Annotated in this window: 53 protein-coding genes and 4 pseudogenes (2 of these 57 running past the window's edge); 35 read left to right on the forward strand and 22 right to left on the reverse strand. The window is 72.9% G+C overall.

Annotated elements, in window-relative coordinates; genetic code table 11:
• On the forward strand, positions 1-235 hold the final stretch of the coding sequence (gene miaB / locus GA0070617_RS09455; RefSeq protein ID WP_091435624.1) for a tRNA (N6-isopentenyl adenosine(37)-C2)-methylthiotransferase MiaB. Its footprint begins 1,244 nt before the window's first position; only the last 235 of its 1,479 coding nucleotides appear in the window; its start codon lies beyond the left edge, outside the window; its stop codon occupies positions 233-235.
• Positions 236-323: 88 nt separating this feature from the next.
• Here miaB and GA0070617_RS09460 read toward each other — a convergent pair whose 3' ends face one another.
• Positions 324-1,532 carry a DUF349 domain-containing protein gene (locus GA0070617_RS09460; RefSeq protein WP_091435625.1) on the reverse strand — a complete coding sequence of 403 codons (1,209 nt, stop codon included), beginning with the start codon at positions 1,530-1,532 and terminating at the stop codon, positions 324-326.
• A 247-nt stretch (positions 1,533-1,779) separates the two neighbouring features.
• Between GA0070617_RS09460 and GA0070617_RS09465 the strand changes: the two genes are divergently transcribed.
• The 4 genes from GA0070617_RS09465 to dapF are packed head-to-tail and all read left to right on the forward strand — an operon-like array spanning position 1,780 to position 4,793.
• Positions 1,780-2,232, forward strand: coding sequence for a Cif family virulence factor (locus tag GA0070617_RS09465; RefSeq protein ID WP_091435626.1), 453 nt, complete (start codon positions 1,780-1,782; stop codon positions 2,230-2,232).
• Positions 2,233-2,288: 56 nt separating this feature from the next.
• Positions 2,289-3,008 carry a class III extradiol dioxygenase subunit B-like domain-containing protein gene (locus GA0070617_RS09470; RefSeq protein ID WP_091435627.1) on the forward strand — a complete coding sequence of 240 codons (720 nt, stop codon included), beginning with the start codon at positions 2,289-2,291 and terminating at the stop codon, positions 3,006-3,008.
• On the forward strand, positions 2,993-3,946 hold the full coding sequence (gene miaA, locus GA0070617_RS09475; protein WP_175440753.1) for a tRNA (adenosine(37)-N6)-dimethylallyltransferase MiaA: 954 nt from the start codon (positions 2,993-2,995) through the stop codon (positions 3,944-3,946). The genes GA0070617_RS09470 and miaA overlap by 16 nt, the downstream gene beginning before the upstream one ends.
• Positions 3,947-3,953: 7 nt before the next feature.
• Complete coding sequence (gene dapF, locus GA0070617_RS09480) at positions 3,954-4,793, forward strand: diaminopimelate epimerase (protein ID WP_091435628.1); 840 nt, start codon at positions 3,954-3,956, stop codon at positions 4,791-4,793.
• 59 nt (positions 4,794-4,852) lie between these two features.
• Here the strand turns inward: dapF and GA0070617_RS09485 are convergent, their stop codons facing one another.
• Positions 4,853-6,331, reverse strand: a complete 1,479-nt coding sequence (locus GA0070617_RS09485; protein ID WP_091435629.1) for an NAD-dependent malic enzyme — start codon at positions 6,329-6,331, stop codon at positions 4,853-4,855.
• Between the two features lie 261 nt (positions 6,332-6,592).
• Between GA0070617_RS09485 and hflX the strand changes: the two genes are divergently transcribed.
• Entirely contained in the window at positions 6,593-8,044 is a 1,452-nt protein-coding gene (hflX, locus tag GA0070617_RS09490; RefSeq protein WP_091435630.1) for a GTPase HflX, read from the forward strand.
• A gap of 46 nt (positions 8,045-8,090) precedes the next feature.
• Positions 8,091-10,031, forward strand: coding sequence for a hypothetical protein (locus GA0070617_RS09495; protein ID WP_229688610.1), 1,941 nt, complete (start codon positions 8,091-8,093; stop codon positions 10,029-10,031).
• Between the two features lie 76 nt (positions 10,032-10,107).
• On the opposite strand, the gene lexA is transcribed toward GA0070617_RS09495, so the two are convergent.
• Positions 10,108-10,887 (reverse strand): transcriptional repressor LexA, encoded by a 780-nt coding sequence (lexA, locus tag GA0070617_RS09500; protein ID WP_091435631.1) that lies wholly within the window; start codon positions 10,885-10,887, stop codon positions 10,108-10,110.
• A 444-nt stretch (positions 10,888-11,331) separates the two neighbouring features.
• Between lexA and nrdR the strand changes: the two genes are divergently transcribed.
• From nrdR to GA0070617_RS09545, 9 genes and pseudogenes are all read left to right on the forward strand, one after another.
• Positions 11,332-11,889, forward strand: coding sequence for a transcriptional regulator NrdR (gene nrdR / locus GA0070617_RS09505; protein ID WP_229688611.1), 558 nt, complete (start codon positions 11,332-11,334; stop codon positions 11,887-11,889).
• 70 nt (positions 11,890-11,959) lie between these two features.
• Positions 11,960-13,663, forward strand: a pseudogene (locus GA0070617_RS32155) (vitamin B12-dependent ribonucleotide reductase); the annotation flags it as partial.
• Between the two features lie 375 nt (positions 13,664-14,038).
• Positions 14,039-14,887, forward strand: a pseudogene (locus tag GA0070617_RS32160) (LAGLIDADG family homing endonuclease); the annotation flags it as partial.
• 3 nt (positions 14,888-14,890) lie between these two features.
• A pseudogene (locus GA0070617_RS32165) lies at positions 14,891-15,226 on the forward strand (vitamin B12-dependent ribonucleotide reductase); the annotation flags it as partial.
• A gap of 42 nt (positions 15,227-15,268) precedes the next feature.
• On the forward strand, positions 15,269-17,473 hold the full coding sequence (locus GA0070617_RS32375; protein ID WP_373868426.1) for a TSCPD domain-containing protein: 2,205 nt from the start codon (positions 15,269-15,271) through the stop codon (positions 17,471-17,473).
• A gap of 68 nt (positions 17,474-17,541) precedes the next feature.
• On the forward strand, positions 17,542-18,477 hold the full coding sequence (locus GA0070617_RS09525; RefSeq protein ID WP_091435632.1) for a DUF2332 domain-containing protein: 936 nt from the start codon (positions 17,542-17,544) through the stop codon (positions 18,475-18,477).
• Positions 18,478-18,604: 127 nt separating this feature from the next.
• Positions 18,605-19,435, forward strand: coding sequence for a class I SAM-dependent DNA methyltransferase (locus GA0070617_RS09535; protein ID WP_229688613.1), 831 nt, complete (start codon positions 18,605-18,607; stop codon positions 19,433-19,435).
• 237 nt (positions 19,436-19,672) lie between these two features.
• Positions 19,673-19,915, forward strand: coding sequence for a DUF5522 domain-containing protein (locus GA0070617_RS09540; RefSeq protein ID WP_091446155.1), 243 nt, complete (start codon positions 19,673-19,675; stop codon positions 19,913-19,915).
• A 124-nt stretch (positions 19,916-20,039) separates the two neighbouring features.
• Positions 20,040-20,594: a hypothetical protein gene (locus tag GA0070617_RS09545; protein ID WP_091435633.1), complete on the forward strand. Its 555-nt coding sequence runs from the start codon at positions 20,040-20,042 to the stop codon at positions 20,592-20,594.
• A gap of 117 nt (positions 20,595-20,711) precedes the next feature.
• Here the strand turns inward: GA0070617_RS09545 and GA0070617_RS09550 are convergent, their stop codons facing one another.
• On the reverse strand, positions 20,712-21,398 hold the full coding sequence (locus tag GA0070617_RS09550) for an iron-dependent transcriptional repressor DtxR (RefSeq protein ID WP_091435634.1): 687 nt from the start codon (positions 21,396-21,398) through the stop codon (positions 20,712-20,714).
• Positions 21,399-21,513: 115 nt separating this feature from the next.
• Between GA0070617_RS09550 and GA0070617_RS09555 the strand changes: the two genes are divergently transcribed.
• The 3 genes from GA0070617_RS09555 to GA0070617_RS09565 are packed head-to-tail and all read left to right on the forward strand — an operon-like array spanning position 21,514 to position 26,186.
• Positions 21,514-22,374, forward strand: a complete 861-nt coding sequence (locus GA0070617_RS09555) for a sulfurtransferase (RefSeq protein WP_091435635.1) — start codon at positions 21,514-21,516, stop codon at positions 22,372-22,374.
• Between the two features lie 49 nt (positions 22,375-22,423).
• Complete coding sequence (locus GA0070617_RS09560; RefSeq protein WP_091435636.1) at positions 22,424-23,605, forward strand: acetoin utilization protein AcuC; 1,182 nt, start codon at positions 22,424-22,426, stop codon at positions 23,603-23,605.
• Between the two features lie 19 nt (positions 23,606-23,624).
• Entirely contained in the window at positions 23,625-26,186 is a 2,562-nt protein-coding gene (locus GA0070617_RS09565) for a bifunctional acetate--CoA ligase family protein/GNAT family N-acetyltransferase (protein ID WP_373868421.1), read from the forward strand.
• Between the two features lie 68 nt (positions 26,187-26,254).
• Here GA0070617_RS09565 and GA0070617_RS09570 read toward each other — a convergent pair whose 3' ends face one another.
• Both GA0070617_RS09570 and sigB read right to left on the reverse strand, forming a co-directional pair.
• Positions 26,255-26,662 (reverse strand): VOC family protein, encoded by a 408-nt coding sequence (locus GA0070617_RS09570; protein WP_091435637.1) that lies wholly within the window; start codon positions 26,660-26,662, stop codon positions 26,255-26,257.
• Between the two features lie 85 nt (positions 26,663-26,747).
• The gene (sigB, locus tag GA0070617_RS09575) at positions 26,748-27,737 is read right to left on the reverse strand and encodes an RNA polymerase sigma factor SigB (RefSeq protein WP_229688614.1); all 990 of its coding nucleotides are present in this window, start codon (positions 27,735-27,737) and stop codon (positions 26,748-26,750) included.
• Positions 27,738-28,031: 294 nt separating this feature from the next.
• Here sigB and GA0070617_RS09580 point away from each other — a divergent pair, with 294 nt between their 5' ends.
• On the forward strand, positions 28,032-28,820 hold the full coding sequence (locus GA0070617_RS09580; RefSeq protein ID WP_091435638.1) for a sporulation protein: 789 nt from the start codon (positions 28,032-28,034) through the stop codon (positions 28,818-28,820).
• A gap of 72 nt (positions 28,821-28,892) precedes the next feature.
• Here the strand turns inward: GA0070617_RS09580 and dtd are convergent, their stop codons facing one another.
• From dtd to GA0070617_RS09610, 6 genes are all read right to left on the reverse strand, one after another.
• Positions 28,893-29,315 (reverse strand): D-aminoacyl-tRNA deacylase, encoded by a 423-nt coding sequence (gene dtd, locus GA0070617_RS09585; RefSeq protein ID WP_091435639.1) that lies wholly within the window; start codon positions 29,313-29,315, stop codon positions 28,893-28,895.
• Entirely contained in the window at positions 29,315-30,799 is a 1,485-nt protein-coding gene (locus GA0070617_RS09590) for a DUF7782 domain-containing protein (RefSeq protein WP_175440479.1), read from the reverse strand. Before GA0070617_RS09590 ends, dtd begins: the two co-directional genes overlap by 1 nt.
• A 173-nt stretch (positions 30,800-30,972) precedes the next feature.
• Complete coding sequence (locus tag GA0070617_RS09595) at positions 30,973-32,004, reverse strand: ABC transporter ATP-binding protein (protein WP_091435641.1); 1,032 nt, start codon at positions 32,002-32,004, stop codon at positions 30,973-30,975.
• Positions 32,001-33,557 (reverse strand): ABC transporter permease, encoded by a 1,557-nt coding sequence (locus GA0070617_RS09600; protein ID WP_091446161.1) that lies wholly within the window; start codon positions 33,555-33,557, stop codon positions 32,001-32,003. Before GA0070617_RS09600 ends, GA0070617_RS09595 begins: the two co-directional genes overlap by 4 nt.
• Positions 33,558-33,607: 50 nt before the next feature.
• The gene (locus GA0070617_RS09605; RefSeq protein WP_091435642.1) at positions 33,608-34,633 is read right to left on the reverse strand and encodes an iron ABC transporter substrate-binding protein; all 1,026 of its coding nucleotides are present in this window, start codon (positions 34,631-34,633) and stop codon (positions 33,608-33,610) included.
• 172 nt (positions 34,634-34,805) lie between these two features.
• A complete protein-coding gene (locus GA0070617_RS09610; RefSeq protein WP_091435643.1) occupies positions 34,806-35,378 on the reverse strand; it encodes a hypothetical protein in 573 nt (190 codons plus the stop codon).
• Between the two features lie 114 nt (positions 35,379-35,492).
• Here GA0070617_RS09610 and GA0070617_RS09615 point away from each other — a divergent pair, with 114 nt between their 5' ends.
• Positions 35,493-36,068: an HhH-GPD-type base excision DNA repair protein gene (locus tag GA0070617_RS09615; RefSeq protein WP_175440480.1), complete on the forward strand. Its 576-nt coding sequence runs from the start codon at positions 35,493-35,495 to the stop codon at positions 36,066-36,068.
• A 684-nt stretch (positions 36,069-36,752) separates the two neighbouring features.
• Here the strand turns inward: GA0070617_RS09615 and GA0070617_RS09620 are convergent.
• Entirely contained in the window at positions 36,753-37,064 is a 312-nt protein-coding gene (locus GA0070617_RS09620) for a hypothetical protein (RefSeq protein WP_091446163.1), read from the reverse strand.
• Positions 37,054-37,365: a hypothetical protein gene (locus GA0070617_RS09625; protein ID WP_175440481.1), complete on the reverse strand. Its 312-nt coding sequence runs from the start codon at positions 37,363-37,365 to the stop codon at positions 37,054-37,056. The genes GA0070617_RS09620 and GA0070617_RS09625 overlap by 11 nt, the downstream gene beginning before the upstream one ends.
• 132 nt (positions 37,366-37,497) lie before the next feature.
• Here GA0070617_RS09625 and GA0070617_RS09630 point away from each other — a divergent pair, with 132 nt between their 5' ends.
• The gene (locus GA0070617_RS09630; RefSeq protein WP_091435646.1) at positions 37,498-37,854 is read left to right on the forward strand and encodes a DUF3099 domain-containing protein; all 357 of its coding nucleotides are present in this window, start codon (positions 37,498-37,500) and stop codon (positions 37,852-37,854) included.
• 62 nt (positions 37,855-37,916) lie between these two features.
• On the opposite strand, the gene GA0070617_RS09635 is transcribed toward GA0070617_RS09630, so the two are convergent.
• Together GA0070617_RS09635 and GA0070617_RS09640 are read right to left on the reverse strand one after the other, a co-directional pair.
• A complete protein-coding gene (locus GA0070617_RS09635; protein WP_091435647.1) occupies positions 37,917-38,816 on the reverse strand; it encodes a carbohydrate kinase family protein in 900 nt (299 codons plus the stop codon).
• Positions 38,817-38,947: 131 nt separating this feature from the next.
• Positions 38,948-39,865, reverse strand: a pseudogene (locus GA0070617_RS09640) (pseudouridine-5'-phosphate glycosidase); the annotation flags it as partial.
• An 89-nt stretch (positions 39,866-39,954) separates the two neighbouring features.
• On the opposite strand from GA0070617_RS09640, the gene GA0070617_RS09645 reads away from it, so the two are divergent.
• The 3 genes from GA0070617_RS09645 (at position 39,955) to GA0070617_RS09655 (ending at position 42,815) form a co-directional block, all read left to right on the forward strand.
• On the forward strand, positions 39,955-40,173 hold the full coding sequence (locus tag GA0070617_RS09645; RefSeq protein ID WP_091435648.1) for a DUF3039 domain-containing protein: 219 nt from the start codon (positions 39,955-39,957) through the stop codon (positions 40,171-40,173).
• A gap of 42 nt (positions 40,174-40,215) precedes the next feature.
• Positions 40,216-40,854 carry a trimeric intracellular cation channel family protein gene (locus GA0070617_RS09650; protein WP_091435649.1) on the forward strand — a complete coding sequence of 213 codons (639 nt, stop codon included), beginning with the start codon at positions 40,216-40,218 and terminating at the stop codon, positions 40,852-40,854.
• A 227-nt stretch (positions 40,855-41,081) separates the two neighbouring features.
• Complete coding sequence (locus GA0070617_RS09655) at positions 41,082-42,815, forward strand: DEAD/DEAH box helicase (protein ID WP_091435650.1); 1,734 nt, start codon at positions 41,082-41,084, stop codon at positions 42,813-42,815.
• 135 nt (positions 42,816-42,950) lie between these two features.
• Here GA0070617_RS09655 and GA0070617_RS09660 read toward each other — a convergent pair whose 3' ends face one another.
• Positions 42,951-43,184, reverse strand: a complete 234-nt coding sequence (locus tag GA0070617_RS09660) for a DUF7455 domain-containing protein (protein ID WP_091446165.1) — start codon at positions 43,182-43,184, stop codon at positions 42,951-42,953.
• Positions 43,185-43,428: 244 nt separating this feature from the next.
• Complete coding sequence (locus tag GA0070617_RS09665) at positions 43,429-45,033, reverse strand: RNA polymerase sigma factor (protein WP_091435651.1); 1,605 nt, start codon at positions 45,031-45,033, stop codon at positions 43,429-43,431.
• A gap of 289 nt (positions 45,034-45,322) precedes the next feature.
• Between GA0070617_RS09665 and GA0070617_RS09670 the strand changes: the two genes are divergently transcribed.
• Positions 45,323-46,144, forward strand: coding sequence for an inositol monophosphatase family protein (locus GA0070617_RS09670; RefSeq protein ID WP_091435652.1), 822 nt, complete (start codon positions 45,323-45,325; stop codon positions 46,142-46,144).
• 157 nt (positions 46,145-46,301) lie between these two features.
• Here the strand turns inward: GA0070617_RS09670 and GA0070617_RS09675 are convergent, their stop codons facing one another.
• Entirely contained in the window at positions 46,302-46,817 is a 516-nt protein-coding gene (locus tag GA0070617_RS09675) for a LytR C-terminal domain-containing protein (RefSeq protein WP_175440755.1), read from the reverse strand.
• A 436-nt stretch (positions 46,818-47,253) separates the two neighbouring features.
• Here GA0070617_RS09675 and GA0070617_RS09680 point away from each other — a divergent pair, with 436 nt between their 5' ends.
• Both GA0070617_RS09680 and GA0070617_RS09685 read left to right on the forward strand, forming a co-directional pair.
• Positions 47,254-47,550, forward strand: coding sequence for a DUF4193 domain-containing protein (locus GA0070617_RS09680; protein ID WP_007075406.1), 297 nt, complete (start codon positions 47,254-47,256; stop codon positions 47,548-47,550).
• Between the two features lie 321 nt (positions 47,551-47,871).
• Entirely contained in the window at positions 47,872-48,642 is a 771-nt protein-coding gene (locus GA0070617_RS09685) for a hypothetical protein (protein ID WP_091446167.1), read from the forward strand.
• Positions 48,643-48,715: 73 nt separating this feature from the next.
• Here GA0070617_RS09685 and GA0070617_RS09690 read toward each other — a convergent pair whose 3' ends face one another.
• Positions 48,716-49,213: a DUF3093 domain-containing protein gene (locus GA0070617_RS09690; protein ID WP_091435654.1), complete on the reverse strand. Its 498-nt coding sequence runs from the start codon at positions 49,211-49,213 to the stop codon at positions 48,716-48,718.
• Between the two features lie 90 nt (positions 49,214-49,303).
• Between GA0070617_RS09690 and dut the strand changes: the two genes are divergently transcribed.
• The 4 genes from dut to GA0070617_RS09710 all read left to right on the forward strand — a co-directional run bounded on the left by dut (position 49,304) and on the right by GA0070617_RS09710 (position 51,792).
• Entirely contained in the window at positions 49,304-49,816 is a 513-nt protein-coding gene (dut, locus tag GA0070617_RS09695; protein WP_091435655.1) for a dUTP diphosphatase, read from the forward strand.
• Positions 49,817-49,841: 25 nt separating this feature from the next.
• A complete protein-coding gene (locus tag GA0070617_RS09700; protein ID WP_091435656.1) occupies positions 49,842-50,534 on the forward strand; it encodes a DUF3710 domain-containing protein in 693 nt (230 codons plus the stop codon).
• Between the two features lie 134 nt (positions 50,535-50,668).
• Complete coding sequence (locus GA0070617_RS09705; protein WP_091446169.1) at positions 50,669-51,049, forward strand: OB-fold nucleic acid binding domain-containing protein; 381 nt, start codon at positions 50,669-50,671, stop codon at positions 51,047-51,049.
• A gap of 110 nt (positions 51,050-51,159) precedes the next feature.
• On the forward strand, positions 51,160-51,792 hold the full coding sequence (locus tag GA0070617_RS09710) for a DUF3159 domain-containing protein (protein ID WP_229688623.1): 633 nt from the start codon (positions 51,160-51,162) through the stop codon (positions 51,790-51,792).
• Between the two features lie 10 nt (positions 51,793-51,802).
• Here the strand turns inward: GA0070617_RS09710 and GA0070617_RS09715 are convergent, their stop codons facing one another.
• Both GA0070617_RS09715 and GA0070617_RS09720 read right to left on the reverse strand, forming a co-directional pair.
• Entirely contained in the window at positions 51,803-52,492 is a 690-nt protein-coding gene (locus tag GA0070617_RS09715) for a potassium channel family protein (RefSeq protein ID WP_091435657.1), read from the reverse strand.
• A 3-nt stretch (positions 52,493-52,495) separates the two neighbouring features.
• Positions 52,496-53,158 carry a potassium channel family protein gene (locus GA0070617_RS09720; protein ID WP_091435658.1) on the reverse strand — a complete coding sequence of 221 codons (663 nt, stop codon included), beginning with the start codon at positions 53,156-53,158 and terminating at the stop codon, positions 52,496-52,498.
• A gap of 152 nt (positions 53,159-53,310) precedes the next feature.
• On the opposite strand from GA0070617_RS09720, the gene GA0070617_RS09725 reads away from it, so the two are divergent.
• From GA0070617_RS09725 to GA0070617_RS09735, 3 genes are all read left to right on the forward strand, one after another.
• Positions 53,311-55,377: an APC family permease gene (locus GA0070617_RS09725; RefSeq protein WP_091435659.1), complete on the forward strand. Its 2,067-nt coding sequence runs from the start codon at positions 53,311-53,313 to the stop codon at positions 55,375-55,377.
• Positions 55,370-56,605 (forward strand): class I SAM-dependent RNA methyltransferase, encoded by a 1,236-nt coding sequence (locus GA0070617_RS09730; RefSeq protein ID WP_091446173.1) that lies wholly within the window; start codon positions 55,370-55,372, stop codon positions 56,603-56,605. The genes GA0070617_RS09725 and GA0070617_RS09730 overlap by 8 nt, the downstream gene beginning before the upstream one ends.
• 64 nt (positions 56,606-56,669) lie before the next feature.
• Positions 56,670-56,963, forward strand: partial view of an ATP-binding protein gene (locus GA0070617_RS09735; RefSeq protein WP_091446175.1) — the start only. The gene runs 1,146 nt beyond the window's last position; only the first 294 of its 1,440 coding nucleotides appear in the window; its start codon is at positions 56,670-56,672; its stop codon lies beyond the right edge, outside the window.

The following is a 56,963-nucleotide window of genomic DNA, read 5'->3' on the forward strand; positions in this document are numbered from 1 at the left end:
GGGTTCGCTGGCCGGGCAGGTCCGGCCCGGCGACATCGTGCACACCACCGTCACCTACGCCGCCCCGCACCACCTCAACGCCGACGGCGAGCCGGTGTCGCACCGGCGTACCCGGGCCGGCGACGCCGCCGAGGCGGGGCGGGTACCGCGTACCCCCGGGGTGTTGCTGGGCCTGCCGGCGGTGGGCCCGCCGGCCGAGCTGCCGGCACCGACCGCCGGCTGCGCCGCGCACTGACGGGCCGAGCCCTGACGGGCCGGGACCACCGCGCCCACCGAAGGAGCCCTCGTCCCAGCCCGGGACGAGGGCTCCTCTGCTCAGCTGCTCAGCTGGCCTGCTCGGCGAACTGGAGGAACTGGCGCTTCGAGGCCAGCGCCTGCTCGGCCTCCTTGACCCGGCGGGCGTCCCCGGCGGCCTGCGCCCGGGTCAGGCGCTCCTCGGCCTCGGCGACCTGCGCCCGCATCTGGGCCAGCAGCGGGTTGTCCGACGGCGTGGTACGCCGCCACGCCGAGTCCATCACCTCGCGGACCTTGTCGTCGATGGCCCGCATCCGCCGTTCCAGGCCGGCGGCGGCCTCCCGGGGCACCCGACCCGCCTCGTGCCACTGGGCCTGGATGTCGCGCAGCCGGGCCTGGGCGCCCTTGGGGTCACCGTCGATGTCCAGGGCCTCGGCCTCGGCGATCAGGGCCTGCTTGCGTTCGAGGTTGGCCCGCTGCTCGTTGTCGCGCGCCGAGAAGACCTCGCTGCGGCGGGTGAAGAACTCGTCCTGGGCGGCCCGGAACCGTTCCCAGAGCTTCTGCTCGGCCTCCTTGGAGGCGCGCGGCGCGGCCTTCCACTGTGCCATCAGCTCCTTGAGCTGGTTGGCGGTGGCCGCCCAGTCGGTGGACTCCTTGAGCTTCTCGGCCTCGCCGACCAGCTCCTCCTTGACCGACTGCGCCTGCTTGCGCTGGGAGTCCAGGGTGGCGAAGTGGGCGCCCCGGCGCCGGGTGAAGCCGTCCCGGGCGGTGGCGAACCGCTTCCACAGCTCGCCGTCGGTCTTTTTGTCGACGCCCCGGATCGACTTCCACTCGTCGAGGATCTCCTTGAGACGGTCGCCGGCAGACTTCCACCCGGTCGCCTCGGCGGCCAGCTGCTCGGCCTCCTCCACCAGGGCGGTCTTGCGGGCGAGTGCCTCGACCCGGGCGGCGTCGCGGGCGGCCCGGGCCTCGCCGGCCTTCTCCTCGGCGACCGTGGCGAGCTTGTCCAGGCGGGCGGCGAGTGCGTCGATGTCGCCCACGACGTGCGCCTCGGCGAGCGATCCGCGGATCCGGCGGATCGTGGTCAGCGAGTGCCCGGCGTCGGCGGCGCCCGAGTTGAGCCGGGCCTCGGTCAGGTCGACCTCGGTCACCAGGTCGGCGAAGCGGCGGGCGAAGTGGGCGAGACCCTCCTCGGGTGCCCCCGCCTGCCAGGATCCGACCACTCGTTCACCGTCGGCCGTCTTGACGTAAACGGTGCCGTCCGCGTCCACCCGTCCGAAGGCAGTCCAGTCGCTCATGTGCCCATCCTCGTTCTCCCGGCGTCGTCGGGTCGGGACCCGCGATCGCCGCCACGGCGCAGCAAGTTACTTCCGGCATTGTCACAGGTCTGCCCGGGTCCGCGTCGAGCGCCTATCGCCGACCGTGACCATACGGTGTCCTACCGAACGGTGGGGTTCGGGGCGATCCGGGCGGTCGTCCGTCGCGTCGTCGTTACCGTACAATGTACGACAGCGCCGCGTCGGTGGCGCCCGAAGGAGGACCCAGATGACCCAGAGCCAGCCCCGGACCAGCACCCCACCGGCCGATGCCGGGTTCGTGCCCGGCCCCGAGGACCTCGCCGCCATCGACGAATGGTTCCGCCGGTACGACGCCCTCGCCGCCGCCGGTGACGTGGCGGGCACCGCGGACCTGGCCCTGTTCCCGTTGAACACGGTCACCGACGACGCCGCCGGCCAGGCCTCCGCCCAGCAGCTCGACCGGGCGGCCTACCTGGAGATGATGGGCGGTGTGCTCGGCGGCCCGGCCGACCTGCAGATGGAGTCCACCCGCACCCCGCACTTCCTCACCGGCAGCCTGGTGGTGGTGCTCACCGACGCCCAGTTCACCATCGACGGCCAGCGGCAGCGGGTGCGCTACGCCGACGTGCTGGTGAAGGTGGACGGCCAGTGGCGCTTCCAGACCATGGTGCAGGGCGGCTGGGGCGACCACGCCGGCTGAACCGTCGACCACCGGGCCCGGCACGCGCACCGCCGCCGGGCCGCTACGGTGGCCTCGTGCCCCTGGTCGCCGCCGCCGTCTGTCCCCACCCGCCGCTGCTCGTACCCGAGCTCGCCGGTGCCGCCGCCCCGGAGCTGGCCGACCTGCGGGCCGCCTGCGACGCGGCCGTCACCGGCCTGCTCGACCACGCGCCGGAGCAGGTCCTGCTGGTCGGTGGCGGACCGGAGACCACCCGGTTCTCCACCGCCGACTACGGGTCACTGCGCGGGTACGGCCTCGACCGGTACGTCCAGCTCTGGAAGGTCAACTGTGCCGGTGGGGGGCGGCTGCCGCTGAGCCTGACCATCGGGGCCTGGCTGCTGCACCGGGCCCGCACCGGGCTGCCCCGCTTCGCCGAGGCGGTCGCCGTCGACGCCGCCCCCGACCGGTGTGCCGCGCTCGGCGCGGAACTGGCCGCCCGGGCCGAGCCCCGCACCGCGCTGCTGGTGCTGGGCGACGGCACCGCCTGCCGGGGCACCGGCGCGCCCGGCTACGACGATCCGGGAGCCCAGCCGTACGACGAAGGGGTCGCCGCGGCCCTGGCCGGCGCGGACAGCGACGCCCTGCTCGACCTGGACCCGGCGCTGTCGACGCGGCTGAAGGCCGCCGGCCGGGCCCCCTGGCAGGTGCTCGCCGGGGCGGTCCGGGCCACCGGCGTGCCCTGGCGTGGCGAGCTGCGCCACCACACGGCGCCCTACGGCGTCGGCTACCTCGTGGCCAGCTGGGAGCCGGCGTGACCGGCGGCCAGGTGGGAGCCGGCGTGACCGGCGGCCAGGTGGTGGCGGTGGTGGGGCCCACCTGCGCCGGCAAGTCCGCGTTGAGTCTCGCCCTGGCCCACACCCTCGGCGGCGAGGTGGTCAACGCCGACTCGATGCAGCTCTACCGGGGCCTGGACATCGGCACCGCGAAGCTGACCCCGGCCGAACGGGACGGGGTGCCGCACCACCTGCTGGACATCTGGGAGGTCACCGAGCCGGCCAGCGTGGCCGAGTACCAACGGCTGGCCCGCGCGGCGATCGACGACATCCTGGCCCGGGGGAGGGTGCCGCTGCTGGTCGGCGGCTCCGGCCTGTACGTGCGCGCGGTGCTGGAGCGCTTCGAGTTCCCCGGCACCGACGCGGCGCTGCGCCAGCGGCTGGAGGCGGAGCTGGCCGCCGTCGGCCCGGCGCCGCTGTACGAGCGGCTGCGGGCGAGCGATCCGGCGGCCGCCGCCAGCATCCTGCCCGGCAACGGCCGGCGGATCGTGCGGGCCCTGGAGGTGATCGAGCTGACCGGCGCGCCCTTCACCGCCGCGCTGCCCGAGCCCACGCCCTACTACCCGGCGGTGCAGCTCGGGGTGGACCTGGACACCACGGCCCTGGACGAGCGGCTCGCGGTACGCCTCGACCGGATGTGGGCCGACGGCCTGGTCGCCGAGACCCGGGACCTGGTCGGCCGGGGCCTGCCCGAGGGACGTACCGCCAGCCGGGCGCTCGGCTACCAGCAGGTGCTGCGCTTCCTGGCCGGCGGCTCCACCGAGACCGAGGCGTACGACGACACGCTGCGCGCGACCCGCCGCTTCGTGCGCCGGCAGCGCTCCTGGTTCCGTCGGGACCCCCGGATCACCTGGCTGGACGCGGCGTCGCCGAGCCTGGTCGCCGATGCGCTGCGGGTCGTGGCCGACCATGGGCGATGATGGGGCCGTGGAGTTCACCAAGGGGCACGGCACCGGCAACGACTTCGTCATCCTGCCCGACCCGGACGGCCGGCTGGAACTGACCGCCGACCTGGTCGCCGCGCTCTGCGACCGGCGACGCGGGCTCGGCGCGGACGGCGTGCTGCGGGTGGTCCGGGCGGCGAAACACCCCGAGGGGGCCGGTCAGGCCGGCGAGGCCGAGTGGTTCATGGACTACTGGAACGCCGACGGTTCCTTCGCCGAGATGTGCGGCAACGGGGCCCGGGTCTTCGTCCGCTACCTGACCGAGACCGGGCTGGCCGCCCCGACCGGCCGGATCCTGCCGGTGGCCACCCGGGCCGGCGTCGTGCGCGCCCGGGTCGGGCCGGAGACCATCGCGGTCGAGATGCGCCGCCCCACCCTCACCGGCAGCTCCACCGCCGTCCTCGACGGGCTACGGCTGACCGGTACGGCCGTGGACGTGGGCAACCCGCACCTGGTCTGCGCGTTGCCCGCCGGCGTCGACCTCGCCGCGCTGGACCTCACCCGGGCGCCGGAGTACGACGCCACGGTCTTCCCGAGCGGGGTGAACGTCGAGTTCAGCACGCCGGCGGAGCCGGTCGGAGACGCCGACGGGCACGTCCTGATGCGGGTCTACGAGCGCGGCTCGGCCGAGACGCTCTCCTGCGGCACCGGGGCCTGCGCGGTCGGCGCGGTGGCGTTGCGCGACGCCGGCCGGGACACCGGCACGGTCGTCGTCGACGTCCCCGGCGGCCGGCTCACCGTCACCGTCGCCGAGGACTCCTGCTGGCTCGCCGGCCCGGCCGTGCTGGTCGCCACCGGCACCCTCACCGCGCACCGCCCCTGACCGCACACCGCCCGACCTGTCGAAAGGGGTCGGGCGGGTGTCCGTGCGGAGCGGGGCGGTCAGGGGGTGGCGGAGGCGCTGGCGGCGACCTCCGGCAGGTCGGCGGGGCCGGAGTCGGCGGCGGGGGTGGCGGTCGGCGCCGAGGCCGGGTTCTGCGCGGCGGCGCGCACCGCCGCCGCGACCGCCGGGGCGACCCGGGCGTCGAAGACGCTGGGCACGATGACCGTCGGGTTGATCTTCTCGGCGCCCACCACGTCGGCGATGGCCCGAGCGGCGGCGATCGCCATCTCCTCGGTGAACTCCTCGGCGTGCGCGTCCAGCATGCCGCGGAACACGCCCGGGAAGGCGAGCACGTTGTTGATCTGGTTCGGCTGGTCGGACCGGCCGGTGGCGACCACCGCGGCGTGCTTGCGCGCCTCCCGGGGGTCCACCTCCGGGTCGGGGTTGGCCAGCGCGAAGACGATCGCGTCGTCGGCCATCGTGGCGATGTCGTCGCCGGTGAGCAGGTTCGGCGCGCTCACCCCGATGAAGACGTCCGCGCCGCGTACCGCCCCGGCCAGGTCGCCGTCGTAGTTGCCGGCGTTGGTGTTGTCGGCCAGCCACTGCCAGGCCGAGTTGAGCCCGGTCAGCCCACGGTGCAGGGCACCCTGCCGGTCGTACGCGATGATGTCGCCCACACCCTGACGCAGCAGCAGCTTCATGATCGCGGTGCCGGCCGCGCCGGCGCCCGAGACCACCACCCGGACGTCGCTGAGCTTCTTGCCCACCACCCGCAGCGCGTTGGTCAACGCGGCCAGCACGCAGATCGCCGTGCCGTGCTGGTCGTCGTGGAAGACCGGGATGTCCAGCGCCTCCCGCAGCCGGGCCTCGATCTCGAAGCAGCGCGGCGCGGCGATGTCCTCCAGGTTGATCCCGCCGTACGCGGGCGCGATCGCCTTGACGATCGAGACGATCTCGTCGGTGTCCTGGGTGTCCAGCACCACCGGCCAGGCGTCCACCCCACCGAAGCGCTTGAAGAGCGCGGCCTTGCCCTCCATCACCGGCAGCGACGCGGCCGGCCCCAGGTTGCCCAGGCCGAGCACGGCCGAACCGTCGCTGACCACGGCGACCGTGTTGCGCTTGATGGTCAGCCGCCGGGCGTCCGACGGGTTCTCCGCGATCGCCATGCAGACCCGGGCCACCCCCGGCGTGTACGCCCGGGACAGCTCGTCCCGGTTGCGCAGCGCGACCTTCGGGCTCACCTCGATCTTGCCGCCCAGGTGCAGCAGGAACGTCCGGTCGGAGACCTTGCGGACGTCCACCCCGTCCAACGCGGTCAGCGCGCCGACCACCTGGTCGGCGTGGGTGGCGTCGGCGGTGTCACAGGTCAGGTCGACGATCACGTTGGTCGGGTCGGAGTCGACCACGTCGAGCGCGGTGACGATCGCCCCCGCCTCACCGACGCAGGTGGTCAACCGGCCGATCGCAGAGGCGTCCGCGGTCACCGCGATCCGGATGGTGATCGAGAACCCGGCACTCGGAAGTCGGGTGATGGCCACGGGATTTGCCTCCGTCAACGCTGATCGGCCGGTCATATGTTCGCAGGCATTTCTACTCGCCCACCGAGGTCGGTCGGCATTCGCCCCCGGATTTTCGGCCCGCGAACCCCGGCTCGGCGGGTCCGGATCGCCCGTCCGGCGGCCCCGTGCCGACGGTGCGACCGCCCCGCGTCCCCGCCGGGCCGGGCATATTGCGGGTGCGGGTGACGTTGACCCGTGTCAGGATTACTCGGTAAGGAACAGAACGGACAGGAGAACGGCTTGCCAGACCAGGACACCTTCGCTCCCAACTCCGACGAGGAGTTCGACGCCACCACCGGTGAGCTGGAGTTGTCGGAGCGGCAGGCGCTCCGGCGCGTCCCCGGCCTCTCCACCGAGCTCACCGACATCACCGAGGTCGAGTACCGCCAGCTGCGGCTGGAGCGGGTGGTCCTGGTGGGCGTCTGGACCGAAGGCTCGCTCACCGACGCCGAGAACTCGCTCACCGAGCTCGCCGCGCTGGCCGAGACCGCCGGATCGCAGGTCCTGGAGGGGCTGATCCAGCGGCGCAACCGGCCCGACCCGGCCACCTACATCGGCCGGGGCAAGGTCGACGACCTCGGGGCCGTGGTGCTCTCCAGCGGCGCCGACACGGTGATCTGCGACGGTGAGCTCTCCCCGTCCCAGCTGCGCAACCTGGAACAGCGGATCAAGGTCAAGGTGGTCGACCGGACGGCGCTGATCCTTGACATCTTCGCCCAGCACGCCAAGAGCAAGGAGGGCAAGGCGCAGGTCGAGCTGGCCCAGCTGGAATACCTGCTGCCCCGGCTGCGCGGCTGGGGTGAGGCGCTGTCCCGGCAGACCGGTGGTTCCGGTCGCGGCGGCGGTGCCGGCGGCGGCGTGGGTCTGCGTGGCCCCGGTGAGACCAAGCTGGAGACCGACCGGCGGCGGATCCGCCACCGCATCGCCCGGCTGCGCCGCGAGATCAAGGGCATGAAGACGGTACGCCAGACCAAGCGCGCCCGCCGGGCCCGCAACGCCGTGCCGGCCGTGGCCATCGCCGGCTACACCAACGCGGGCAAGTCCAGCCTGCTCAACCGGCTCACCGGTGCCGGGGTGCTGGTGGAGGACGCGCTCTTCGCCACCCTGGACCCGACCACCCGACGGGCCACCGCCAGCGACGGCCGGCTCTACACCCTCTCCGACACGGTCGGCTTCGTCCGGCACCTGCCGCACCAGATCGTCGAGGCGTTCCGCTCGACGCTGGAGGAGGTCGCCGACGCCGACCTGGTGGTGCACGTGGTCGACGGTGCCCACCCCGATCCGGAGGAGCAGGTCCGGGCGGTCCGGGAGGTGCTCGCCGAGGTGGGCGCGGACCGCCTGCCCGAGCTGCTGGTGGTCAACAAGGTCGACACCGCCGACGAGGAGACGCTGCTGCGGCTCAAGCGCCGCTGGCCGGACGCCGTCTTCGTCTCCGCCCACAGCGGGCGGGGGATCGAGGGGCTGCGGCAGACCATCGAGAGCCGGCTGCCCAGCCCGGCCGTGGAGGTCCGCGCGGTGCTGCCGTACGACCGGGGTGACCTGGTGGCGCGGGTGCACCGCACCGGCGAGGTGCTGAGCACCGCCCACCTGCCCGAGGGCACCCTGCTGCACGTACGGGTGGCCGAGGATCTCGCCGCCGAGTTGGCGCCGTACCGCACCGAACCGCAGCAGGCGGTTACCCAGAGTCGCTGACCCCGGCGTAACCCACATGGTGAATGAGGCATGCGACACTGACGTCATGCACCGCGCTGTCTCCTCGGTCACGGTTGCCCTCGGCCTGTTCGGGCTGACCGTGGCGTTCTCCGGCACGGCCACGGCCGCGCCCGCCCCGCAGCCCAAACCGGAGCCGGGCAAGAAGCGGTGCGCCATCACCGACCCACGGCTACGTGAGGTCTCCGGCCTGGTGGCCACCAAGAGCGGCTACATCGTGGTCAACGACGGCACCGAGGTCGAGGAGCGCAAGCGCGTCTTCTACCTCGACACCAAGTGCCAGGTGACCAAGGCGGTCGCCTACACCCAGCAGGGGCCGTTCGACACCGAGGACCTCGCGCTCTCGCCCGACGGCAAGACGCTCTGGATCGCCGACACCGGTGACAACATCACCAGCCGGGAGCGCCGGGAGCGGGTGGCGGTGTGGACCATGCCGGTCGACGGCTCCAAACGACCGGTGCTGCACCGCCTCTCCTACCCCGAGCGCAAGCCGCACGACGCCGAGGCGTTGCTGATCGGCCCGGACAACCTGCCGTTGGTCATCACCAAGGAGCTCAACGGCAAGTCGCAGATCTTCACCCCCACCGGGCCGCTGCGGTCCGGGGACACCGAGCCGGTGCCGATGAAGAAGGTCGGCGAGGTCACCGTCCCGAAGACCACCACGGAGAACCCGCTCAACAGCATCGGCCGGCAGACGGTCACCGGGGCCGCCCGCGCGCCCGACGGCAGCCGGGTGGTGCTGCGCACGTACGCCGACGCCTTCGAGTTCGACGTCGCCGACGGCGACGTCCTCGCCGCGCTGACCACCGGCAAGCCGAGGGTGACCCCGCTGACCGACCCGTTCGGGGAGGCCATCTCCTACACCCCCGACGGCAAGACCTTCGTCACCGTCTCCGACGGGGGCGAACTGGCCGACGACGAGGAGCTGGAGATCCTCGCCTACACCCCGGCGACCACGGGCGCCGAGGCGCTCGCCGCCGAGGGTGGCCCTCCAGAGCCCAAGAAGCAGTCCTGGACCGCCGACCTGTCCCTGGACGACATCACCTACCTGATCGCGGCCACCGGGATCCTCGGTGCGCTGCTGGTGGGTGCCGGCATCGTCGGTATCGTGCGCGCCCGCCGACGGCCCGACGCCTCGTCGGTCGGTCCGAAGTCCGACGGCGGGCCACTGCCGGGCGACGATGAGCGCGCGGCACCGGTGTCCGCCGGGGAGCGTCCGCGCGGCGGCGTCTACGGCGGTGCGGCCTCCGGCGGCCATCCGGCACCGGTCGCCGCCCGTCCTGCGGGGCGCACCGGAGACCCGGCCCCGGCCGGGGTCTACGGCGGCAAGGCGGCCCGCGGTGGTGCCGTCTACGGCGGTGGCCGTCCCGCCGGCGACGGCGACGGTGGTCGTCCCGGCGGTGGTGCTGGTGGTGGTCGTGCCGGTGGTGGTCGGCCCGGTGGCGGCGTGTACGGCGCGGCCGCCCCACCCGGGCCGGGCCCGGCGGCTGGTGGTCGCGGTGGCCGACCCGGCGGCGGCCGACCGACCGGCGGTGGCGGCCAGCCCGGCGGGGGTGGTGGCGGTCAGTCCGGTGGCAACCGGGGCGATCAACCGGGTGCTCCGCGGGGTGCCCAGCCCGGTGCCGGTCAACCGGCGGCCCGGGGCGGCCCGGCCGGTGGTGCGGGGCGCGGTGGCCAGCCCGGTCGGGCAGCTCAGCCGCCTCGCGGTGGGCAGCCGGATCGCGGCGGCCAGTCCGCCCGCGGTGGGCAGCCGCCTCGCGGTGGCCAGCAGGGTCGCGGTGGTCACCCGCCGGCGGGTGACGGGGGCCGGGGCGGGGTCTACGGCGGCGGTCGGGCCGAGCCGCCGCGTCGCGGCGGCCGGGAGCCCGACCCCCGGGCGGGTCGGCGGCGCGACGCCGAGCACGACGACGGCAACCAGAGCCAACCGCCCTACGGCGGCCGCGGCGACTACCGCGGTGAGCGTTACTGACCGCGCCGCCCGATGGGCCGACCCCACGGCCTGCTGCACCGGGGACGTGGGGTCCGTGGTCAGGCCACCGGCCCGGTCAGATCCGGCGCAGCACCGCCACGACCCGGCCCATGATGGTGGCGTCGTCGCCAGCGATCGGGTCGAAGGCCGGGTTCTGCGGCATCAGCCAGACGTGCCCGTCGCGTCGCCGGTAGGTCTTGACGGTCGCCTCCCCGTCCAGCATCGCGGCCACGATCTCGCCGGAGTCCGCGGTGGGCTGTTGGCGGACCACCACCCAGTCGCCGTCGCAGATCGCCGCGTCGAGCATCGAGTCGCCCTTGACCTGGAGCATGAAGACCTCGCCCTCACCCACCAGCTCGCGGGGCAGCGGGAAGACGTCCTCCACCGACTGCTCGGCGAGGATCGGCCCACCGGCGGCGATCCGGCCCAGCATCGGCACGTACGCCGGGGCGGGCCGCTGCGCCCGGGTCACCTCGTCGTCGAGGTCACCGGGGGAGCGCACGTCCACCGCGCGGGGCCGGTTGGGGTCGCGGCGCAGGAAGCCCTTCTTCTCCAGCTCCTTGAGCTGGTAGGCGACGCTGGACGGGGAGACCAGCCCGACCGCCTCACCGATCTCCCGGACGCTCGGCGGGTAACCGTGCCGCTCGACCCAGGTGCGGATGAACTCCAGGATCCGGCGCTGTCGGGCGGTCAGGTCCACGGCGGCCGGGTCGCTGAACGCGCTGACCTGGGCGACCGGCCGTACGGCGGGCTGCCCGGCCCGGCTGCGGGCCGCGCCCCGGCGCCGTGTGGCCGGCGGACCCGCCTCGGTGATCTGCTGCGGGTGCTTCTGCCGGCTGGCCCGGTCCTCGGTCACGTCCGTCCTCCCTGGTCGGCGCCGGCGCTCCGGCTGTTCCTGACCGTATAGGTGAGATCCGCCATTTTCAAACATCTGTTCGACCTGTTCCCGCGTGTCGAGGTGATATTCGAGCTGATTCGAACGCGTGTTCTGATAGAGATGCTACGTCGGGGGCCGCCGTGACCGGGTGGGGTGCCGGTGCGTTGGGGTTCTCGGCGGGTCGCCGACGGGGGGTGCCCGTGACGCGCCGGACACGCCTACCAACTTGACCTCGGTTCGCCGGCAACATAGGTTCGACCCCTAGATGTAGTAGTCACATGGGTGTAAGTCGCCTACAGGTTGGGTTCGACTACCGACCGCACTCCCCGCACCAGCAGCACGGCGGCGGCCATCGGCGATGGTTCGCGCCGGGCTTCCAGGTGCCCGGCGGCGCGTTCCGCGAGCGATGAAGGAGGCCGAGTGATGCGCTGCCCGTACTGCCGGCACGCCGACTCTCGGGTGGTCGACTCGCGGGAGGCCGACGACGGCCAGCTGATCCGGCGGCGCCGCTCCTGCCCGGAGTGCGGCAAGCGGTTCACCACCGTCGAGGAGGCGGTGCTCGCGGTGGTCAAGCGCAGCGGGGTCACCGAGCCGTTCAGCCGTACGAAGATCATCGGTGGGGTGCGCAAGGCCTGCCAGGGGCGACCGGTCGACGAGGACTCGATCGCCCTGCTCGCCCAGAAGGTCGAGGAGACCGTCCGGGCCAAGGGCGCCGCCGAGATCCCCAGCCACGACGTGGGGCTGGCCATCCTGGGCCCGTTGCGGGACCTGGACGAGGTGGCCTACCTGCGCTTCGCCAGCGTCTACCGGGCCTTCGACTCGCTTGCCGACTTCGAGCGGGAGATCGAGACGCTGCGCGCCGCCGCGCTCGCCCGGCAGGACGCCGCCGGACAGCCGGAGGCCCAGGGCCGGGCGGCGGCTCAGGGCGGCCCGGCCGCCCAGGGGGGCGCGGCGCCACGAGCCGCCGCCCGCCCCAGCTGACGTACTTCTTTCACAGTTTCTGACAGTAACCACACGTGGCCGGTGGCCGCGCAGACGAGGGGGCGATGAGATGGCGGGGGATGGCGTGACAACCAGCCGGTCACGGACGAAGGCCGGCGCGGGGCTCAAGGTCGAGCGGGTCTGGACCACCGAAGGCGTCCACCCGTACGACGAGGTCGCCTGGGAGCGGCGCGACATCGTCATGACGAACTGGCGGGACGGCGCGATCAACTTCGAGCAGCGCGGGGTGGAGTTCCCCGAGTCCTGGAGCGTCAACGCGGCCAACATCGTCACCACCAAGTACTTCCGGGGCGCGGTGGGCACCCCGGAGCGGGAGTGGTCGCTCAAGCAGCTCATCGACCGGGTGGTGCACACCTACCGGGCCGCCGGTGAGCAGCACGGCTACTTCACCACCCCCGCCGACGCCGAACTCTTCGAGCACGAGCTGACCTGGATGCTGCTGCACCAGGTGTTCAGCTTCAACTCCCCGGTCTGGTTCAACGTCGGCACGCCGTCGCCACAGCAGGTCAGCGCGTGTTTTATCCTCGCCGTGGACGACTCGATGGACTCGATCCTCGACTGGTACAAGGAAGAGGGGTTGATCTTCAAGGGTGGTTCCGGCTCCGGGGTCAACCTCTCCCGGATCCGCTCCTCCCGGGAGCTGCTCTCCTCCGGCGGCACCGCCTCCGGCCCGGTCAGCTTCATGCGTGGCGCGGACGCCAGCGCCGGCACCATAAAGTCCGGTGGGGCGACCCGGCGGGCGGCCAAGATGGTCATCCTCGACGTGGACCACCCGGACATCGAGGAGTTCGTGGTCACCAAGGCGCGCGAGGAGGACAAGATCCGCGCGCTGCGCGACGCCGGGTTCGACATGGACCTCGGCGGCTCGGACATCGTCAGCGTGCAGTACCAGAACGCCAACAACTCGGTCCGGGTCTCCGACGAGTTCATGCGGGCCGTCGACGGCGGCACCGGCTTCGACCTGCGCGGCCGGCTCGACGGCGCGGTGATCGACACCGTCGACGCCAAGGGGCTGTTCCGCTCCATCGCCCAGGCAGCCTGGGAGTGCGCCGACCCCGGCCTGCAGTACGACGACACCATCAACGACTGGCACACCTGCCCGGAAACCGGACGAATCACCGCAAGTAATCCTTGCAGTGAGTACCTGCACCTGGACAACTCGTCCTGCAACCTGGCCTCGCTGAACCTCATGAAGTTCCTGCGGGCCGACGGTGGCTTCGAGGTGGAGAAGTTCGTCCGCTCCGTCGAGTTCGTCATCACCGCCATGGACATCTCGATCTGTTTCGCCGACTTCCCGACCGAGAAGATCGGCGAGACCACCCGGGCCTACCGGCAGCTCGGCATCGGGTACGCCAACCTCGGCGCGCTGCTGATGGCCTCCGGCCTGCCGTACGACTCCGAGCAGGGGCGTTCGGTGGCCGCCGCGATCACCTCGCTGATGACCGGCACCGCGTACCGCCGCTCGGCGGAGCTGGCCGGCATCGTCGGCGCGTACGAGGGGTACGCCCGCAACGCCGAGCCGCACAAGCGGGTGATGCGCAAGCACGCCGCCGCCAACGACGAGATCAAGCCCGCCGGTACGGTGGCCACCGCGATCGCCCGGGAGGCCACGAAGCAGTGGACCCAGGGCAACAAGCTCGGCGACAAGTTCGGCTGGCGCAACTCCCAGGCCGCGGTACTGGCGCCGACCGGCTGCCTGACCGCCGACACCATGGTGACCACCGATCGCGGGTTGGTCCGCCTCGGTGAGCTCGGTGACGTCTACGGCGACCGCTGGCAGGACCTGGACCTGCAGGTCTCCACGGACGAGGGGGCCCGTACGGCGACGAAGTTCTTCGTCAACGGTGAGGAGCCGACCCGGCGGATCGTGACCGACGGCGGTTACCGGATCCAGGGCACCCTGGCCCACCGGATCAAGGTCGTCGAGCCGGAGTCCGGCGCGTGGGTGTGGAAGCGGATGGCCGAGGTCGCCGAGGGTGACCTGGTGCCGATCCAGCTCGGCACGCTGGTGGGCGAGCCCCGCCGGGTGCCGCTGCCCGTGCTCGACCAGGCGTACTACACCGACGACCGTCGGCTCTACGTCCCGGACGCCGTCGACACCGAGCTTGCCGAACTCGTCGGCTACTTCATGGGCGACGGCAGTCTGCACGCCAAGGGCCTCCGGTTCTGCGTGGCCGACACGGACCTCGACGTGGTCGAGCGGCTCCGGGTGCTCGGCAAGGGTCTGTTCGGTCTGGAGCCGGTGGTCGCCGCGCAGGCCGGCTACCAGGAGGTCAGCTTCCACTCGGTTCGGCTGGCCCGGTGGTGGCAGACGGCCGGGTTCGCCAAGACACTGCCCGGCGCAGACCACTCCGGCAAGGGCTGGACTCCCCAGGTGCCGTCGGCGCTGCTGGAGACCAACGACGCCGGCGTCTACGGGGCGTTCCTGCGGGGCCTCTTCGAGGCCGACGGTACGGTGCTCGGCGGCGTACCGTCGATGTCCACCTCCACCGAGAGCTTCGCGGCCGAGGTCCGTACCCTGCTGTTGACGCTCGGGATGGCCACGACCACCCGGCGGACGATCAGCGGCCTGGGCTCCGAGGTCTGGCAGGTGCGGCTGCGCAACACCGCGCACGCGATCGCCTTCGACGAGGTCGTCGGCTTCGTCGGTGCCCGCAAGGGCGACCTGGTCACGTCCGACATGGCACAGAGCGCCAACCGGGACCGGATCCACCTGCCGGCTGCGGTGTGGGATCTGCTGGTGCCGGCCGGTCACGAGCTGCGCCCGGCGGTCGTCCAGTCGCTGCGCAAGACCGGCGGCGTGCCCCGGGCGGTGGCGCTGCGGGTGTTCGCCGAGACCGGCGACGACCGGCTCGGTCACGCCCTCGACTACCTCTTCGAGCAGGTCGCGGTGAACGAGGACGGCGGGGTCCAGCCGACCTACGACCTCTCCGTACCGGCGAACGTCACCTACGTCGCGGGTGGTTTCGTCAGCCACAACACCATCGGCCTGATGATGGACTGTGACACCACCGGCGTCGAGCCCGATCTGGCGCTTGTCAAGTTCAAGAAGCTGGTCGGCGGCGGCTCGATGCAGATCGTCAACCAGACCGTGCCGCGTGCCCTGCGCAGCATCGGCTACCCCGAGGAGCAGGTCGAGGCGATCGTCGAGCACATCGCCGACCACGGTCACGTGGTGGACGCCCCCGGCCTCAAGCCGGAGCACTACCCGGTCTTCGACTGTGCGATGGGCGAGCGGTCCATCGCCCCGATGGGCCACGTGCGGATGATGGCGGCGGTGCAGCCGTTCATCTCGGGGGCCATCTCGAAGTGCGTCGTCGGGGAGACCCTGGTGGCCTCCGGGGACGGGCTCGTCCGGATGGGCAGTCTCTACCAGGGCGAGGCGGAGGACACCTTCCGGTCGGAGTTCCTGAAGATCTCCTCCCTGGACGGTGACCGTAAGACCGACGCGTTCTACTACGGCGGCGTGCGTCCGGTGCGGACTGCCACGCTCCGTTCCGGGCACTCGGTGACCGGCACGTACCCGCACCGACTGCTCACCGCCGGTGATGGCGGACTGGTCTGGAAGACCCTGGGCGAGCTTCAGCCGGGTGACCAGGTAGCCACCCAGTACGGCGCCGACCTGTGGTCGACCGTCCCGGCGAGCCTGCGTGACGTGGTGACCTCCCGGTCCTATGGGAACCAGAGGTCGGTCACGCTGCCGGGGGAGATGACGGAGGAATTGGCGCTGCTGCTCGGTGCCTATGCCGCCGAGGGGCACACCAGCCGCAGCAACTGGACGATCACCATCACCAATTCCGTCGACTCGGTGCTGGAGCGGATCCAGGCAGCCTGGCAGTCGGTGTTCGGGCTGACCGCCCGGATCGACCGCCAACCCGGCAAGTGCCCGGGGGTCGTCGTGTCGTCCAAGACGGTCGTGGAGTTCCTGACGGAACTCGGTTGTGGCTCGCGGGCATCCCATAAGCGGATCCCGGACGCGGTGCTGCGTTCGCCCCGCGCCATGGTGCTGGCCTTCCTGCGCGGGCTGGCGCTCGACGCGTACGTGACGACGGCGACCGCGCCGAAGTGGGCGATCTGTCTGGACAGCCCGGCGCTGCTGGACGACCTGCAGGCCGTGTTGACCAATCTCGGTGTCGTGCACGGCCGGGTGAGCAAGTTCAACCCGGCGTACGGCAAGTCGTACGACGAGGTCTACGCCGCCGGCTACCAGGGGCAGCTCCTGGTGAGCATGGTGCCGTTCCTGGAGCCGGAGAAGGCGGTCGCCGCCGCGCGTTACCTCGCACAGTCCTACGGCACGGGGACGGCGGATGTCGTGCCCGGCATCAGCGGGCGGGACCTGTACGACCTGATTCCGGCCGGAAAGCCGGGCCGGGGCGGCATCCGTGGCGACCGTTCGAGCTTCGCGTTCCTGCTCGACAAGCGCACCCAGCACGTCACCCGTCGTACCGTGGAACGGGTGGCCTCCCTCGACGGTGTGGTACTGCCGGGATGGCTGCGCCAGGTGTTGGACGGCAATCTGCACTTCTCGCCCGTCGACTCCGTGGTGGATGCCGGTGAGCGGGAGGTGTACGACCTCTCGGTGCCGGAGACCCACGCCTTCGTGGCGAACGGCATCATGAACCACAACACGGTCAATATGCCGGAGCAGGCGACCGTCGAGGACGTCGAGAAGATCTACTTCGAGGGCTGGAAGCTCGGCCTGAAGGCGCTGGCGATCTACCGGGACAACTGCAAGGTCGGCCAGCCGCTGTCGGTGGCCAAGCCGAACAAGGCGGTGGTCGCGGCGGCGGTGGAGGCCGCCGTCGAGGCCGCGGTGGCGGAGAAGGCCGTCGAGAAGGTCGTCGAGTACCGTCCGGTGCGCAAGCGGCTGCCGAAGAAGCGCCCGTCGCAGACGGTCAGCTTCTCCGTCGGCGGTGCCGAGGGGTACCTCACCGCGTCGTCGTACCCCGACGACGGCCTCGGCGAGGTCTTCCTCAAGATGTCGAAGCAGGGCTCGACGCTGGCCGGGGTGATGGACGCCTTCTCGGTGGCCATCTCCATCGGCCTGCAGTACGGCGTCCCGCTGGAGACGTACGTCAGCAAGTTCACCAACATGCGGTTCGAGCCGGCGGGCATGACCGACGACCCGGACGTGCGGATGGCCGCCTCGGTGATGGACTACATCTTCCGCCGGCTGGCCCTGGACTTCCTGCCGTACGACCGCCGTGCCGAACTGGGCATCTTCACCGCCAAGGAGCGGGCCGCCCAGCTGCGGGCCGAGGCGGAGGCGGAGGCCGGTGGCGCCGACCTCACCGCCATGGCCGCCTCGGCTCCGGTCGAGGCGCCCGAGACCAAGGCCGACGTGGCCGGGCCGGTCGGCCCGATCGCCCAGCCGGCCCTGGAGACCGCCGACGTCGCCGCCGCCAAGCCGGCGCCGGCGGTCGGCTCCAGCACCGAGCTGCTGGAGGCCGTGATCGGCAAGGCCGCCGACGCACCGCTCTGCTTCACCTGCGGTACGAAGATGCGCCCGGCCGGTAGCTGCTACGTCTGTGAGGGCTGCGGCTCCACCAGCGGCTGCAGCTGAGCCACGACCGGCGACCGCCCGACTCCCACCAGGGGTCGGGCGGTCGCCGGTGGTGTCACCATCGAATAATGCCGATCGCAGACAGCTTCGTCACGTTCGCCGTCCGGGAGGCGCGCGGGGTGTCGCCGACGTACGAACGACTCTGTCTGGCGGTGGCCCGGGACGACGAGTTGCTCGCCCGTCTCGAGCAGCTGCCGGCTGCCAGTCGGCAACCGAACCTGCTGCTGGGGGTCACCCGGCTGCTCGGCGGCCCGGTCGACGACCCGGTCGCGTTCCACGACTGGGTGTTGTCGCACTGGCAAATGGTCGAGGCGCAGCTGCGTACCCGGACGACCCAGACCAACGAAGCCGGTCGGTGCGCCGCCCTGCTACCGGTGCTCGCCGCGTTGCCGCAGCCCCTGGCGTTGGTGGAGGTCGGTGCCTCCGCCGGCCTCTGCCTCTATCCCGACCGGTACGCCTACCGGTACGGCGAGCACCTGGTAGGCGTCGGCGAACCGCTGCTGGAGTGCGCCGCGGTCGGCCTGTCACCGCCGGCACGGCGGCCCGAGGTGGTGTGGCGGGCCGGGCTGGACCTGACCCCGCTCGACGTCACCGACCCCGCCGACGTCGCCTGGCTCGACGCGCTGATCTGGCCGGAGCACACCCACCGCCGAGCCCGGTTGCGGGCCGCGGCGGCCGTCGCCGCGACGGATCCGCCGCTGCTGCTCCGGGGCGACCTGGTGGACGACCTACCCGCCCTGGCCGCCCAGGCGCCGGCCGACGCGACGCTGGTGGTCTTCCACACCTCGGTGCTCTACCAGGTGCCGGCTCGGCGCCGGGCGGCCTTCATCGAGACGGTACGCGGGCTGCCGGGACACTGGATCGCGAACGAGGCCCCGGAGACGCTGCCGTACGACGGGTTGCCACGACCACCGGACGGTGCCCTGCACCACGTGCTCGCGTTGGACGGCACGCCGTTGGCCTGGACCCGTTCACACGGTCAGTCGGTCACCTGGTTCGCCTGAGGCGACTCAGGCTCTCGACCGTTCCGCGCCTCGCGCCGGCTACGCCGGCCGGTCCGTGCGTTGCGCCGGCTGCGCCGGCCGGTCGGTGCGTTGCGCCGGCTGCGCCGGCCGGGCAGCATGGGGCACCGTGACCGAGCCGACCCACCTGGGGATCACCCGGGCCGCGTACGACACGGTGGCGGTCGACTACGCCGACCTGCTCCGCGACGAGCTGGCGTCACGACCGCTGGACCGGGCCCTGCTCACCGTCTTCGCCGAGACGGTCCGGGCCGGTACCGATGGCCGGGGCGGCTTAGATGGTTGGGCCGGGGCTGATGGTCAGATGGGCTCCGACGGTCGGTCTGGGGCTGATGGTCAGGTGGGCGCCGACGGTCGGTCCGGGTCTGCTGGTCGGGCGGCCTCTGACGGTCGGGGCGGGGCCGATGGCCGCGTAGGTGACGGTGCTGGTCCGGCCGGTGGCGGCCCTCGGGTCGCCGACATCGGCTGCGGTCCCGGGCGGGTCACCGGCTTCCTGCGCGACGCCGGCCTGGACGTCTTCGGCGTGGACCTGTCCCCGCAGATGGTGGCGGTGGCCCGCCGGGAGCACCCGGACCTGCGCTTCGAGGTGGGCACGATGACCGACCTGACGCTGCCCGACGGCTCTCTCGCCGGCATCGTCGCCTGGTACTCGATCATCCACCTGCCGCCGGACCTGCTGCCCGGCGTCTTCGCCGGGTTCCACCGGGTGCTCGCGCCGGGCGGTCACCTGCTGCTCGCCTTCAAGGCCGGTGACGAGCGGGTCCGGCTGGAGCAGGCGTACGGCCACCGGGTCAGCTACGACGTGCACCGGTTGCCGCCGGAGCGGATCGCCGGGCAGCTGCGTGACGCCGGGTTCACCGTCACCACCCGGGTGCTGCGCGAACCGCAGGCCTACGAACGCACCCGCCAGGCCTTCCTCCTGGCCGAACGCGACGGGTGAGCGCCGACCACCGGTCGAGCTCTGGCCACACCGGTTGGGCCTGACCACCGGTCGAGCCCTGGGCACCGGTCGAGCCCGGTCGCCGGTCGAGCCGAGCTTCCAGTTGAGCGCGAGCCACCGGTTCAGCCCAGCCACCGGTTCAGCCCAGCCACCGGTCGAGCCCAGCCACCAGGGTGTGAGCGGGGTACCCCTCTCGACGATATGCGTTAAGAGGGGGCCCTTCCTTACACTTTGGGGGTGGGGGGAGAGCGGCGGGCGTTGGCGGATCGGGCGTTGACCGAGCCGCATCCGTCCCGGCTGTCGCCGCAGCACCCGGACCGGGAGCGGATCCTGGCCGCGCATGCCGCCGCGCTGGCCGCCGGGGAGGCGGGCTACCTCGACCCGGGCAGCGGACTGTTCGTGCTCAGCGCCGGCTTCCTCGCCCGCCGGGGCACCTGCTGTGGGCGTGGCTGTCGCCACTGCCCCTACGTGACCGACTGACCCGCCGGGCGGCCACTTCCGGTACGTGTTCGACCGATCCGCCGGGCGACTTTCCTCCGGCGGGTGGATTCCGTACGGTGTCGCACGGACAGTCGGCAGGCGGCCGTCGTCGGGAGGTGTGCGAGTGCGCGGGCGGGTCTGGATCGCCGGGGCAGCGGTGCTGCTGGTCTCGGGATGTGCTGCCAAGGACGACGCCGAGCCGGTGGCGGTGCCGCCGGTGGGGCAGGTGACGATCCCGGTGGAGGCGGCCGCCGCGGGTGGTGCCTGCCGGCTGCTGGACTTCGCGGTGATCGAGGAGCACACCGGGATCCGGTTCGAGGTGGCCGCCGCGAGCGAACGTACCGACACCCAGACGTGTGTGGTCCGCACCGGGCAGGAGAGTCTGCCCGAGTTGACGCTCAGTGTCAGCGAGACGGCGGTGGACAAGGAGACGTTCACCGCCGACGTGGTGCCGAGCCGGGCGGAGAAGGTCACCGACCTGGGCGAGCAGGCGTACCGGCGTACGCTCGCGGCCTCCGGTGACGACGGTGCGGCGGCCGAGGTGGGCTGGTTGGCCGGGAAGGGCCGACTGGCCGTGCTGCGCTGCACCCTGCCGCCGGAGACCGACCGCGCCGCCGACGAGCTGGCCACCGGGCTCGCCGACCTGGCCAGGACCGTCGACCTCACCCCCACCAACTGAGGCGCAAGGAAGGGCCCCTTGTTAACGCATCCGGTCGAGAGGGGTACCCGTCTCACACCCCGGGCACGCGGCGGTGAAGATCCAGTGGCCAGTCGGTGTGCGGCGAGGAGCTAGCGGTCAGCCGGCGGCGACGAAGACCCGGGAGGCGACCTCGCGGGGCAGCCGGACCCGATCGCCGGAGCGGTCGATGGAGACCCCGTCGCGTTCCTGGGCCACGGTGACGGTGGCACCCGGGTCGACGCCGGCGGCGTGCAACTGCCGCAGCACGTCGGAGTCGGTCTGCACGCTCTCACAGATCCGCCGGACCACCACCTGGCCGGCGAGCCCGGGGAAGGCGAGGTTGCGCTCGGTCTCCGCCACGTCGGCGGCGGGCTGCTCCGGTCGGCCCAACTCCTCCAGGCCGGGGATCGGATTGCCGTACGGCGACCGGGTGGGCCGGTTGAGCAGGTCGTACACCCGCTTCTCGACCGCGTCGCTCATCACGTGCTCCCACCGGCAGGCCTCTTCGTGGGCCTCCTCGTAGGGCATGCCGATCACGTTTACCAGCAGCAGCTCGGCGAGGCGGTGCTTGCGCATGACGGCGACCGCCATGCCGCGGCCGAGCGCGGTGAGGGTCAGGTGCCGGTCGCCCTCGACGGTGAGTAGCCCGTCACGTTCCATCCGGGCCACCGTCTGGCTCACCGTGGGGCCGCTCTGCCGGAGCCGTTCGGCGATCCGGGCGCGTAGCGGTGGCACACCTTCCTCTTCGAGCTCGAGGATGGTGCGCAGGTACATCTCGGTCGTGTCGACCAGGTCATGCTTCACGTCAGCGGCCTCCCGGAGGCCGATGCTACCTTGAGTAACGCCGATCGACCGCCGACGAGCCGCGAGACACCGACGAGCTGCGGGATCGGTACCCCCATGGTGTTGACTGGTCGGCGTGTCCGATTCGCAGAGCCCACTCGTCGAGGCCGACCGGCTCGCCACCGAGCTCGCCGGTCCGCATCCGCCCACGCTGCTGGACGTGCGCTGGCGGCTGACCGGCCCGTCCGGGCGGGCCGACCACGCCGCCGGCCACCTGCCCGGTGCCGTCTTCGTCGACCTGGACGCCGAGCTGTGCGGCCCACCGGGCCCCGCCGGCCGGCACCCGCTGCCCGAGGTGGCCGGCCTGCAGGCCGTGCTGCGGGCGGCCGGGGTCCGCACCGGTGGTCAGGTGGTGGTGTACGACGGCGGCGACGGGTTGGCCGCCGCGCGGGCCTGGTGGACGCTGCGGTGGGCCGGCCACCTGCCGGTCCGGGTGCTGCACGGTGGCTGGGCGGCCTGGCTGGCGGCGGGGCTGCCCACCTCGACCGAGCCGGCGACGCCGGCACCCGGTGACATCGTGGTCGCCCCGGGGGCCCTGCCGGTGATCGACGCCGACGGGGCGGCCCGCCTGGCGGGCGAGGCCGCCGGGGTGCTGCTCGACGTGCGGGCCGCGCCCCGCTACCGGGGGGAGCACGAGCCGGTCGATCCGGTGGCCGGGCACGTCCCGGGTGCGGTGAACCTGCCCGCGACGCGGCTCGTCGACGCCGCCGGTCGGTACCCGGCGGCGGAGGTGCTCCGGGACCGGTTGGCCGCGGCGGGGGTGGTCGACGGGCGGACGGTCGGGGCGTACTGCGGGTCGGGGGTGACCGCCGCGCAGGCGGTGCTCGCCCTGCACCTGGCCGGGCGGCACGACGCCGCCCTGTACGTGGGGTCGTGGAGCAACTGGGTGGCCGATCCGGCGCGGCCGGTGGCCACCGGGGAGACACCCGCCGGTTGAGCGGGGCCGGTGACCGGGCCCGCAGCCGCCGTCGTGCGACCATGGGCCCATGGCCGACGACACGGTGGTGGTGTGGGACGAGGCCCTGCTCGCCTACGACCTGGGTGACCATCCGCTCGACCCGGTCCGGGTCGAGCTGACCATCGCGCTCGCCCGCGAGTTCGGCGTCCTGGACCGGCCCGGGGTACGGCTGGTCAAGCCGGAGCCGGCGGACGACGCCCTGCTCACCCTGGTGCACGAGCCGGACTACCTGGACGCGGTACGCGTCGCGCCGCGGGACCCGCTCTTCGCCGGTTTCGGGCTGGGCACCTCGGACAACCCGGTCTTCGCCGGGATGCACGAGTCCAGCGCGTTGATCGCCGGGGCCACGGTGGCCGCCGCCGAGGCGGTCTGGCGGGGCGAGGCCCGGCGCGCGGTCAACGTGGCCGGTGGGCTGCACCACGCCATGTCGGCGCGGGCCGCCGGGTTCTGCGTCTACAACGACCCGGCGGTGGCCATCGCCCGGCTGCTCGACCTCGGCGCGCAGCGGATCGCCTACGTCGACGTCGACGTGCACCACGGCGACGGCGTCCAGCAGATCTTCTGGGACGACCCCCGGGTGCTCACTGTCAGCCTGCACGAGACCCCGTTGGCGTTGTTCCCGGGCACCGGGTTCCCCGACGAGACCGGCGGGCCGGGGGCGGCCGGTACGGCGGTCAACCTGCCGCTGCCACCGGGGGTCGACGACGCCGGCTGGCAGCGGGCGTTCCACGCGGTCGTGCCCTCGGTGCTGCGGGCGTTCCGGCCGCAGTTGCTGGTCACCCAGTGCGGCGCGGACGCCCACCGGCTAGACCCGCTGGCCGACCTGCACCTGTCGGTGGACGGCCAACGTGCCACCTACCGGGCGTTGCGGGCGCTTGCCGACGAGCTCTGCGACGGTCGGTGGGTGGCCACCGGCGGTGGCGGGTACGCCCTCGTCGAGGTGGTGCCCCGGGCCTGGACGCATCTGCTCGCGGTGGCCACCGGTGAGCCGTTGGACCCGGCGGCGCTGACCCCGCTGGGCTGGCGGGAGCTGGCCGCCGCCCGCCGGCCGGGTCGGGAGGTGCCGTTGCGGATGACCGACGACGTCGACCCGGAGTACGTGCCGTGGCAGCCGACCGGGGAGCCGAGCGCGGTGGACCGGGCGGTCGCGGCCACCCGTCGGGCGGTGTTCCCGCTGCTGGGGCTCGATCCACACGATCCGCGCGACTGACCGGGCCTGGGGAGGACCGGTGGTGAGCGTGTCGGTGCAACCGGTGGATGTCCTGCTCAGCGACGGCACCACCGTCCAGTTGCGGCAGATCGAGCCGCAGGACGCGGCGGGGATCGTGGCGATGCACTCGCGGTTCTCCGAGCGCACCCGCTACCTGCGCTACTTCTCGCCGTACCCGAGGATCCCGGAGCGGGACCTGCGGCGGTTCGTGACTGTCGACCACCACGACCGGGAGGCGTTCGTGGTGGTGGCCGGGGAGCGGATCGTGGCGGTCGGCCGGTACGAGCGGCTCGGCCCGCAGGCCCCGCAGGCCGAGGTGGCGTTCGTGGTGGAGGACGCCTTCCAGGGGCGGGGGATCGGCTCGGTGCTGCTGGAGCATCTCGCCGACGCGGCCCGCCGGGTCGGCGTGACCAGTTTCGTCGCCGAGGTGCTGCCCGCCAACGGCACCATGTTGCGGGTCTTCGCCGACTTCGGTTACCAGGTCCGACGGCAGTTCGCCGACGGGGTGGTGCACCTCAGTTTTCCGATCGCCCCGACCGAGCAGACCCTGGAGGTCCAGCGTGGTCGGGAGCAGCGTACCGAGTCCCGTTCCGTGGCCCGGCTGCTCGCACCGCGTGGGGTGGCCGTCTACGGTGCCAGCGCCACCGGGCAGGGGGTGGGCGCGGCGGTGCTGGGGCACCTGCGCGACGGCGGGTTTCCGGGCGCGATCGTGCCGGTGCATCCGGCGGCGTCCACCGTGGCGGGGCTGCCGGCGTACCCGTCGGCGGTCGACGCCGGGGTGCCGGTCGACCTGGCGGTGGTGGCGGTGCCACCGGAGGCGGCGCGGGCGGTGGTCGCCGACGCGGCCGCCGCCGGGGCGCACGCCCTGGTGGTGATCTCCGCCGGGTTCGCCGAGGCCGGGCCGGCCGGCGCGGCGGCGCAGCGGGGCCTGGTCCGGGCGGCGCACGCGGCGGGCATGCGGGTGGTCGGCCCGAACTGCCTGGGCGTGGCCAACACCGACCCGACGGTACGCCTCAACGCCACGCTCGCGCCTGTCCTGCCCGCCGCCGGCCCGGTGGGGATCTTCAGCCAGTCCGGCGCGTTCGGGGTGGCGTTGCTGGCCGAGGCCTCCCGGCGCGGGCTCGGCCTGTCCAGTTTCGTCTCGGCCGGCAACCGGGCCGACGTCTCCGGCAACGACCTGCTGCAGTACTGGCAGGACGATCCCCGTACCGACGTGATCATGCTGTATCTGGAGACGTTCGGTAACCCGCGCAAGTTCGCCCGGCTGGCTCGGCGGATCGGCCGGAGCAAGCCGGTGGTGGCCCTGGCCTCACCGGCCCGGCCACCCGGGGTGGACGAGTCACCAGGGCTGGACACCGAGGCGGTCAGCGCGCTCTTCGCCCAGTCCGGGGTGATCCGGGTCGACACCGTCGCCGAGTTGCTCGACGTCGGGGTCCTCCTGGCCGACCAGCCGTTGCCGGCCGGGGCACGGGTCGCCGTGGTGGGCAACTCGTCGGCGTTGACCGGGCTGGCGGCCACCGCCTGCGTCGCGCAGGGGCTGACCGTCGCCGCCGGTTACCCGTGCGACGTCGGACCGGCGGCCGGGGCGGCGGAGTTCGCCGTCGCGCTTGCCGATGCGGCCGCCGACGAGCGGGTCGACGCCCTGGTGGCGGTCTTCGCCCCGCCGTTGCCGGGGCAGCACACCGAGGTGGACAGCGACGTCGTCGCCGCCCTGCCGGTCGCCTCGGCCGCCGGCAAACCGACCGTCGCGACGTTTCTGGCCGGTCGACCGCCGGCCGGGGTGCCGGCGTACGGCAGCGTCGAGGAGGCGGTACGGGCGCTGGCCCGGGTCACCCGGTACGCGCGGTGGCTGCGCCGGGACCCGGGTGTACCGCCGGAGCTGTCCGGGGTGGACAGTGCCGCGGGGGAGGCGGCGATCCGGGCCGACGGGGCGGATCCGACCGGTGCACTGCTCGCCGCGTACGGCATCGAGCTGGTCGCCTCGGTGCCGGCGCGCTCGGCCGAGGAGGCCGCCGAGGCCGCCGACCGGGTCGGCTACCCGGTGACGATCAAGGCCGCCGCCGCCGGACTGCGGCACCGGTTGGATCTCGGCGCGGTCCGGCTCGACCTGGCCGACGCGGCGGCGCTGCGCCGGGCGTACGCGGAGATGTCGGCGGTCTTCGGCGCGGAGGTCCTGGTCCAGGCGATGGTGGCGCCCGGGGTGCCCTGCGTGGTGGAGCTGGTGGAGGATCCGGCGTTCGGGCCGGTGGTCGGCTTCGGGCTGGGCGGGGTGGCCACCGAACTGCTCGGCGACCGGGCCTGGCGGGCGCTGCCGCTGACCGGCTCCGACGCCGCCGAACTGGTCGACGAACCCCGGGCGGCCCCGTTGTTGCGGGGGCACCGGGGTGCCGCGCCGGTGGACCGGGCGGCCCTGGCCGACCTGCTGCTGCGGGTCGGTCGGCTCGCCGACGACCAGCCCCGGATCCGGTCGCTGACGCTCAATCCGGTGCTGGCCCGCCCGGACGGCCTCTCGGTCCTGCACGCCACGGTCCGGATCGGCTCGGCCGCCGCCCGCCCCGACACCGGCCCCCGCCGCCTCTGACGGTAAGGAAGGGCCCCTTCCTATCGCTTTCGCGATAGGAAGGGGCCCCTGCAAACACCGCGCTCAGCTCAGCCCCGGCTGGAGATCTGCTGCACCGCCCAGGAGTTGCCGTCGGGATCGGCGAAGAAGACGAAACCGACGTTGTCCAGCGGGTTCGGCACCGGGTGTGGGTTCTCGCCGAGGATCTGGACCTCGCTGACCTCGACACCCCGCTCGACCAGCTCGGCGCGGGCCCGGTGCAGATCGGCCACGACCAGCTGCAGGCCCTTGAACGAGCCGGGTGGCATCTCCGGCACGGCGCCGTGGCCGATGACGATCGAGCAACCGGAGCCGGGTGGGGTGAGCTGGATGAGGCGTACCTGGTCGTTGATCCGGGTGTCGTGGTCGACGTGGAAACCGAGCCGGTCGGCGTAGAACGCCTTGGACCGGTCGAGGTCGGAGACCGGTACCACCACCACTTCCAGGGTCCAGTTCATGATGTCCTTCCGAGTCGGTGACCCCGTAGCGTAACGACGAAACGGGACCCCGGTGAACCACCGGAGCCCCGTCGTGTCGGGTCGTTCAGCAGGCGTACGCCTCCAGGCGCTGGGCCCGCTCGGGGGCCCGCAGCTTGAGCAGGGTGACCTTCTCGATCTGCCGGATCCGCTCCCGGGAGAGGCCGAACTCCCGGCCCACCTCGTCCAGGGTGCGCTGCCGGCCGTCGTCCAGGCCGAAGCGCAGCCGGATCACCGCCTGCTCGCGCTGGCTGAGGGTGGCCAGCACCACGCTGACCTCGGCGCGCAGCTCGCCGCCGGTGGCGCTCTCACCCGGCTCGTCGCGGGGGGCGGCGGCGACGAAGTCACCGAGCGCGCTCTCGCCGTCCTCGCCGACGGCCTGGTCCAGGCTGACCGGCTCCCGGTCGTACGAGATCAGCTCGATCACCTGGAACTCGGGCACGCCCATCGCGACGGCCACCTCGCTGACGGTGGGCTCCCGGCCCAGCGAGACCGACAGCTCCCGCCGGGCCCGGACCATCCGGTTGACCTGCTCGACCATGTGGACGGGGATGCGGATGGTGCGGGCCTGGTCGGCCATGGCGCGGGTGATGGCCTGGCGGATCCACCAGGTGGCGTAGGTGGAGAACTTGTAGCCCTTGGTGTAGTCGAACTTCTCGACGGCGCGGATGAGGCCGAGGTTGCCTTCCTGGATGAGGTCGAGGAAGGCCATCCCACGACCGGTGTACCGCTTGGCGATGCTCACCACCAGGCGGAGGTTGGCCTCCAACAGGTGGTCCTTGGCGGCCCGGCCCTCGGCGGCGACCAGCGCCAGGTCGGCCTGCAGCTCCACCGAGACCGGCGTGCAGGTGGTCAGCTTCTCCTCGGCGAACAGCCCCGCCTCGATCCGCCGGGCCAGGTCGACCTCCTGCGCCGCGGTGAGCAGCTTCTTGCGGCCGATGCCGTTGAGGTACGCCCGGACCAGGTCGGTGGAGACGCCCCGCTCGTCGGTGGCGTCCAGGTCGGTGAGGGTGTCGGCGGTCGGGCCGTGCTGCTGCTCGATCATCTGCTGGACCATCTCTGTCGTCTCCCCGCGTCGACTCTGTGCCGCGTGCCGGACCACGAAGTGGCGCCGGTGACACCCAGCTTGGCGGGCGGGACGTGAAACGGGAGTGAGGCGATCGGGGAACCGACAGAATCGGCTCGACGAAGCCGGTCACACCGTCACCGTACGTGCCGGTAAGGTCGACCGGCCATCCACCGGGGTCCGTACGTTGTTGCTGGTCGAAGGGTTGTGTGTGTCGGTTACCGTGCCAGCGGCGGTCATCGAGGGTCGCCATCGGCAGACGGTGCACAGGCAACGGAGGGCGTCATGGTCTTCAAGCGGCTCATGCAGGCGATGGGGGTGGGCGGTCCGTCGGTGGAGACCGTTCTGGCCAACCCGAACTGCCGTCCCGGCGGGGAGCTTCAGGGCCGGATCCAGGTCGTCGGCGGCGACCACCAGGTCGACGTGGAGTACGTCGCCCTCGGCCTGCTCACCCGGGTCGAGGTGGAGAGCGGCGACAACGAGTACCAGACCAACCAGGAGTTCCAGCGCCAGCAGGTGACCGGCCCGTTCCAGCTGGCGGCGGGGCAGCGCTACGACATCCCGTTCCGCTTCGCGGTGCCCTGGGAGACCCCGCTGACCACGTTGTACGGGCAGTACCTGCACGGCATGACGATGGGGTTGCGTACCGAACTGGAGGTGGCGCGGGCGGTCGACTCCGGTGACCTGGACCCGGTGTCGGTGCATCCGCTGCCGGCGCAGGAGCGGCTGCTGGAGGCGCTGCTGCGGCTGGGCTTCCGGTTCGCCCGCGCCGACGTGGAACGTGGTCACATCTACGGGGTACGCCAGAGTCTGCCCTTCTACCAGGAGATCGAGTTCTACCCGGCGCCGCAGTACGCCGCGGCGATCAACCAGCTTGAGGTGACCTTCATCGCCGACCCGGGCCAGACCCAGGTGGTGCTGGAGATCGACAAGCGGGGTGGGCTCTTCACCGAGGGGCGCGACGCGTTCGGCCGGTTCACCGTGGACCACGCCACGCTGGACCGGGTCGACTGGGCGGCGCAGCTCGACGGCTGGCTGCGGCAGTCCATCCAACGCCGCGGCCTGTTCTCCTGACCCGGCCCGGGTCCGCCGTCGTCGGGTGTCCCGGGCTCGGGTCCGCCGCCGGCGAGGCACCGGCAGCCGGGATCAGAGGTCGAGCAGGAGGGTACGCGGGCCGACGTTGACGCTCTCCACCAGCATGTGCGCGCGGAACCGGCCGGTCCGCACCGGTGCGCCCCGGCCACGCAGCGCCTCGACGAACTCGGTGACCAGTGGTTCGGCCCGCTCGGCGGGGGCCGCCGCCGTCCAACTCGGTCGGCGGCCCTTGCGGGCGTCACCGTAGAGAGTGAACTGGCTGACCACCAGGATCGGCGCACCGGTGTCGGCGGCACTGCGTTCGTCGTCCAGGATCCGCAGCTCGTGGACCTTGCGGGCCATCGTCTGGGCCAGCTGCGCGGTGTCGGTGTGGGTCACCCCGAGCAGTACCAGCAGGCCGTCGGTGACCTCGCCGACGACCTCGCCGTCGACCGTGACGCTGGCCCGGCCGACCGTCTGCACCAGCGCCCGCATCAGGCCGGCACCGGCTCGATGAGGCCCCGCTCCACCAGGTGCGCCACGATCGGGCCGGCCGCCTCGGCGAGTTCGGACTCGGCGACGTCGTGCGCGGCGGCGAGCAGGGCGAGCTGGTCGCGCAACGGCAGCCGCCCGTCGGCGCCACCGACCAGCGCCAGCACCAGCGGATCGATCTCCTCGCTCCAACGCAACCCGTGCGGCTGCACCAGGACCTGCCGGTCCACCTCCCAGCCGTCGGCACCCATGGTCGCCTCCTGCCGCAGCTGGAGCCCCTCGGCCGCCCGGTAGCGCTCGGCGAGCAGCGCCTCGGTGTCGCGTACCCGGAGGAAGTCCTGCCGGTCGAACCAGGCGGCCACCTGGTCGCCCAGCGGCGGCTGCACCCGCTGGCGCAGGTCCTCGACCCGGACCACCGGATCGTCGTGACCACCTCTCCGCAGCGACACGAGGCCGAACCCGATCGCCTCCACCTGGTGGGCGTCGAACCAGTCCAGCCAGGCGGCGGCCCGCTGCGGGTCGGCGGTCTCGCCGACGTCGGCCAGCCACAGGTTGACGTACGCCATCGGGTCGGCCACCTCCCGCTGGATGACCCAGGCGTCCAGTCCGGTGCCGGTGAACCAGTCGGCCACCCGTTCGCCCCAGTCCTGGCCGCTGACGTGCACCCAGTTGGCCAGGTACTGCATGGTGCCGCCCGGGTTGAGCAGGCCGGGTGCGGCGGCGGCCAGCTCCGCGCCGACGGCGTCGCCGACCCGGCCGGAGTCCCGGTACACGTGGGTGGTGGTGCCGGGGCCGACCACGAACGGCGGGTTGCTCACCACCAGGTCGAAGCGTCGGCCGGCGACCGGGGCGACCAGGTCACCCCGGAGCAGCTCCCAGTCCTGGCCGTTGAGCGCGGCGGTGGTCGCGGCGAACCGCAGCGCCCGCGCCGACACGTCGGTCGCGGTGACCCGGCGGGCGTGCCCGGCCAGGTGCAGCGCCTGCGCCCCGGAGCCGGTGCCCAGGTCCAGCGCGGTCTCCACCGGCCGCCGCAGGGTCGCGCCGGTAAGCGTCTGGGTAGCCCCGCCGACGCCCAGCACGTGCTCGGCGGGCAGCGGCTGACCGGGCCGGGCGCTGGCCGGCACGTCGGAGAGCAACCACCAGTCGTCGGCGTACGGTTCCAGGTCCAGGCCCATCCGCAGGCCGTCGCCGTGCCGTTCGACCAGGCCGGCGGCGAGCGCCTCGGCCAGCGGGAGCGGGGCGAGGGCGGCGGTGACGGCCGGTTCCGGTTCGGTCTGCTCGCAGACGAACAGCCGGATCAGGGTGGCCAGCGGGTCGCGGTCCTCGGTGGCCCGCAGCGCGGCCCGGAAGTCGTTGCGGGCCACGCCGGCGGTGGCCGCCGTGCCGAGCCGGTCGGCGATCCCGGCGACGGTGTAGCCGGCCCCGGTCAGCGCGGCCCGGAGCGCCTCGACGCCGGCCGGGGAGAGCAGCATGTCATCTTCGTCCACCTGGACATCCTGCCCTCCCCGCGCCGGGCACCCGGCACCGCCCACGCCGGCGGATCAGCGGTGCCCGGTGCCGACCGGCTATCCCTCGGTACTACCTCGGTCGACCGCCCGGACCGGTCTGACCCGGCTGCGGTTGGTGCGGTGGACGTTGGCCCTCGGCAGGGAACCCGGGCTCAGGCGGGCCAGGCGCGGGCGGTGCCGTCGACCCGTACCGCCACGTCGGTGCCGACCGGTGCGGTGCTCGCGTCGTCGAGGATCCGGGCGGTGACCCGGGTGCCGTCGGCCAGCCGGAGCCCCACCAGCGCGTCGTGGCCGTGGAAGTCGTGCCGCAGCACCGTCGCCGGGACGGTGTCCGTGCGCGGGGCCGGCAGGATGCGTACCTGTTCCGGGCGGACCAGGACGGTGACCGCCCCGGACGGTGCCGCCCCGGCGATCGGGATCGGGCCGAGCGCGGTCCGGGCCCGACCTCCGTCGGCGACCGCGGACAGCAGCACCGCGTCGCCGACGAAGCCGGCCACCCACGGGTCGGCGGGTTCCCGGTAGATGGTGGTCGGGGTGTCGGCCTGCACCACCCGGCCGGCGCGCAGCACCACCACCCGGTCGGCCACCGACAGCGCCTCGCCCTGGTCGTGGGTGACCAGCACCGCGGTCGCCCCGTCGGCGCGCAGCGCCGCCCGGATGTCGTGGCGCAGCCCGGCGCGCAGCCCGGCGTCGAGGGCGCTGAACGGTTCGTCGAGCAGCACCAGCGACGGCCGGGGGGCCAGTGCCCGGGCCACCGCCACCCGCTGCTGCTGTCCGCCGGAGAGCTGGTGCGGCATCCGGTCGCCGTAGCCGGCCAGCCCGACCAGGGTCAGCACCTCGTCCACCCGGTCACCGCGCCGGGCGGCCCGGTCCAGGCCGTAGCCGATGTTCGCGGCCACGCTCAGGTGCGGGAAGAGGGCACCCTCCTGCGGCACCACGGCGATCCGGCGGCGGTGCGTCGGCAGGTGCCGGCCGCCACCGGCCACCGGCCGGCCGTCGAGCCGGATCTCGCCGTCGTCGAGGCGTTCGAAGCCGGCCAGGCAGCGCAGCAACGTGGTCTTGCCGCACCCGGACGGGCCCAGCACGGCGGTCAGCTCGCCGGCGGGCACCCTCAGGTCCACCCCGTCGAGCGCGGTGACCGGGCCGTACCGTTTGACGACGCCGGTCAGCACGACCTCGCTCATCGCCGATCCTCCTTGTCGAGCAGGCCGCTGCGGGCCACCAGCAGCCAGGTGGGTAGCGCCGAGATGACCACCAGCAGTGCGGCGTACGGGGCGGCGGCGGCGTGCGCGCCGACGGCCGTACTGGTCCACAGCTCGGTGGCCAGCGTGTCGACCCCGGTGGGCCGCAGCAGCAGGGTGGCGGGAAGTTCCTTCATACCGGTGAGGAAGACCAGTGCGGCACCGGCGCCGATGCCGGGCAGGGTGAGCGGCAGGGTGACCGTGCGCAGCACGTCCCAGGGGCTGCGGCCCAGCGAACGGGCCACCTCCTCCAGGCCGGGCGGGGCCTGGGCGGCGGCACCGGCGACCGCACCCACCGCCAGCGGCAGGAACAGCGTGGCGTACGCGAGCGCCAGCAGCCACGTCGTCTGGTACAGCGGGTAGGCGACGTTGATCCCGAAGAAGATCAGCGACAGCCCGACCACCACCCCGGGCAGGGCGTGCGACAGGTACGCCGTCCGGTCCAGCAGCGTGGTCAGCGGCCCGGGGGCGCGGGCGGTGAGCAGCCCCAGCGGCAGCGCCAGCAGCATGGTCAACCCCGCGCCGGCCAGCGACAACCAGAGCGAGTTCCCGGCCGCGACCGCCACCTCGGCCAGCGCGCCGGGCCGGGACACCCCGGCGAACAGCCGCCGGGCCAGGCTGACCGCCGGCACCCCGAAGGCCAGCGCCGCCACGGCCAGCAGGACGGCCATCGCCGGCCACCGGGCCGCGCCGAGGCGCGACCGGACCACCGGCCGGCGGGCGCCACCGAGCCGGGCGTACCGGGCGCCGCGCCGTCGGGTGACCGTCTCCCCGGTCAGCAGCAGCAGGGTCAGCAGCACCAGCACGCTGGAGAGCACCAGCGCGCCGGTCCGGTCGAAGCCGAGGTCGAAGGCGACGAAGACGGCCCGGGTGAAGGTGTCGGTCCGCAGGATGGAGACCGCGCCGAAGTCGGAGAGCACGTAGAGGGCGACCAGCAGCGCGCCGGCGGCGGTGGCCGGCCGGATCTGGCGCAGGGTCACCTCGGTGAAGGTCCGCCAGCCGCCCCGCCCCAGCGACCGGGAGACCTCCTCCTGGGCCGGGTCCGCGCCGCGCAGCGCCGCCGCGACCGGCAGGAAGACATACGGGTACGAGCAGAGGGTGAGCACCAGCGCCGCCGGCCAGAATCCGGCCAGCCCGTCGACGGTGGAGACCCAGGCGAAGGCGGCGATGTAGGTGGGCACCGCCAGCGGCAGCGCGGCCAGCACCGCGAAGACCCGCCGACCGGGCAGGTCGGTCCGGGTGACCAGGTACGCCGAGCCGACGCCGAGCAGCACGCAGGCCACGGTGACCACGGCGGCCAGGCCCAGGCTGCGCAGGGACAGCCAGCCGACCCGGCTGGTCCAGACCTCCGCGACGATCCGCTCCCACCCGGCCTCGGCGGTGCGTACCGCGAGATAGGTGAGCGGGACGGCGGCCACGGCCACCGCGGCGGTCGAGGCCGCGAGCAGCGCCGGCCGCGGCGCCCACCGCCGCCACCTCCCCGGTACGCCGGACAGGGCCGGGCCGCCTCGGCGGTCCGGCCCTGCGGGGGCGACGGTCGGGGTGGTCAGGGTACGAGCCCCGAATCCTTGATCAGCGTGATCGTGGACTCCAACCCGTCGAGGTCGTTCAGGTCGATCTGCGGCACCTGCAGCTCGGCCAGCGCGGGCACCCCGGCCGGGCCGGTGACGCCGTCGACCACCGGGTACTCGAAGGTCTGCTCGGCGAAGTACGCCTGCGCCTCCGGGCCGAGCAGGTAGTCCACGAAGGCCTGCGCGTCCGGGTTGTCGGCGGCCCGCTTCAGCACACCCACCCCAGCGACGTTGACCAGCCCACCGGTGTCCCCACCGGCGAAGAAGTGCAGCTTGGCCTTGAGCGAGTCGACCGTGGCCCCCTGCTCCTTGGCGACCTCGCCGAGGTAGTAGTGGTTGATCAGACCCACCGGGACGGTGCCGGCGATGACGTCTTCGAGGATCTTGCCGTTGCCGTCGCGGATCTGCGGGTCGTTGGCCTTCAGCCCGGCCAGGAACTCCTTGGCCCGGGCCTCGCCGTGCTGCACCGTGATCGCGGTGACGAACGCCTGGAACGAGGCGTTGGTCGGGGCCACCCCGACCTTGCCCTTCCACTTCGGGTCGGTCAGCTCGAACACCGACGCGGGCAGCTCCGCCTCGGTGACCTTGTCGGCGTTGTAGGCCAGTACCCGGGCCCGGGCGCTCACGCCGACCCAGTGGCTGTTGCCGGCCCGGTAGGTGGCCGGCACCTTGTCCACCGTCGCGGCGGGCAGCGCGGTGAACATCTCCCGCTTGGAGACCGCGCCGAGCGCGCCGGCGTCCTGGGCCAGGAAGACGTCGGCGGGGGAGCGGTCACCCTCCTCGACCAGCTGGGCGGCGAGCTGGGCGGTGCTGGCGTAGCGGGCCTGCACGGCGATCCCGGTCTGCGCGGTGAACTTCTCCAGCAGCGGCTTGACCAGCTGCTCGTTGCGCCCGCTGTAGACGGTGATCTGCTTGTCGCCGGCGGCACCCGTCTCGGTGCCTGCCTCGTCCTCGGCGCCGCAGGCGACCAGACCGACGGAGAGTAACCCGGCGGCGATCATGGTCGCGGTGGCCCTGCGGAGGGGGATGGGCACGACGAGACGCTCCTTCGTTGCGGCTCCCGGACGACATCCGCCCAGGTGACGGGAATGAAGTTAGCACTGCCTAACCTCACTGCCGCCCGCTGTGGTCTGAGGTCCGGGTCACTCCGTCGCGCCGGTCCGGTTCCGCCGATCAGCCTGGCGACGGCGCTGCGGGCCCCGGACGGGTCCCCTGCCGGCCGTTGCCCGGACCGGTGGATCCGGCGGGCCGGGTGGCTGATGACCGGCCCGACCCGATGGTGTTGTCGGCGGCCGGCAGTGTGGCCCGCGCGTACGGTGCCGTAACCGCCGTCGCCGAGGGCGGGTGTTGCGCACCGGCCAGCCGGTCGATCTCCGCCCTTACCAGGGAACTCAGCTGGTCCATCGTCTGCTGGTGGAGAGCGTTCCCGGCTGACCACCGCAGCTGGGCGGCGGCGGACGCCGGCTGCCGTTCGAGCGTCGCCCACCAGGCCTGGATCTTGTGCTCGTTGCGGGCGAGGAAGGAGAGCCCCTCCCGTACGGCGGGATGATCGGCGATCCGGAGCTGATCGGCCTGCGGGAGGTCGTTGAGCGCGTCGGCGGTGTCGAGTTCCAGGTGCGGCAGCAGCGCGGCAAGCTGGTCCCGCCGCTGTTTGGCCGCCGCCAGGGGGTCCAGGGGTGCGGAAGCCGGCGGTGTGTCCTCGGGCGCGGCTGGGGAGCCGGAGCCTGTACCGGGTGTCGGTGGCATCTGTTTCTCGCTGCTTGTCGGGGAGTCGGACAGCGGCTCTACGCAGGGCGGACCCGCATTGTTCATCCGGGGTGTGGCGGGTCCGCCGATCGGCGGGGTGGCAGCATGGTCGACATGGCGCTCTCCCTGCCGATCGACCCGGCCGCGAACGACCTGCTCAACCGGGACCCGTTGGCCCTGCTGGTCGGCATGACCCTGGACCAGCAGATCCCGCTGGAGAAGGCGTTCACCTCACCGTACGTGCTCGCCGAGCGGCTCGGGCACGCCCCGGACGCCCGGGAACTGGCCGGATACGACCCGGAGGCGCTGGTCGCGGTCTTCGCCCGGCCACCCGCGCTGCACCGGTTCCCGAAGGCGATGGCCGCCCGGGTGCAGGAGGTCTGCCGGGTACTGGTCGACCGGTACGACGGCGACCCGACCCGGCTCTGGGCGCAGGTGGCCGACGGGCGGGAACTGCTGGCCCGGATCGCCGACCTGCCCGGCTTCGGCCGGCAGAAGGCGCAGATCTTTCTCGCCCTGCTCGGCAAGCGGTACGACGTCCAGCCCGCCGGCTGGCGGGAGGCCGCCGGTGACTACGGCGACGCCGACGCGTACCGGTCGGTGGCCGACATCACCGACGGCGCGTCACTGACCCGGGTACGCGAGCACAAGAAGCAGCTCAAGGCGGCGGCGAAGGCCGCAAAGGGCTGACCTGCCGATCGGCCCGGTGCCGTCAGCGGCCACCGTTGTCCCGCAGCACCCAGTTCCGTGCCGGCGACAACTGCGGCGCCGATCAGATCTTCCACATCACCGTGCCTGGTGCAGATGCCTCGAAGCCTAAAATAGCCCAAATCGCCGCAACCAACCTATTCCCCGCCCACCCACCCACCCACCCACCCACCCCCACCGCCCCCCTCCCCTCGTTCGCCACCGAAGCGGGCCCCAAAGTGAATCTTGGACACTTACCGTTCTATTTGGACGGTAAGTGTCCAAGATCTACATTCCAGGCGAGTGCGGAGAGGGCAACGCGCATCAGGGCGGGAGTTGGGGCGTTCGGCGGGCCAGTCAGGTTTGGAGTCGCTCTGCTGCTACCAGCTGTCAGCCCACCACCTTCGGGAAGACCCGGCAAGTCGCACAGTCAGCGTTGGTTGTGGCGACCGGGGCGGGCCAGATCTTCCGCTCGGGGCGAGCGCCGCTGAAGTGCGGCGGCGGTGGAGTCAGGCGGCGGTGGAGTCAGGCCGCGGTGGGATCAGGCTGCGGTGAGGTCCGGGCGGTGGGTTCCGGCGGCCTGGGTCAGGGTTGCGGTGGGGTCCGGCGGCGGTGGGGTCCGGCGGTGAGGTCCGGCGGCCTGGGTCAGGCGGCCTGGGTCAGGCGGCCTGGGTCAGGCGGCCTGGGTCAGGCGGCGGTGGGGTGGGCGAGCGTGGCCAGGGCGCGGCGCACGTCGGCCAGCGAGACCGTCGCGGAGTCGTCCAGGTCGGCCAGGCCAGCCTCGATCCACTGGCGCATCAGCGTGGTCACGCCGATGCCCCGGTCGTCGGCGGCGACCCGGACCCGCTCGTAGGTCTCCAGGGGTAGCCGGACCGAACGGCTGACCATCGGCACGTCGGTGTCGGGGGCGGGCAGTTCGCTCGGCGCTTGGTCGTCGATCAGCTCGGCGAGCCGGTCGTCGCCGCTGTGGAACTGCTTCAACGCGTCGTCACGGTGCATGGCCACTGCCTCCTCGTCGGCGTGTTCTCCGGACCGCCTCGTCGTAGCGTTTCGCCTCGACGTCGCTCAGCTCGCGGGCGGAGAGGATGTCCCAGTCGTTGTCGGTGCCGTCGGCCTCGGCCAGCAGCACGGCCAGTCGTCGTCCCGGACGGGTCGCGGCGTAGACCACCATCACGTCGTCGCCCAGGTGTCGGATGACCCGTCTGCCGCTGTGCAGCGCCGCCCAGACCTCGCCCGGCGTGACGTCGTAGACCCGCAGGTTGGCCAACGCCTCGGCGGTGAAGCTGAACCGGTCGCCCACAGGGCGGAGCGTACCACGTACGTAACACGCGGCTCTGGGCGAAATGGCGGGAGACGGTGACTGCCGCCTCGATGTTCGCGCAGGGGTGGACAGCGGTGACAGAATGAAACCGATTCCGTCGAGGAGGACCGTGTGAAGCGTCCGGCGTACCAGCCGATCCTGATCACCGATGCCTCACGCAGCCAGGGCGACCAGCTCACCAGTCGCCAGCGGCGCTACGTGGTGATGATGATCTTCCGGGTGGCCTGTGTGGTCGCCGGGGCCGTCCTGGTCGGGGTGGAGGCCCCGCTGCTCTGGCTCTGGCTGCCGCTCTGCGGCGTCGGGATGGTCCTCGTCCCGTGGCTGGCGGTGCTGCTGGCCAACGATCGCCCACCCAAGGAGCAGCACCGGCTGGCCAACCGGTTCCAGCGTCGGGCCCGCGAGGAGGCCGCGCCGCGGACTCTCACCGCCGAGGAACACCCGCACAAGATCATCGAAGTCGAGCCCTGACCGACCGGCCGGAACGGCGGCCGGGTGGACCGGGCGCGGTGGGCCCGGTCGGGTGGTCGGCCTCAGCCGGGCGGCCGGGCGCCGGGGGTGCCGACCGCCGCCGCGCCGAGCGCTCCGGCCCGCTCCAGCGCCGCCGGCACCGGCTCCCCGGTCAGCCAGGCGGCCAGCAGGCCGGCGGCGAACGCGTCGCCGGCACCGGTGACGTCGACCACCGGCACCTGGGGTGCCGCCGGCCCGTCGACCGTCACGTCCCGATCGGCCCAGAGCGCCCCGGCCGCACCCCGCTTCACCACCACCCGCCGGACCCACCCGGACAGCGTCCGGGCCTGCGCCGCCGGCTCCGTACCACCGGCCAGCGCCGTCGCCTCGTCGGCGTTTACCAGCAGCAGGTCCACGTCGCGTACCCAGGTCAGGAAGGCCTCCGCCCCGACCTGCCGCAGCGGGGCCGCGGAGGCCGCGTCGACGCTGGTGGTCAGACCGCGCTCGCGCGCCACGGCCAGCGCGCGCAGCCCGGCCGGCCGGGAGGCGGCGTCCAACAGCGGGTACCCGGACAGGTGCAGGTGCCGGGCGTCCGGCGCCGCAGCGACCGCCCGCTCGACGTGCCCCGGGCTCAGCAGCAGGTTTGCCCCCCGCTCGGTGACCATGGTCCGCTCGTCCGCGCCGGCCAGCACGATCACCGTGCCGGTGGCCGCGTCGCGGTGCGACTCGACCGCACAGACCACGCCGCCCCGGGTCAGCTCGCCCGTCCGGTCCCGGCCCGCGTCGTCGGCGCCCACGGCGGCGACCAGCGTCACCGGTACGCCCTGGGCGGCCAGCCAGGCGGCGGTGTTCGCGGCCTGGCCGCCGCCGGTCATCCGGATCGCCGCGGGCGTGTCCGAGCCGGGGGCGACCGGGCCGGCCAGCATTGCGACCACGTCGGTCACCACGTCACCGACGACCAGGACGCGCCCCGGACCGGTCACGCTCCCTGGCCTGCGTGCCGGGCGTCGTCGGCGGTAAGGCCATCGCGTCGGGCGTCGTCGGCGGTAAGGCCATCGCGTCGGGCGTCGTCGGCGGTAAGGCCATCGCGTCGGGCGTCGCCGGCGGCGGGGCCGGTCTGCCGGGCGGCGGCGACCGCGATCCGGGCGGCGAGGTCGGCGTTGCGCAGGATGATCCGGACGTTGACCGCCAGGCTCGCCCCGGCGGTGGCGGAGTGGAAGTGGGCCAGCAGGAACGGCGTCACCGCCTTGCCGGTGATCCCGTCGCGGGCCAGCGTCGCCAACCCGTCGGCAAGCGTGCGGTCGTGCAGGGCCGGGTCGAGTTGCTCGTCGGCGGGGAGCGGGTTGGCCACGATCAGCCCGCCGTGGTGCACTCCGTGCTCGGCGCGGGCGGCGATGATGTCGGCCACCTGCTCCGGTGAGTCCGCCGCCCAGTCCAGGTCGAAGCCCCCGTCGGTGACGAAGAAACCCGGGAACCGGTGGGTGCGGTAGCCGACCACACCCACCCCGAGGGTCTCCAGCCGCTCCAGGGTCGCCCCGACGTCGAGGATCGACTTGACCCCGGCGCAGACCACCGCGATCGGGGTACGGGCCAGGGTGACCAGGTCGGCGGACTCGTCGAAGGTCTGGGCCGCGTCCCGGTGCACCCCGCCGAGGCCGCCGGTGGCGAAGACCCCGATGCCGGCGGCGGTGGCCACCGCACTGGTCGCGGCGACGGTGGTGGCACCGTCCGCGCGGATCGCCGCCGCCACCGCCAGATCGCGTACGGAGAGTTTCGTCACCCCGTCGGCGGTGGCGAGCCGGGTCAACTGGGTGTCGTCGAGTCCCACCACGAGTTCCCCGGCGACCATGCCGATGGTCGCCGGCACCGCCCCGGCGTCCCGGACGGCCTGTTCGATCTCCCTGGCCACGCGCAGGTTGTCCGGGCGGGGGAGGCCGTGCGAGACGATGGTGCTCTCCAGGGCTACGACCGGCCGCCGGGAGCGCAGGGCGTCGGCCACCTCGGCACCGAAACGAAGCTGAAAGTCGGTCATTTCAGGTACGTTACGGCGTGCCGTCGGGTCCACCTGTGGTGGACCCGACCGGGGTGACCTGCCAGACTGGAAAGGTTGGAGGTGTACACGTGAGCACAGAGGTTCTCGAACGTCCAGAGCTGAAGGACGCCGACACCGGTCCGGAGATGTTCCACTACGTCCGGAAGGAGAAGATCGCCGAGAGTGCCGTCATGGGCACCTTCGTCATCGCTCTCTGCGGAGAGACGTTTCCGGTGACAAAGGCCGCCAAACCCGGCTCGCCGGTCTGCCCCAAGTGCAAGGAGATCTACGACTCCTGGGGTGAGTGACGCGGGGCGGCCCACCAGGCCGCCCGCGTAATCTTCGGCGCTGTGAGCACCTCCACCGCCCTGCTTCTGGCCGACCTGACCGGGGTGGCCGTCTTCGCCGCCTCCGGTGCCTCCGCCGCGGTGGCCAAACGGCTCGACCTGTTCGGGGTCGTCTTCGTCGGCTTCGTCGCCGCCCTCGGCGGTGGGATCTTCCGCGATCTGGCCATCGGTGAGGTTCCGCCGTTGGCCTTCGCCGACTGGCGGTACGCCGCCACCGCCGCGCTGACCGCCGTCGCCGTGTTCTGGCTGCACCCGCAGCTCGCCCGGCTCCGCACCACCGTGCTGGTGCTGGACGCCGCCGGCCTGGGTCTGTTCACCGTCACCGGTACGGTCAAGGCCCTGGAGGCCCAGGTGCCGGCGGTCGGCGCCTGCGTGATCGGCATGCTCACCGCGATCGGTGGCGGACTCGGCCGGGATCTGCTCACCGGCGAGATCCCGGTGGTGCTGCGCCGGGAGATCTACGCGGTGGCCGCGCTGGCCGGCGCGGTCGCCGTGGTCGTGCTGGATCTGCTCGACCGGGCCGGAGCGGTCCCGCTCACCGTGGCGACGCTGCTGGTCTTCGGCCTCCGCCTGATCGCGTTGCGCCGTCGCTGGTCCGCCCCGGTGGCAATGCTCCGTCCACCGAGCACCGGCCCCACCTGACCGGCGACCCGACCCGACCCGCGGACCGGCACGGCCACCGTGGGCGCCGGTGTGCTCGGGTGGGCGGTCGAGCGCGGCGCGTGGCGTCGCGTGGGCGGGTCGACGGTCGCTGGTTATGCTGAGTGTCGGCCTTCGCGGCACCGACGCGCGGAGGTCCTTTTCATGGGCGGCGGTACGTGGCCCTGAGCCGGGGGCCGCCGCCGTGCGGCAGGGAAGGAGCACCTCGCGTGGCTGCCCGGTTGCCGACGATCGAGACCTTTCCGGCGCTGCGCGCCTGGCAGCGCCGGGCGTTGGTGGAGTACCTGCGGCGGCGTACCGAGGACTTCACCGCCGTGGCCACCCCCGGCGCGGGCAAGACCACCTTCGCCCTGCGGATCGCCGCGGAGCTGCTCGCCGACCGCACCGTCGAGGCGGTCACCGTGGTCGCCCCCACCGAGCACCTGAAGACCCAGTGGGCCAGCGCCGCCGCCCGGATCGGCATCCAGCTCGACGCCGCCTTTCGCAACGCCGACCTGCACTCGGCCGCCGACTTCCACGGCGCGGTGGTGACGTACGCGCAGGTCGGAATGGCGCCGCAGGTGCACCGTCGGCGCACCATGACCCGCCGTACGCTGGTCATCCTCGACGAGATCCACCACGCCGGCGACTCGCGGTCCTGGGGCGACGGGGTGAAGGCGGCCTTCGAGCCCGCCGTACGCCGCCTGATGCTCACCGGTACGCCGTTCCGCTCCGACGACAACCCGATCCCCTTCGTCGAGTACGAACGCGGCGGCGACGGCCTGCTCCGGTCCCGTGCCGACGCGGTGTACGGCTACGCCGACGCCCTGCGCGACGGGGTGGTCCGGCCGGTGCTGTTCCTGGCCTACTCCGGGGAGACCCGCTGGCGGACCAACGCCGGTGAGGAGCTGTCGGCGCGGCTGGGCGAGCCGATGACGCAGGACCTGATCGCCCAGGCCTGGCGCACCGCGCTGGACCCGGCGGGGGACTGGATGCCGCAGGTGCTGCGGGCCGCCGACGCCCGACTGACCGTGCTACGGGCCGCCGGGATGAGCGACGCCGCCGGCCTGGTCATCGCCAGCGACCAGCAGACCGCCCGCTCGTACGCGAAGCTGCTGGAGCAGGTGACCGGCGAGCGGGCCGCCGTGGTGCTCTCCGACGACGTCGGCGCGTCGGCCCGGATCGCCTCGTTCGCCGCCTCGGAGCAGCGGTGGATGGTCGCGGTGCGGATGGTGTCCGAGGGGGTGGACATCCCCCGGCTGGCCGTCGGGGTCTACGCGACCAGCGCCAGCACTCCGCTCTACTTCGCCCAGGCGATCGGCCGGTTCGTCCGGGCCCGTCGCCCCGGGGAGAGCGCGTCGGTCTTCCTGCCCAGCGTGCCGCACCTGCTCGGGCTGGCCAGCGAGATGGAGGCCGAGCGGGACCACGTGCTCGGCAAACCGAAGGACCGGGACGGCTTCGACGACGAGCTGCTGGAGCGGGCCCAGCGCGACGACCAGGCAAGTGGCGAGTTGGAGAAGCGGTTCGCCGCGCTCTCGGCGACCGCCGAGCTGGACCAGGTGATCTTCGACGGCGCGTCGTTCGGCACCGCGGCGCAGGCCGGTACGCCGGAGGAGGAGGAGTATCTCGGCCTGCCCGGTCTGCTGACCGCGGACCAGGTCACCGTGCTGCTCAACAAGCGGCAGGCGGAGCAGCTCGCGGCCCAGCGTCGCCGACGCGACGAACAGCCCGCTGAGCGGGCCGCTGCGGGACCGCAGGCTCCGCCGGTGCCGCTGAGTGCCGCCCAGCGTCGGGTGGCCCTGAGGCGTCAGCTCAACGCTCTGGTGGCCGCCCGGCACCACCGGACCGGGCTGCCCCACGGCAAGATCCACGCAGAGCTTCGTCGCCGTTGCGGTGGCCCGCCCAGCGCCCAGGCCACGATCGAGCAGCTGGAAGAACGCATCGCCACCGTCCAGTCGCTGTAGGCCCGGACCGGCCACCGGGGCCGCGCCGGACATTCCGCGCGGCCCGGCCGACTCGCCGCGGGCTGTGGAACAGGCACGAAAAAGCCGGCCGGTGGCATCCACGGGATGCCACCGACCGGCCAGGTCGTTATCTGGTCAGTTCGCCATCAGATCGGCGCCACGCCAGCTGAACTCCGGGTCGGACGCGTACTTCACGGTGATCTTCACGAGATCCTCCGCATACTTGTTCGCATGGTGCCCACAGAACACCAACTCGCTTCCACCCGCCAGAGTGATCCGGAGCTTGCCGGCAGCATTGCAGCGGTCGCACCGTTCATCGGCGGCTGGGGGAGCCACCGTCTCGGGCGGCGGCGTGAGGGTCGGGGTCATCGCCTTCCTCCTCTGGTCGTCACCGATGAACAAACTCTTCGGTCGTTGCTCACCTATCCTGCAACACCCTCGGCGGATGTTGCCTTCCCTGTGTGCCCGCGGGGGACCGAGGTCACACCTGGCAGCAACAGTGTGCCGTGCACCCAGGGTGCCACGTCAACGATCACAAACGAGCAACCACCCGATCATCATCAGGTCTTGTACGCCTGGTGATCAAAACGACACGCGCAGTTGACGTACTCGCTCAGTCGAGGTAGTCACGAAGCACCTGGGAGCGCGACGGGTGCCGCAGCTTCGACATCGTCTTGGACTCGATCTGCCGGATCCGCTCCCGGGTCACCCCGTAGACCTGGCCGATCTCGTCAAGCGTACGCGGCTGGCCGTCGGTCAACCCGAACCGCAGTCGGACCACCCCGGCCTCCCGCTCGGAGAGCGTCTGCAGCACCTGCTGGAGCTGGTCCTGCAGGAGCGAGAAGGAGACCGCGTCGACCGCGACCACGGCCTCCGAGTCCTCGATGAAGTCGCCCAGCTGGCTGTCGCCCTCGTCGCCGATGGTCTGGTCGAGCGAGATGGGCTCCCGGGCGTACTGCTGGATCTCCAGCACCTTCTCCGGTGTGATGTCCATCTCCTTGGCCAGCTCCTCCGGCGTGGGCTCGCGGCCCAGGTCCTGGAGAAGCTCGCGCTGGATCCGGCCGAGCTTGTTGATCACCTCGACCATGTGGACGGGGATGCGGATGGTGCGGGCCTGGTCGGCCATGGCGCGGGTGATGGCCTGGCGGATCCACCAGGTGGCGTAGGTGGAGAACTTGTAGCCCTTGGTGTAGTCGAACTTCTCGACGGCGCGGATGAGGCCGAGGTTGCCTTCCTGGATGAGGTCGAGGAAGGCCATCCCACGACCGGTGTACCGCTTGGCCAGCGAGACCACCAGCCGGAGGTTGGCCTCCAGCAGGTGGTTCTTGGCCCGCTCACCGTCGCGGGAGATCCAACCCAGGTCACGGACCATGTCCCGGGTCATCTTCTCTTCGCCCTCGTCGGCCGCGCGCAGCCGCTCGGCGGCGTAGAGGCCGGCCTCGATCCGCTTGGCCAGCTCCACCTCCTGCTCGGCGTTGAGCAGCGGGACCTTGCCGATCTGCTTCAGGTACGCCCGGACGGAGTCGGCGGACGCGGTCAGCTCGGCGTCCCGGCGGGCCTGCTTGAGGGCCTCGGACTCCTCGTCGTCCCACTCGAAGTCGTTGTCGGTCGCCGCTCCCGCGGCGTCCGCCGCGGCGGCCCGGGCCAGCTCCGCCGGCTCCTCGACCACCACGTCCTCGATGGCGGCGGCGAGCTCCTCGGGGTCGATGTCGCCCTCGGCACCCTCACCCTTGGCCTTGCCGGCGGCCTTGGTGGGCTTGCCCGCGGCGGCGGCCACCGTCGCCTTGGTGGCACGGGTGGACTTCGCCGCCTTGGCCGGCACGACCTTGGCGGCCACCTCGCCGGTGGCGCCGGCGGCCTTGCGTGCGGTCGCCTTACGCGCCGGTGGTGGAGTCTCCTCCGCGGCGGCTGCCTGCTTGGGCGCCGGCGCGGCGGCCTTCCTGGTGGTCTTGGCGGTGGTGGCCCGGGAGGCCGGGGTGGCCGACCGGGCGGCGGCGACCCGGCGTCGGGTGCTCGCCGAGCCGTCCACGACCACGGTCACTCCCGCTTCGGAGAGCGCCCGCAGAATCTTCTTGGCCTGGGCCGGAGTCACCTCAGCGGACTCCACCGTGCGCGCGAGCTGGGCCGACGTCAACTGGCCGCCGGCGGTCTGCGCGTGCGCGATCAGCGTGTCGGTGAGCGAGCGTACGTCGGCGCCGGTGTGGCGGGGTTCTGTCACGAATGACCTTCCGGAGGCGATGAACGGGCACGGCCGGGGTGTCCGACACAGCGCGGCGCACCGTGCCAGGCATGTGGTTGAGGGACCCCCGTGTCCCGGGCCGGCCGGTCGTTGGCGGTCCGTGGCGCGTGGGCAGGGTGAATTGTAACGCCGTCTGCGGCGATCATCCTGCGCCGCACGGCGTGATCGACGGTGGAGACCGCCGAATAGGCGCAGATGTGGACTTTGTAAGGATGATACCCACGCGCGACAGCCGGAACGTCCCAGTCGTGCGGGAAGGGGACGAACCATGCATTGTTCGACGCCCGCGCCGCAGGATCTGCTGGCCCTGGCGGTCGAGGTGGCCCGTACGGCCGCCACGACCGCGCACCGGATGCGTGCCGAGGGCGTGTCGACGGTCGCCACCAAGAGCACCGTGACCGACGTGGTCACCGCCGCCGACCGGGCGGTGGAGCGGCAGGTCGTCGAGGCGTTGCGCCGGGCGCGTCCGGCCGACGCCGTGCTCGGCGAGGAGTACGGCCAGCGGGAGAGCGGCCCGGCCGGCGCCTCCGGCGTGCGGTGGATCATCGATCCGATCGACGGCACCGTCAACTACCTGTACGGGCTGCCGTACTGCGCGGTCTCGCTGGCCGCCGAGGTCGACGGCCAGGTGGTCGCGGGTGTGGTGCGCAACGTGGTGACCGGCGAGGAGTGGACGGCCACGGCCGGCGGCGGCGCCCACCGGGCCGGGCGGCGGCTGCGCTGCTCGACCGAGACGGACCTGGGGCAGGCGCTGGTGGCCACCGGCTTCGGGTGCGACCCGGCACGGCGGTCACACCAGGCCCGGGTGGTCGCCGAGTTGATCGGGCAGGTGCGGGACATCCGCCGGATGGGGGCGGCGGCACTGGATCTGTGCCTGGTCGCCGAGGGCCGGCTGGACGCCTACTTCGAGAAGGGGCTGGCCGCCTGGGACCTGGCCGCCGGCGGGCTGGTCGCGGCCGAGGCCGGTGTGCGGGTCACCGGGCTCAACGGTGCGCCACCCGGGCCCGACCTGGTCGTCGCCGCCCCACCGGCGCTCTTCGGGGCGCTGCACGACCGCCTGGCCGAGCTGGACGCCGCGGGCGGCCCGTGACCGCCGGCCTGTCGGCGCGGGCGTGCGGGGGGCGGCCGGCCGGTCGGCTCGTGTTCCACGGCGCGCCCGAGGTCGGCTCGGGCGCGCGGGGCCGCTGGTGCCCTGGTCGACGGTGGGCAGCCGGCGCGGGCCGGGTGACCCGGCCCGCGCCGGGCCGTCACTTGTCGACGGGCATCGGGCAGGAGCCGACGGGTGCGACCGGCGAGCCCAGGTCACCGAGGGACTGGTTGACCTCGGTGGTGGTGGCCAGCTGGGCGAACCCGTTGCCGAGGACCACGTCGACGGTGTCGTCCTTGCGCTTGGGGTCGTAGGCCTGGTCCGCGTTGTTCAGGAAGTACGCCCGCAGCAGGTGGGCGGAGCCGACTCCCTTGGGGCCGAACCGCAGCACCGCGACGCCGTCGACGCCCTTCTTCTCGTCGCCGACCTTCTGGACCTGGAACTTCCGGTTGCGGAAGTCGTCGGCGGTGCTGCCGGCCTGACCGACCTCGTCGGTGGCGTTGAGCACGTTGATCTTGACGTCCTTGGGTTCACGCAGGGCCACGTCGGCCATCGGCCAACCCTCCGGGCAGCCGCCGGCGACACCGGCGTCACCCTGGCTGTCCTTGACGATGGCGGCGACCACGAAGACCAGGGCGAAGACCGCCAGCACTCCGACGACAACGAGTGCTCGCACTCGCGCAAAACTCATCTGGGAGCTCCCCGGACATGGTTGGGTGGCGGCGACCGCCGGCGTTCGGAGCGCCCGGCCGGCCGTCGAGTACGCCGCTGAGGTTAGCGGTTGTCCGACCGTCGCGTGGAAACAGCCGGACATGCCGGCGCGCCAACCGGGAACCGGGTAGTACTACCCCTATCTTCGTGTCGCCTGAGTCACATTGGGAACAACTTCGCGGGCTGGGGCGTACATCTCTGCCACGAGGGCGGTATACATGCCTCGCCCACGAGGGGGGTAAGGTACCGCGCTCGCTGGGGGAGGTTTCCCTGCCGACCTGGCCGACCATCGGTCGAGTCGGGTGACCGACACGTGACAGTGACCGGCCAGCGGGAACCGAAACAGCGTCGTCCGGCGTTACCACCGGAAGCGACAACATCGATATGGGAGAGTGAAACCGATGGCCACCGACTACGACGCCCCGCGTCGCGACGAGGTCGACCTCGGCGAGGACAGCCTGGAAGAGCTCAAGGCCCGGCGGGTCGACTCACAGTCGGGCGCCGTGGACGTCGACGAGGCCGAGGTGGCCGAGAGCTTCGAGCTGCCCGGTGCCGATCTGGCCGATGAGGAGCTCACCGTCAAGGTGCTGCCAATGCAGCAGGACGAGTTCCGCTGTGCCCGCTGCTTCCTCGTCCACCACCGCAGCCAGTTGGCGGTGGAGCGAAACGGCGAGCTGATCTGCCGCGAGTGCGTCTGACCATCCGGCGGACACGACCGTGTGCCCGCGAACCGGCGGCGGCCTCCCTGACGGGGCCGCCGCTACCGCAGCCATGCCCGCCGTGCGCCGTGCGCCGGTAGCTGCTTGACTCTGTCTGGCAGCTGCCACCGCAGGCGGATCCACTCGGGAGGTTCGGACGTGAGTGATCGAATCGGCGGTACCGAGCCGTCGCCGTCGAGCGGTGCCGAGCCGTCGAGCGGTGCGGAGCCGCCCCGTGGTGCCGAGCCGTCCCGTGCTGCCGAATCGTCGTCGACGGACGGTGCTGCTGCCGAGCCGGCCCGGCCCGGCGGTGACGCGCAGCTGAGCGTGCCGGGCGACGGCACCGGCGACGACCTGGGCGCGACCGTCGCCGCGCTGACCGCCGACGACCTGGAGCCGGCCCGCCGCCGGCAGCTGTTGGCCCGGATGGTCGGGCAGGCGCGGGCCCGGGGACTGGCCGACCTGTTCAAGCCGAAGGCCGCCCTGCGCTGGATGACCGACGCGGTGTCCGAGGTCGCCCCGCACGTGCCGATCCGTGACCTGGCCACCCTGCGTCAGCACTTCGACGGCCTCGACGGTGACCTGCTCGCCGACCGGCTGGTCCGCAACGCCTCCCGGGCCACCGCCGGCGTCGGTGCCGCCGGTGGGGGAGTCGCCGCCGTGGAGTGGGCGGTCACCCCCACGCTGCTCTCCGCGCCGGTGCTGCTGGCCGCCGAGACCGTCGCGGTGGTGGCGATCGAGCTGAAGCTGATCGGCGAGCTGCACGAGGTCTACGGCGTGCCGGTGCCGCCCGGTGGCACCCAGCGGACGGTGGCGTTGGTCCAGGCCTGGGCCAACCAGCGGGGGATCAACCCGATGTTGCCCGGGGTCGGGGTCGGCGCGGTGCTCGGCACCGCCGCCCGCAAGGAGCTGCGGGACACCCTGCTGAAGCGGTTCGGCCGGAACCTGACCACCTTGGGTCCGTTCCTGACCGGGGCGGCCGTGGCGAGCTACCTGAACCGCCGGGCCACCCGCAGCCTCGGCGACAACCTCCGCACGGATCTGCGCCGGCAGCGCCGGGAACTGCCCGCTCCACCGCCCAGCTGGACGTGAGGGCCCACCCTGCCGGGGCTACCCACCCTGCGGGGGCTACCCAGCCTGTCGGGACGGCCCGGCCCGGGGCCGCTCAGGACCGGGCGTCGCGGGCGGCCAGCAGCGCCTCGGCCAGCTCGACCGGCCGGCGGGAGCTGACCACCCAGAACGGCGTCGGGTCGGCTGGATCGTCGAGCACCACCTGGACGGCCCCGCCGACCCAGGGACGCTGCACCACGAAGGCGAGCGGGTCGCCGCCGACGCCCAGCACCTCCCGGCGGCCGGCCACGTCCAGCGGGATCGCGTCGGCGACGAACCCCACCGGCAGCCGGGCGTCATCCACCCGCAGGTGCCCGTCGCGTACCTCTATCCGGATCCGGCCGCACCACCACAGCCCGGCCGCCGTCACCGGCAGCAGCAGCACGAACGGCAGCCAGGCCCGCACCCCGGGCGCGCCCATCCAGACCTCGGCGGCGAGCAGCCCGGCGGCGGCCAGCCCGGCCAACCACAGCCACCAGGGCAGGGTGAGCCGTTCCGTGTACCCGGGGGGTGCCGTGGGGGACCGGAACTCGGACGGCGAGGATGGCGACACGCTCACACCTGCGAGGGTACGGCGAACGCCGGCCGCCGTACCGGGCAGGATGGCAGGGGAACCCGGTGAACCGGACGGAAAGGGAGAATCGTGACCGACGTCGTAGGCGTGGCGGTGCGCCAGCTCGATCCGGAGCTGCCGCTGCCGGCGTACGCCCATCCCGGTGACGCCGGGGCGGACCTGGTGGCGGCCACCGACGTGGAACTGCCCCCCGGCGGCCGGGCGTTGGTCCCGACCGGGGTGGCGATCGCGTTGCCGCCGGGGTACGTGGGCCTGGTCCATCCCCGGTCCGGTCTGGCGGCCAGGCTCGGCGTGACGGTGCTCAACGCGCCCGGTACGGTCGACGCCGGCTACCGGGGTGAGATCCTGGTGAACCTGATCAACCATGACCGGGTCACCCCGGCGAGGATCTCCCGGGGGGACCGGATCGCGCAGCTCGTGGTGCAACGGGTGGCGCGGGCCGAGTTCCGCCCGGTGGCGGAGCTGCCCGCCTCCCGGCGTGGCGTCGGTGGGCACGGATCGACCGGCGGGCACGCCGGGCTCGGCGCGTCCCCGACGGCGGGACAGCGGGCGGGCGTACGGACGGAAGAGGTGGCAGGGTGAGCGCGAACAGTGGAGGGTGGGCGCAGTGATCTTCTCCCGAAAGCGGGCCGGACGGCACTCCCGTGACGAGCGGGCCACCGAGGTCCTCGACTCCGCCGACACCGGCGAGGCGACCGCACCGGAGCTGGCCCGTGGCCCCTACGACATCGCCGAGGCCCCGGCCGGGGTGCAGCGGCTCGACCTGGGCAGCCTGCACATCCCGGCGGTGCCCGAGGTCGAGGTCCGGGTGCAGGCCGACCCGCAGGGCGTGGTCCAGCAGGTCGTGCTGGTGCACGGCGAGAACGCGTTGCAGCTGGGCGCCTTCGCCGCACCCCGCTCCGACGGCATCTGGGACGAGGTGCGTGAGGAGATCCGCCGGTCGTTGTTCAACGACGGCGCCGCCGCCGAGGAGGTCCAGGGGGAGTACGGCACCGAGCTGCACGCCCGGGTGCGTACCCAGGACGGGGTGACCGCCCTGCGGTTCGTCGGCGTCGACGGCCCGCGTTGGATGGTCCGGGGGGTCTACCAGGGCGCCGCGGCCACCGACCCGGCCGCCGCCGGCCCGCTGGCCGAGTGCCTCGACGGGCTCGTCGTCGACCGGGGCATGGAGGCCAAGCCGGTCCGGGAGCCGCTGCCGCTGCGGCTGCCCCGGGAGGTCGCCGAGCAGGCCGGGCAGGCCGACACCGACGGCGACGCCGCGTCGCCCGCCGGTGGGCGGTCCGCTCCCGAGCCCCGCTAGGCCCGGTCGCCGCCGGCCACGAGGTGGTCGGCGGGTGGGCGGTCCGGCGTACGCTGGCGGGGTCGCCCCCGGGGTTCGCCCGGGTGCGGGACCACCGGCGTGGGCCGGCCACTGGGAAGGGTGACGCGGAGGTCATGACGACCGACGACAGCCGGGTGTCGCTGCGCCGCATGCTGCGCCGGCTCACCGCGAGCGAGGCCGAGATCGAGGCGCAGGAGCTGCTCCGGGTGAGCGCCGAGTCGGGTGGGATGCCGGCCGGCCAGTGCCGGGGGGGCCAGCTCGTCTCGGTCGCCGGCCGGCTGCGTACCGTGGTCTACACGCCGCGGACCAACCTGCCCACCCTGGAGGCCGACCTCTACGACGGCAGCGACGTGGTGACCCTGGTCTGGCTGGGGCGACGCCACATCGCCGGCATCGAACCCGGACGGCACCTGACGGCCCGGGGCCGGGTGGCCCTGCGGGACGACCGCAAGGTCATCTACAACCCGTACTACGAACTGGAGCCGAGCAGGTGACAGCGGGACGCGGCGAGCTGGACGACGTACCCACGGCCGGGCCACAGCGCACGGCGCAGGGCTGGGCCGACCCGCCACCGGCGAACCGGCCGCAGGAGGCCGACGACCCGTTGGCCGACGAGCCGCTGCCCAGCCTCGCCGAGCAGATGGCCGACCAGCTGGGCGGTTGGCGCGGGCTGGCCGAGTCCAGCGTTCCGGTGGTCGTGTTCGTGCTGGCCAACATCGTCGGCGAGCTGCGTCCCGCGGTGATCGCCTCGGTGTCGGTGGCGCTGCTCATCGCCGGCCTGCGGCTGGCCCAGCGCCGGCCGGTCCGGCACGCCCTCAACGGTCTCTTCGGCATCGCGATCGGCGCGGCCATCGCCTGGCGCACCGGCGACGAGCGGGACTTCTACCTCCCGGGGATCCTCTACGGCATCGGCTACGGCATCGCCCTGCTGATCTCGGCGGCTATCCGGCAGCCGCTGGTCGGCTGGATCTGGTCGGTGCTGGTGGCCGGCGGCCGGTCGGAGTGGCGGCAGGACCCGAAGCTGGTGCGCACCTTCACCGGGCTGACCGTGCTCTGGGGGGTGGTCTGGCTGGCCAAGGTGGGGGTGCAGGCCGGCCTGTACCTCGCCCACCAGGACACCGCCCTGGGCGTGGCCCGGCTGGTGCTGGGCTACCCGCCGTACGTGCTGTTGCTGCTCTTCACGGTCTGGACGGTGCGCCGGGTGACCCAGGAGCCCGAAGCGGTGCCCAGCACCTGAGCAGCGGGGCTCACCCGCTGTTGCGGGTCCGCTCGACGCTGTCCGGTCCGAGGACCACGGCACGTACCGCGTCCTCGGTCTCGGCGGTGCAGACGAAGATCAGCTCGTCGCCGGCCTCGATCGGGTCGTCCGGGCTCGGCACCAGCACCCGCCTGCCCCGCAGGATGGCCACCAGCGCGGCGTCACGGGGCAACGGCACCGCGTGCAGCGGCTGACCCACGTACGGGGCGGTCGGTGGCAGGGTGATCTCGACCAGGTTCGCCTCGCCCTGGCGGAACGTCATCAGCCGTACCAGGTCGCCCACGGTCACCGCCTCCTCCACCAGGGCGGCCATCACCCGCGGCTTGCTCACCGCGACGTCGACACCCCACTGCTCGGTGAAGAGCCACTCGTTCTCGGCCCGGTTGACCCGGGCCACCACCCGGGGCACCGCGAACTCGGTCTTGGCCAGCAGGGACACCACCAGGTTGACCTTGTCGTCACCGGTGGCCGCGACCACCACCCCGCAGTCGGCCAGGTTGGCCTCCTCCAGGCTGGCCAGCTCGCAGGCGTCGGCGAGGACCCACTCGGCGCTGGGCACCCGGTCCGGCCGGAGCATCCGGGGCTGCCGTTCGATAAGCAGCACCTGGTGGCCGTTGTCGATCAGCTCCTGGGCGATGGACCGGCCGACGTTGCCGGCGCCGGCGATGGCGATCCGCATGACTCAGTGCCCTCCTTCGGGCGCCGCCGCCACCGCGGTGACCGTGGCGACGATGTCGTCGGTGACCAGCATGAAGGTCTGGTCGCCCTCCTGCACGACGGTGGAGGCGGTGGGCAGCATGCCGATGCCGAACCGGATCAGGTACGCCACCCGGGTCCCGCAGGCGGCCTCCAGGTCCCGGACCGGCCGGCCGATCCAGTCCCGGTGCGTCGGCACCTCCACGATCGACACCGTGCTCGTCGGGTCGCGGAAGATCTCCACGTTGCCCTCCGGAACCAGGTGCCGCAGCATCCGGTCGGCGGTCCACCGGACGGTGGCCACGGTGGGGATGCCGAGCCGTTCGAAGACCTGGGCCCGGCGCTGGTCGTAGATGCGGGCCGCCACCCGGGACACGCCGAACGTCTCGCGGGCCAGCCGGGCCGAGATGATGTTGGAGTTGTCCCCGCTGGAGACGGCGGCGAAGGCGTCCGCCCGCTCGATGCCGGCCTGGCGCAGCACGTCACCGTCGAAACCGACGCCGGTGACGGTGATCCCGGCGAACTCCGGGCCGAGCCGGCGGAACGCGTTGGCGTCGTGGTCGATGACGGCCACCGAGTGCCCCCGGGACTCCAGGTTGTCGGCGAGGATCGAGCCGACCCGACCGCAACCCATGATCACGACATGCACGCTGGTCCTCCACAGGGCACCACCCGACAGGGCTGTCGTCTGCGAGCCTGCCACGTCCTGCCCGCCGGCGCGGACCCGACGGTACTCCCCGTTGTGATGGGGATCGACCACCCCCCGTCGCCGCCGAATCGGCCGTCGTACGCTGTGCCCTTGTGGCCCGTTCCACCTCGCTGCTGAAGCGGCTCCTGCTCGGTCGGCCGTTCCGGTCCGACCGCCTCCAACACACCCTGCTACCCAAGCGGGTCGCGCTGCCGGTGTTCGCCTCCGACGCGCTCTCCAGCGTCGCGTACGCACCGGACGAGATCCTGCTGACGCTCTCCATCGCCGGCGCCTCGGCGTACCTGTTCTCGCCGTGGGTGGCCCTGGCCGTCGTCGTGGTGATGCTGACCGTGGTGGCCAGCTACCGGCAGAACGTGCACGCCTATCCGTCCGGCGGTGGCGACTACGAGGTGGCCACGGTCAACCTCGGCCCCCGGTTCGGCATCGGGGTGGCCAGCGCGCTGCTTGTCGACTACGTGCTCACCGTCGCGGTGTCGGTCTCCTCCGGGGTGGCCAACCTCGGCTCGGTGGTCCCGTTCGTGGCCGAGCACAAGGTGCTCATCGCGGTCTCCGCCGTGGTCCTGCTCACCGCGCTGAACCTGCGCGGGCTGCGGGAGTCGGGCAACCTCTTCGCGATCCCCACCTACGGCTTCATGATCGTGATCGTCGGGATGATCGTCACCGGCCTGGTCCGGGTCTTCGTCCTCGGTCACGACCTGCGGGCGCCCAGCGCCGACCTGGTGATCCAGGCCGAGCACAGCGTCACCGGGTTCGCCCTGGTCTTCCTGCTGCTGCGGACTTTCTCCTCGGGCTGCGCCGCACTGACCGGGGTGGAGGCGATCTCCAACGGCGTACCGGCGTTCAAGGCACCGAAGAGCCGCAACGCCGCGACCACCCTGCTGCTGCTCGGCACGGTGGCGGTGACCATGCTGGTCGGCATCATCTGGCTGGCCCGGCTGACCGGCCTGCAGTTCGTCGAGGACCCGGCGTTGCAGATCGTCAGCGGCCCCGACGGGTACGTGCAGAAGACCGTCACCACCCAGCTCGGTGAGACCGTCTTCGGCTCCGGTTCGGTGCTGCTGTACGTGGTGGCCGGGGTTACCGCGCTGATCCTCTTCCTGGCCGCCAACACGGCGTTCAACGGCTTCCCGGTGCTCGGCTCGATCCTGGCCCAGGACCGCTACCTGCCCCGACAGCTGCACACCCGGGGCGACCGGCTGGCCTTCTCCAACGGCATCGTCTTCCTGGCCGTCGCCGCGATCGTGCTGATCGTCGGTTTCCAGGCCGAGGTGACCAAGCTCATCCAGCTCTACATCGTCGGGGTGTTCGTCTCGTTCACGCTCTCCCAGGCCGGCATGATCCGGCACTGGAACCGGCACCTGCGCACCGAGCGGGACCCGGTGGCCCGCCGCCGGATGGTCCGCTCCCGGGCGATCAACGGCTTCGGCATGGGCATGACCGGCGCGGTGCTGGTCATCGTGCTGATCACCAAGTTCCTGCTCGGGGCCTGGATCGCGATCGTGGCGATGGGCCTGATGTACGGGTTGATGGTGGCCATCCGGCGGCACTACGACCGGGTGGCGGTGGAGCTGACCCCGGACGACGGGCGCCCGGTGCTGCCCGCCCGCAACCACGCCATCGTGCTGGTCAGCAAGCTGCACCAGCCGACCATGCGGGCCATCGCGTACGCCCGGGCCACCCGTCCCGACACGCTGACCGCGGTCACCGTGAACGTGGACGAGGCCGACACCCGCGAGCTGCAGCAGGAGTGGGAGCGGCGGGAGCTGCCGGTACCGTTGACCGTGGTCGACTCGCCGTACCGGGAGATCACCCGCCCGATCCTGAACTTCGTGGCCAGCACCCGCCGCCAGTCACCGCGCGACGTGGTCACCGTCTTCATCCCCGAGTACGTCGTCGGCCACTGGTGGGAGAACCTGTTGCACAACCAGAGCGCGCTACGGCTCAAGGGGCGGCTGCTCTTCGAGCCCGGGGTGATGGTCACCAGCGTGCCCTGGCAGCTGGCGTCCACCGCGAACAAGAACCTGGACCGGCTGGACAAGGCGCTCAGCCAGGGGCCTCCGCGTGGACCCCGGGCGGTGCCCCGCAGCACCCTGCCGCCGACGGTCGCCCCGATCGGCTCCGACCAGCCCGGCGAGAGCTCCGGAGGTGACCGTGACTGAGACCGCGACACCACGGGTCGGGCTGACCGAGGGCGAACGGGTCGAGGTGACCATCGACACGGTCGCCCCCGGCGGGCACTGCGTGGCCCGCTCCGACGGCCAGGTGGTCTTCGTCCGGCACGCGTTGCCCGGCGAGCGGGTCGAGGTCGAGGTCACCGAGGTGCACCGGGGCTTCGTCCGGGCCGACGCGGTACGGGTGCTGGCCGCCTCGCCGGACCGGGTCGAACCGCCCTGCCGGTACGCGAAGCCGGGCGGCTGCGGTGGCTGTGACCTGCAACATGTCTCCCCGGCCGGGCAACTGGCCTGGAAGAGTGCGGTGGTCCGGGAACAGCTCGCCCGGTTGGGTGGCCTGACCGGGGCCGAGATCGACCTGCTCGACGTCCGGGTCGCGGCGTTGCCCGGCGGGACCCTGGGCTGGCGCTCCCGGGTCCGGTACACCGTCGACGCCGGCGACCGGGCCGGGCTGCGCCGGCACCGCTCGCACGAGGTGGTGCCGATCGACCGCTGCCTGATCGCCCACCCGGCGATCCAGGAGCTGCCGGTGCTCGGCGCGGCCCGCTGGCCGACGGCGGAGGCGGTGGAGACGGTGGCCAGCACCGGTGGGCAGGTGAGCGTGACCAGCGTCACCGGGGACGAGGCGACGCCGGTGAGCGGCCCGCTGACCGTCCACGAGCTGGCCGCCGGCCGCGAGTGGGCGCTGCCGGTCGCCGCCTTCTGGCAGGTCCACCCGGCAGCGGCGGACACCCTCGTCGGAGCCGTGCTGGAGCTGCTGGACCCCCGGCCGGGGGAGTCGGCCTGGGACCTCTACGGCGGGGCGGGGCTCTTCGCCGCCGCGCTCGCCGGCCGGGTCGGCCCGGACACCCGGGTCACCCTGGTCGAGTCCGGCCCGCCGGCCGTCGCGGCGGCCCGGGAGAACCTGCGCGACCTGCCCGGGGTGGAGGTGGTCGCGGCCCGGGTGGAGACCGCGCTGGCCCGGCGGCGGATCACCGGCCCGGTCGACCTGGTCGTCCTCGATCCGCCCCGCAGCGGTGCCGGTGCCGCGGTGGTCCGGGCGGTGGCCGCGGCCGGCCCGCGGGCGGTGGCGTACGTGGCCTGCGACCCGGCCGCCTTCGCCCGCGACGTACGGACCTTCGCCGAGGCGGGGTGGCGGCTGACCGCGCTGCGTGGCTTCGACCTCTTCCCGATGACCCAGCACGTCGAGTGCGTGGGTCTGCTGCACAAAGTATGATTCAATCTACGTAAGTTTGGGTCTACGTAAGATTGAATCTACCTTTGTTCGGGCGAGGTGAGTGGTGATCTTTCAGGGGCGAACCCGAGATCTCGACCTGCTCTCCGGGCAGTACCGTGCCGTGGTCGAGGGCTCGGGCGCCACCCGGGGCCGCGCAGTGATCATGACCGGTCGTCGACGGGTGGGTAAGTCTCGGCTGGCCCAGGAGTTCTGCGAACGCTCGAACTCGCCCTACCTTGTCTTCCAGGCGACCAGAGGTCGAAATCCCCAAGCGGAACGGGCCGACTTCGTCACGACCCTGGCGGAGTCGCCACTGCCCGGCGCCGAGTTGGTGGCCGGGCTGCAGGTGCAGGACTGG

Source organism: Micromonospora yangpuensis (assembly GCF_900091615.1).
Classification (GTDB): domain Bacteria; phylum Actinomycetota; class Actinomycetes; order Mycobacteriales; family Micromonosporaceae; genus Micromonospora; species Micromonospora yangpuensis.

Excerpts from the sequence above, each read along its gene's own strand:
- GA0070617_RS09605 (WP_091435642.1), bottom strand. The coding sequence starts at position 34,633 with ATGATCGCCGCCGGGTTACTCTCCGTCGGTCTGGTCGCCTGCGGCGCC.
- GA0070617_RS09525 (WP_091435632.1), top strand. The coding sequence starts at position 17,542 with ATGCCGATCGCAGACAGCTTCGTCACGTTCGCCGTCCGGGAGGCGCGC.
- sigB (WP_229688614.1), bottom strand. The coding sequence starts at position 27,737 with ATGGTCCAGCAGATGATCGAGCAGCAGCACGGCCCGACCGCCGACACC.
- GA0070617_RS09570 (WP_091435637.1), bottom strand. The coding sequence starts at position 26,662 with ATGAACTGGACCCTGGAAGTGGTGGTGGTACCGGTCTCCGACCTCGAC.
- GA0070617_RS09595 (WP_091435641.1), bottom strand. The coding sequence starts at position 32,004 with ATGAGCGAGGTCGTGCTGACCGGCGTCGTCAAACGGTACGGCCCGGTC.
- nrdR (WP_229688611.1), top strand. The coding sequence starts at position 11,332 with ATGCGCTGCCCGTACTGCCGGCACGCCGACTCTCGGGTGGTCGACTCG.
- GA0070617_RS09495 (WP_229688610.1), top strand. The coding sequence starts at position 8,091 with ATGCACCGCGCTGTCTCCTCGGTCACGGTTGCCCTCGGCCTGTTCGGG.
- GA0070617_RS09715 (WP_091435657.1), bottom strand. The coding sequence starts at position 52,492 with ATGCGGATCGCCATCGCCGGCGCCGGCAACGTCGGCCGGTCCATCGCC.
- GA0070617_RS09465 (WP_091435626.1), top strand. The coding sequence starts at position 1,780 with ATGACCCAGAGCCAGCCCCGGACCAGCACCCCACCGGCCGATGCCGGG.
- GA0070617_RS32375 (WP_373868426.1), top strand. The coding sequence starts at position 15,269 with ATGGGCAGTCTCTACCAGGGCGAGGCGGAGGACACCTTCCGGTCGGAG.
- GA0070617_RS09615 (WP_175440480.1), top strand. The coding sequence starts at position 35,493 with ATGGCGCTCTCCCTGCCGATCGACCCGGCCGCGAACGACCTGCTCAAC.
- GA0070617_RS09460 (WP_091435625.1), bottom strand. The coding sequence starts at position 1,532 with ATGAGCGACTGGACTGCCTTCGGACGGGTGGACGCGGACGGCACCGTT.
- GA0070617_RS09660 (WP_091446165.1), bottom strand. The coding sequence starts at position 43,184 with ATGACCCCGACCCTCACGCCGCCGCCCGAGACGGTGGCTCCCCCAGCC.
- GA0070617_RS09620 (WP_091446163.1), bottom strand. The coding sequence starts at position 37,064 with ATGCACCGTGACGACGCGTTGAAGCAGTTCCACAGCGGCGACGACCGG.
- GA0070617_RS09560 (WP_091435636.1), top strand. The coding sequence starts at position 22,424 with ATGGCCGACGACACGGTGGTGGTGTGGGACGAGGCCCTGCTCGCCTAC.
- GA0070617_RS09580 (WP_091435638.1), top strand. The coding sequence starts at position 28,032 with ATGGTCTTCAAGCGGCTCATGCAGGCGATGGGGGTGGGCGGTCCGTCG.
- GA0070617_RS09610 (WP_091435643.1), bottom strand. The coding sequence starts at position 35,378 with ATGCCACCGACACCCGGTACAGGCTCCGGCTCCCCAGCCGCGCCCGAG.
- GA0070617_RS09705 (WP_091446169.1), top strand. The coding sequence starts at position 50,669 with ATGACGACCGACGACAGCCGGGTGTCGCTGCGCCGCATGCTGCGCCGG.
- GA0070617_RS09670 (WP_091435652.1), top strand. The coding sequence starts at position 45,323 with ATGCATTGTTCGACGCCCGCGCCGCAGGATCTGCTGGCCCTGGCGGTC.
- dtd (WP_091435639.1), bottom strand. The coding sequence starts at position 29,315 with ATGCGGGCGCTGGTGCAGACGGTCGGCCGGGCCAGCGTCACGGTCGAC.
- GA0070617_RS09680 (WP_007075406.1), top strand. The coding sequence starts at position 47,254 with ATGGCCACCGACTACGACGCCCCGCGTCGCGACGAGGTCGACCTCGGC.